Genomic DNA, 57,671 nt, shown 5'->3' with positions numbered 1-57,671 from the left:
CACAATGGTTGCAATGGTAAGGGCCACAAAGGGCTCGCCCAGAAATCCCAATACAGGCTGTACAGAGGCAAGGGCAGGAACCACCTTTGCAATGGAATTCAGAATGATAAGAACCAATGGAATCAATATGATTCCCACAATTGTCCCGAATTTAGGAAGCTTGGATTCGTCAAAATCCTCCTGGTTTGCAATATGTTCCGGAACCGGAACATCGTACTTATTTCCGCAGATGGTTCCCCATATGGGGCCGGCCACTATCATGGCAAAGATACCGCACACAATGCCTATCATGATGACCCATCCCAGGTCCACGCCCAGCATGGTGGCCACCAGCACCGGACCTGGAGTGGGCGGGATAAATGCGTGGCCTACCGCCAGACCGGCCAGCAGGGGAATGGCGTAAAACAGTGAGGAGCGCTTGGTTCTCTTGGCAAGAGAAAAGGCAAGAGGAATCAGGATGATGAGTCCTGCGTCGAAAAATACGGGCATGGCGATGACAAGACCCGTGATTCCCAGGGCCCAGGCAGCCTTCCTGTCGCCGAATTTCTTCACCATGGTAACGGCCAGCGTCTGGGCGCCTCCTGATATCTCCAATATGGAGCCGAACATGGAACCCAGGCCCACAAGCAGGGCGATTCCCTTAAGTGTACTGCCAATTCCTTCATTGACAGAACTGATGATATCTGCAAACGGCATACCTGCAATCAGGCCGATGGCCACTGCACCGACCAGAATGGAAATCATTGCCTGGACCTTGAATTTGATGATTAAAAGCAGCAGAATTACCAGCCCTGCCAGGGCAGCGATAATCAGTCTGGTTGGGTCCAGAGCTGCAGCAGTCGTTGTTGTCATACTTATTACCCTCCTATAATTTCACACAATATCCCTATTTTCCCTATATGTTTACCTTAATATTTTCCTGCTACGGCAATCAGACCATGTATCCGCCCTTCATCGGGGATACGGCATGTTGGGAATAGATTTTAAGAACACCCTTCTTATACTTGGCCTCCCTGGGTTTCCAGGCCTTCCTGCGCTCTGCAAGAATCCGCTCCACTTCTTCCATAGGAAGCTCCTTCCCCTTTACGCCTATGATTTCCAGTACGCGTTCCGGGATATCAATCCGGATAAGGTCATCCTCTTCCACCAGTGCAATGGGCCCTCCGTCCGCTGCCTCAGGCGATACATGTCCGATGGCCGGTCCCTTGGATGCCCCGGAGAACCTGCCGTCCGTGATAAGGGCTATGGTCTTGCCCAGCTCCGGGTCTGAGGAAATAGCCTCTGTGGTATAGAACATTTCCGGCATTCCCGACCCCTTAGGTCCTTCATACCGGATAAACACAGCATCTCCCGGCTGTATCTTCCTGGAGATGACTGCCTCAATGGCATCCTCCTCGCAGTCAAAGGGTTTTGCCTTCAGGACCGCCTTAAACATTTCCTTGGGAACAGCTGAATGTTTCACCACGGAACCCTCCGGCGCCAGATTTCCTCTTAATATGGCCACGGTTCCGTCTGTTCCAATGGGCTCCTCAAAGGTCCGGATAACATCGGTGCGCTTAAGACCCCATTTTTTCAGGTATCCGTCGCATTTGTCATAAAATCCATTGGCCTTAAGCTCTTCCAGATTCTCTCCCAGAGTCTTTCCTGTAACTGTCATCACATCCAGATGGAGCATGGACTTAATTTCTTCCATCACTGCAGGAACACCGCCTGCATAGTAGAAAAACTGTGCGGGCCACTTCCCGGCAGGCCGGATATCCAGCAGATAGTGGGCGCCTCTGTGCATACGGTCAAATGTGTCGGCGTCAATCTCCAGCCCCAGCTCATGGGCAATAGCAGGGATATGGAGCAGGGAATTGGTGGAGCCGGATATGGCTGCATGCACCATGATAGCATTTTCAAATGATTTCATGGTAACAATATCGCTTACCTTAAGCCCCTTTCTGGCCAGTTCCATAACCTGAAGTCCGGCCTTATAAGCCATTTCCTTCAAATCCTCACAGGTTGCAGGCATCAGCGCAGAGCCAGGGAGCATCAGACCCAGGGATTCGGCCATGACCTGCATGGTGGAGGCAGTACCCATAAAAGAGCAGGCCCCGCAGGATGGACAGGCGTTGTGCTTATAATAGGTGAGTTTCTCTTCTGTAATCTCACCCCTTTGGCACATGGCAGAGTAAGCGCCAATCTGCTCCAGGGTCAAAAGGTCAGGGCCTGCATCCATGACGCCGCCGGTTACCACGATGGACGGCATATCAAGTCTTGCCAGTCCCATCAGACAAGCCGGTACGGATTTGTCACAGCTGGCAATGAACACACCTCCGTCAAATCCAGTGGAATTGCCGTGAATCTCAATCATATTGGCAATCATGTCCCTGTGTGCAAGGGAATAGTTGATGCCGTCATGTCCCTGGGCAATGCCGTCGCATATGTCGGTGGTAAAATATCTGGCTCCCTTTCCGCCTGCATCCGTAATTCCACGCATGGCTTCGTTTACAAACCGGTCCAGATGGGCGCTGCCCGGATGGCTGTCCCCAAATGTACTCTCAACCATAATCTGCGGCTTGTCCAGGTCTTCCACCTTCCACCCCATGCCGATTTTTAACGGGTCGTTCTCCGGTGCCAGCGCTCTTACTCTTTGACTGTTCAGTTCCATAAAATGCCTCCTCTTTCTCTTCACATCTGACGTCTGACTTCTTTGTAGTTTTATAGTAGCATTTCTGGATTATTCTTTCAAGTCATCAGACCTGTTTTCTACTTAATTGTCAAAAGAATTTAGCAAAATTGTGCACTATACACAATTTCGCGCTGCTGAATTTCCAGTATATCCCATTTTTCTTATTTTTTTGCCTTGTGCGTCTTACGTCAGCGTAAAAAGTCGTCAGATGTATTTATTTTCCTCTTTCAATTAACCAAAAAAATACCTATAAGTATAAGTATTCCCTTTTATCTGTTTCCGGGAGATACTTTATCTTATAGGTATTACTGCTTATTGATATTTCTGATTTTTAATGTCACTCATATTTCATATCGCCGATTTCCAATATACCCACCCCTATGCCTCACGCCCATCCTTCATCAGCTGCCGAATCATATTCCTGTTAAAGGTCATATGCATCATCATGGCTGTCTTTGCGCCAATGGGGTCATGCTCTGCAATGGCATCTGTCACTGCCCTGTGGGTCATGATGGTTTCGTCCGTCAGCTTTTTGTGGGTCACATTGACAAACATAAGGACGGCTGTGTCAATAATGGGAATCAGCTGCTCCACCACCTTATTCTTGGAGCATTCGGCCACGCAGGTATGGAAGGCAATATCGTCCTCTATGTAGCTGTCCCCAATCTTTATCTTCCGCTCCACGCTGTCACACAGATTCCGCAGCTTCTCCACGTCCTCCTCTGTTGCATTGAGCGCTGCCATCTCAGCGATTCCCGGCTCCAGGATGATACGGACATTTACCAAATCCAGGGCCAGGGCCATCTTGTCCTCCACTGCGCCCAGGCCCAGGGGGTCCATATCCATGGGCGTGGTGCTGACCACATACGTGCCGGAGCCTCTTCTGACTTCCAGAATTCCTCTGGAAATCAAAAGCTTTACCGCCTCCCGGATAGTACTCCTTCCCACGCTGAACCTGTCTCCCAATTCAAATTCATTGGGAAGTTTAGCGCCTACTGCTATAGGTGTATCCAATATATACTGATATATCTGCTCCTGAACCTGTTCTGCCAGCAGTTTGCTTTTCAGGTTGGACAGTTCTCCTTTGTTGGACTTCTGCATTCTCCTGACTACATCCTTTCCCGGTTATCGCCGTATGCTCTAATGCTACTTATTCTAACATATTTTATACCGGTTTACAAATACATGCACGGCGTTTCGCAGAAAAACAGGCCTGGAAATTACACGGAAACTTAATGTGTACCGACTTCCTCCCTCAGCAAAAACACATTCCCGTCCATATCATAAAACTGGAACATGCTGCCGTAAGGCATCCTCATGATATCCCCGGCCAGGACCCCCCTCTCCTTCATTTCCCTATGGGCGCTTTCAAGGTCCCCGGTGCATAAGATGACAGAAGGGTGGCCCACATTTACTTCAGGATTCTGGGCCTTCATCATTTCTTTGTCATACAGGACAAAGGATGTCCCGCCTCCGTATTCCGGCCCTACCTCCAGCCATTTCTGTCCAGCTCCCATCTGCTGTTCCAGACGCACGATGAATCCCATTTTTTCTGTCCAGAAATCCCTGGCTTCATTCTGATTTTTCACATACAGCGTTATCTTTGCAATGGAGTCAATCATGATTTAATTCCTCATTTCTGCTTTCTCTTTTACCATAAATACTTCCCAATAACTAAATTTTTCATTCGCTGCAAAAAGGAAAAGAAAAAGCAGCAGCTCCCCCGGATATTCCGGAAAAGCTGCCGCAAAAATACCATTTATTTTACTGTATCAGGTGTTATTTACTACTGTACTTATTACATATCTGTACCACCAGACCGCTTAAGGCAAGCAAGGCCATGGCATTGGGTATAACCATCAGACCATTAAAGAAGTCTGCCAAATCCCACACCAGCTCCAGTTTCAGAGCGGAACCGATTATGATACAAGCCACTACCAATAAGGAATAAATCTTTGCTGCACTATCGCCAAATAGATACTTCGCATTGATAAGGCCAAAGAAATGCCAGCCCAGAATCGTAGAAAATGCGAAGAAGAAAAGGCAGACTGCAACGAATACAATACCAAAGGAGCCGAATCCTCTCATGAAAGCTGCCTGTGTAAGAGCAGTACCGTTCTTTCCGGACTCAAGAGCGCCCGTGGTCAGTACGGAAAATACAGTCAGGTTAAGGATTACAAACGTGTCGATGAATACGCTAATCATAGCGCAAAGTCCCTGCTTATGAGGATTCTCCGCAGTAGCCCTTGCATGTGCATGAGGTGTGGAACCCATACCAGCCTCGTTAGAGAAAAGACCTCTGGCAACGCCGAAACGGATGGCTTCTTTTACTGCAATACCTGCGCCTGCGCCTAATACAGCCTGCGGGTCAAATGCTCCTACAAAAATCATCTTAATGGCTGCAGGAACGTTGGCAATATTCATGATAATAAGAATCAGGCTTCCCACAATGTACACGCCTGCCATGATGGGAACTACCTTCTCAACAACGGATGCAAGCCTCTGTGTCCCGCCCAGGAAAACAAATGCTGCAATAGCTGCCACGATAACGCCTATGATGACTGGTGAGATTGTTATGTTAAATGCTCCAAATGCTTCTGTAAATGCAGCTCCGATGGAGTTGGCCTGAACCATGTTGCCCATGAATCCCAGGGCAAGCACAATAAAGATTGCAAATAAGCCCGCCAGGACCTTGCCGAAGGTGCCCTTAAAGGCCGCCTTTATGTAATAAACAGGACCGCCGGTTACCTCACCGTTTACCTCAGTCTTAAAGTTCTGAGCCAGAGTTGCCTCTGCGTAAATGGTTGACATACCAAAGAACGCACTTACCCACATCCAGAAAATAGCGCCAGGTCCGCCTCCTAAAAGAGCCGTGGCAGCGCCTGCCAGGTTACCGGTACCAACCTGGGCTGCAATTGCAGTTGCGATTGACTGGAACGGTGTCATCTCACCCTTTTCGTGCTTCTCACCATTAAGGCTGAGGTGCCCGAATACCAGTTTCCAGCCTTCAGTAAACTTTCTCACCTGGATGAATCTCAGGCGGATTGTGTAGTAGATACCAGTGCCGCACAGAAGAACAATCAACAGAAAACTCCAGAGAAAACTGTTACCTTTTGCTACGAGATTTGTAATAACGTCCATTCCTAATTCCCCCTATACGTTTAATTGGCCGCATACCGCGGCATTTTTATTTGTGCTGATATAATCAGCGCTCCAAGGAGCGGGATGTAAACATACAATAGGGACACCCACCATAGATGGGAAAGTATGCCTCCCTTTTGCCTGTGAGCATGGAAGATTTTATGGACGCTTATATCTGTCCTGCGCTTTCGCGCTCTCACAGAAACTCCCCGGAGTTTCCCTGAATCCTCCAGCATGGTACTAGATTATTCATAAAGAAAAAAACTATACCAGCGCTGTTAGAAAAAGGAATTTTTATAGATTGTTTTTATTTTATCATATTCGACCCTTAAATTCAATAATTATTTATTTAATTTTTATAGAATTTTAGTTAATTTTATATTTTTTTTAAACTTATCTAATTTTCTGCTTGACAAGATATTTTTGTACGTAGGATTGGTTTTAAAATATTTCTTCAACAAAATGCTTTTCGTACATATTCCAGTATTTCTTATATACGAAATCTTCATTGCCGTCAAAATTGAGCTGGTACATCCTGAAAAGCACGGGGAAGTCCTTCGGCTGCCACTGTTCTTCGTATGTATAGCAATACTTCATACCGCAAGCTTTCATCACATTTGCGCTTCTCGGATTATTTCTGTCATGGGTTGCGGTAATATACGGCAGGCCATCCTTTTTCACCTGCTCCACAACAGCTTTGCCCGCTTCGGAAACAATACCCCGATGCCAAAATTCTTTTCGGAGTCCGTAACCGAAATCGTGATGTTCCTCCATATCAACATTAATATAGCCAATGGGAAAATTATCGCTTTTAAGGCAGATTGCATACGCATAAGCCTGCGGCTGGGCATACTTTGCAGCATATCGTTCCATATAAAATTTCTTTGTTTCCTCAATGTCCTTCATGGGATACCAAGGCAAAAATTTGTTGACTTCTTCATCTTTAAGGATAAGGAACAGTGCTTCAATATCTTCTCCTGTAAATTTCCTTAAAATTAAACGTTCTGTTTCTATTTTGGGCGTATTCACAGTATTTCTCCTTTTCAAGCCGGGGTCTTTTTGGTGATTTTCAATCGCAGTCCTGATGATTCCTCTGACAATCGGCCAGATAAAGCTGGCCATTTCCACTTCATCTTCTGGGGTTAGGTCAGTATAGCCGCTTCTAATCAGCCCCATCTTCAATAAATCGCTTGTGGCTCCGGGGGTATGTAAAACCCGCCCTGCTGAATTTGTCGTTCAGCAGGGCGGGTTTGCGCCGTTTCAACGGTTATTCCCACTCAATCGTAGCCGTAGGCTTCGGGCTCAGGTCATAGCACACCCTGTTTACATTCTTGACTTCCTTCAATATACGGTCTGTAATCTTTTGCAGCACATCGTAATCTATGCGCTCAATGGAGGCAGTCATGGCATCCACTGTATTGACTGCTCGAATGATAACAGGGTAATCAAAGCAGCGTGCATTGTCCCTGACTCCAACTGATTTAAAGTCCGGCACAATGGTGAAATACTGCCATACAGTCTTGTCCAGGCCGGCGTTTGCAAATTCTTCACGGAGAATGGCATCTGATTCCCTTACAGCTTCCAGACGCTCTCTGGTTATGGCTCCCAGACAGCGCACGCCTAATCCGGGACCAGGGAAGGGCTGGCGGTATACCATAGCGTGAGGCAGTCCCAGCTCCAGTCCGCAGGCGCGTACCTCGTCCTTAAACAGCTGACGCAGGGGCTCCACCAGGGTAAAGTCCAAATCCTCAGGAAGTCCGCCCACATTGTGATGGGATTTCACCACCTTGGCTGTCTTGGTGCCGCTCTCAACGATGTCCGGGTATATGGTTCCCTGAGCCAGGAATTCAATTCCCTCCAGCTTTCTGGCCTCTTCCTCAAACACGCGGATAAATTCAGCGCCGATGATTTTGCGCTTTTGCTCCGGGTCAGCCACTCCGGCCAGCTTGCCAAGGAAACGGTCCACGGCATCCACATACACCAGATTTGCATCCATCTGGTTCTTAAATACATCGATAACGCTCTCAGACTCTCCTTTTCTCATAAGACCATGATTTACATGGACGCAGGTCAGCTGTTTTCCGATGGCCTTGATAAGCAGGGCAGCTACCACAGAACTGTCCACGCCTCCGGAGAGAGCCAGTAACACCTTCTTATCCCCTACCTGCTGGCGGATTAACTCCACCTGGTCGGAAATGAAGTTCTTCATATTCCAGTTAGCCTGGGCCTTACATGTATCGAACACAAAGGAACGGAGAACCTGAGCGCTGTCAGCCTCATCCCAGCTCTGTATGGAACGCTCACAGGCTGCTGCGGCATGGCCTGCCGCCATTACCGGATATCCTGCCTCATACAGCTCCGGGCGCACATCTATGGGGATTTTGTCCACAACATTGTTAGGGCCGCCGTTGATGATGATTCCCTTAACATTGGGAAGTTCCTTCAGTTCGCTGGCTGTGATGTCGTGGGGATAAATCTCACTGTACACCCCCATCTCCCTGATGTCCCTGGCCAGTTTTGTGTTTTCTGTGCTTCCCAGGTCAAGAATTACAATCATATCCTGTTTCATCTTCTGCCTCCTAAATTATTAGAAATTTAAAATGTCCTGCTTAATTCTCGTTTTAGCCGAAACGCCGGTACTTTTATCCATACCGTACCCTGCCCTGCGGGTTTACCCGGGCAGCTCTCCCAGATATGCCAGCACCGCCCTCAGACAGCCGTCCACCCCTGTCAGTCCGCTGTCCAGACATAAGTGGTAGTTCTGGGCCCGGCCCCATGTGTTGCCGGTGTAATACTGGTAATACTCCTTGCGTTTCCGGTCCACCTCCCGGATACGGCGCTCCATCTCCTTCTCATCAGACCCTGGTTCCAGGACAAGCATACGCTTTATCCGTTCCCTCATCTTAGAGTAGATAAACAGGTTAATGCTGTCATCCAGAATCATGTCTGCACACCGTCCCACAATAACACATGGACCGTGGGCAGCCAGCCTGCGGATGACATTGGACTGGGCCACAAAAATCTGGTCCGACATGGGAACCTTGTAGATGTCAGAAAAAGCATGGTAATACTGCCTGTCTAACGGGTCGTGAATCACAATATGCTCATCGTAATTCTGGAATGCCTCTTCTGCAATATTGATATCGTCCGCAGCCATGGAGATTAACTCCTTGTCGTAAAACGGGATGTCCAGCTTTTCAGCCAGCTTTACCCCCAGTTCACGGCCTCCGCTTCCGAATTCGCGGCTTACTGTTATGACCTTATCCATTAAGCACCGCCCCTTTCCTTTGGTTGGTTTGTTTTGGGTAGGATGAGTTCCGGCCGGTCCGGGCCGCTGTACACCGCTCATTGCCTACTTGGACATTATACCACAATTACCCATTATTTCCTATGCTTAATATCTCTCATGACCTTAAATATCTGTATCAGCACCGTAGGTACTGCGGCCAGGAGACAGACATCTATTATCTGGCTTTGGGTCAGCGGTGTTACGGAAAACAGGTTCTGCATAAACGGAACGAACATGACAATGCCCAGCAGGACTACGCCGGCTGCAAACGCTCCCAGGCTGTACCAATTAGAAGAAAAGCCCAGCTTGAATATATTGTGCTTGCTGCGGCAGTTAAATCCATGGAACAGACGGGCCAGGGTCAGGGTTGCAAAGGCCATGGTGCTGGCTGTGGCTGCGCTGCCGCTTCTAAGGCCTGTGTGGAAGGCAATCATGGTACAGACAGCTATGATTCCGCCCTGTGTCAGGATGGTAGTCATGAAATCCTTTGTCAGAATGCCTGTTTTCGGGTTTCTGGGCGCCTCTGACAATAAATCCTTCTCAGCCGGCTCCATACCGATTGCTATGGCCGGAAGAGAATCCGTCAGCAGGTTGATAAACAGCAGGTGCACCGGCGCAAAGGGTACAGGCAGGGCTGCCAGGGATGTGTACAATACCGAAAGGATACCGGCCATGTTGCCTGACAGCAGGAACTTGATGGCGTTCTTTATGTTACGGTATACGTTGCGCCCATTGGCCACAGCCTTGATAATGGTTGCAAAATTGTCATCTGTCAGTATCATGGCCGCCGCGTCCTTGGAGACCTCGGTGCCGGTGATGCCCATGGCCACTCCGATGTCCGCCTTTTTAAGGGCAGGCGCATCATTGACCCCGTCGCCGGTCATGGCCGTGATGGAGCCGCGTCTCTGCCATGCATCCACAATACGGATTTTATTCTCAGGCGAGACCCTGGCATAGACGGATATATCCGTAATCCTGCGGTCCAGCTCTTCCTCCGGCATGGCGTCCAGTTCACGGCCCGTCATGGCAATATCCCCATCCTCAAAAATGCCAATCTGCTTTGCAATGGCTGTGGCGGTTATCTTATGGTCGCCGGTTATCATGACCGGCTTGATTCCGGCCCGCTTGGCGTCTGCAACCGCTGCCTTAGACTCCTCCCTCGGGGGGTCCATCATGGAAATCAGGCCCAGGAAAATAAAGTCATTTTCATTGTCCAGGGACAGGGTGTAATCTTCGGGAACTTCCTTATAACCAAAGGCCAGTACCCTTAAGCCCTCCTGGGAGAACTCCAGATTCTTCTGAAGGATGGCGTCCCTGTCCTCCTGGGTGATGTCGCGGATTCCCTCCTCCATGCGGATTTTCACGGTGCGGTCCAGAAGCACATCCAGGGCGCCCTTGGTAAGTACGGTGGGCACATCGTGAAGCTCATACTTGGTGCTCATGAGCTTCCGGTCTGAGTCAAAGGGTATCTCCTCCAGACGGGGCATCAGCTCCCTGAGCAGGTTTTCGTCCACAGTTGCCTTTCTTCCCATTTCCACCAGGGCAAACTCAGTGGGGTCCCCTATACCTTTTCCGTCCACAATGGAGGAATCGTTGGTAAGTATGGCATCGTAGAGAAGATAACGGTGAAGCTGGTTCTTCAGGTTCAGCTGGTCTATGGTAATGGTCTGTCCATTGGTGTAGATATTCTGTACCGTCATTTTATTCTGGGTCAGGGTACCGGTCTTGTCTGAACAGATAACAGAGACGCAGCCCAGGCTCTCCACAGCCTTCAGTTCCTTGATGATGGCATGTTCCTTGGCCATTTTCTGGGTACCCATGGCCTGTACTATGGTCACAATGGAGCTGAGCGCCTCAGGTATGGCTGCCACTGCCAGGGCCACCGCAAACATCAGGGAATCCAGCACAGGCATCTTGCGGTACAGGCTCAGCAGGAACACGAGGGCGCATATGACCATGATGGCCATAGCAAGACGGCTGCCGAACTGGTCCAGGCTGACCTGCAGCGGAGTCTTTTTTTCCTTGGTGGCATTCATAAGAGCAGCTATTTTGCCGATTTCCGTATCCATGCCCGTGGAGGTTACCAGCACCACCGCCCGTCCGTAGGTCACCAGGCCGCTGGAATATACCATGTTGGCCCGGTCAGCCAGGGCGCAGTCGGTGTGAAGGGTACCGTCGCTCTTATCCACATTGGTGGACTCTCCGGTCAGGGAGCTTTCGTTGACCTGGAGGGAATAATTTTCCAAAATCCTTCCGTCGGCCACCACCAGGTCGCCTGCTTCCAGATACAGGATATCGCCCGGAACCACCTTGGCAGACGGGATTTCCACCTTCTGTCCGTCCCTCAGCACCTTGGCATTGGGAGATGACAGGGATTTCAGGCTGTCCAGGGATTTCTCTGCCTTTGCATGCTGTACTGTTCCCAGGATGGCGTTAAGGATGATGACGGCCAGAATGACCACCGTACTCTCCGCATTGCCCGACACCATGGAAATAAGGGCTGCAATCACCAGGATTACCACCAGCAGGTCGCAGAACTGCTCTAAAAATACCTGCAGGGTGCTTTTGCGCTTTCCCTCTTCCAGGACATTTTCTCCCTTTTCAGCCAGGATTTCCTCTGCCCGCGAAGAGGTCAGCCCCTGTTCCGTTACCTGAAACTGGCTGAGTATTTCCTCTTTTGTCTGTTGATACCATTCTTTCATGTACTTTCCTCCTCATTATTGAGTACTTAGTCTCTATTATGCGCGTATCCCTGCGCCAAAATGCCCGGAGCACAGCAGAAAACAATTATCTGCTCTGTTCCTTTGCCAGGAAACCCACAAAAAAAGACTTCTATGGATGGCTGCCAGGATATGTAACATATCTGCAAACCACGCATAAAAGTCTTGTAACCGTAAAGGCATATATTGCCAGGTTCCGGTGGAACCGAGGTTGTTGACAATATATCTAAACTACTCCCTTTCGAGCTGTTCCGCATTCATTATGAATTTTCATTGAGTTTATCCTTTTTTTTCGGAAATGTCAAGGGGGTTTTAAAAATTTAATGAATGTATCCGCTTAAGGCTGGGCATGGAACCAGAACAGGGTGAGGGGTTCCCCGCTGTCCGCGCTCTTCATCTGGTGAGGCATACCTTCAGGCGCTATAAATGCAGTTCCTTGTTCCACGAAAAATTCCTCTTCCCCGATTTTGGCCCATCCCTGTCCTGACAGGACCATGAAGCCCTCCTGGTCCTCATGGACTGCTGGCGGCGTATACTCTGTGCGGGAATAATAGCTGATTCCGGCGCAGCAGCCGTTGGTACAGCCCTGTTTCTCTCCCAAAAGGGGAAAGGAACCGTGGCCATTTCCTGCCGCAATTTCGTTTACATCCTGCTTTCTCTGATAATAAGCCATGTTCCTCTCCCTGATTAGTGGAATACTTCCACCTCAAAACCAACGATTTCGCCCAGCTCCTGTAATTCCTTTACATGATTGCCGTAAATAATGGCCTGGTGATGTCCGTAACCGCCCTTTGCCAATGCCTGGCGGAACTCCCTGGCTCCGCCCTCTACCTCGTAATACACAGCAGGACTGCAGTATACGGGGCGGAACTCGCATCCCAGTGTATGGCCGACAGTCACCATCATCTTGGTTCCCTGACGGTTAAACCGGCCAAATGTAACCACCTGTCCGTCCTCCTCTGCCATATCCACATGGTAATGGGCGCCCCAGCCCTGGGTGGTAAAATGCGCCAGCTCATAGCTCTGCTCCGGCTGGTCAAAACCCCGCATCCTGCGCACCGGCACAGCGTGGTGGATTTCCAGCACATCGTGGTCAAATACCTGGCCGGGCTGTGTCAGAAGCTTAGGCATTCCCAGCTGTTCCAGGGTCTTGCTCCCTGCCAGCACCAGCACCGGATTCCCCATGAACACGCTCTGGCGTGTCAGGTACATCATCATCATCATGGCCATCCATACAGCCAGGTCCTCCTCACATGCAGACGGAATCCTGTCATCCTTATTCAGGGAATGGGTAATACAGGGAACACATTTATTCTTCTGGGGCAGCCGGCTTGCACACAGCTCCTTGCACGGGGTGGTGAATGCATTGCAGTCATAGCGCTCCATCATGCTGCGCACCGCATGGAAATACCTCAGGTCGTTGCACAGGTATTCCTCTGTGATATCCACTTTATCCGCCCCTTCCATCAGAGCCCTGGCCTCCTGATGGATTCCCTCGTCAGCCGGTATCTCATCAAAATAGTTAAACACCTGCCTGAAGTCAATGCGGTTATGGCGGATGCCGTACCGTGTAAACAGGCTTACCAGGTCGCAGCAGCTGGTATTAACCGACGCCGGCGTCTGCTCGGAATTGGACAGAATCAGTATTTTTGTGCTGGCAACCGCCTTACGCACCTGGAGGCAGGTCAGAAGGCGGTTGTACTCCTCGTAGTCATGGGCCATATATGCCTCAAGTCCGATATCCCTGTAATAACCCACAAGGTCGATGGGGGTAGGCCCCAGATTAATCATGGAAATGGGCTTGTTCAAACGCTCAATTCCGGGTACGCGGTATGTAATCAGATACAAATCCACCTGATGGTTTTCAGGCATCAGCTTGTCAAACTCAGAATCCCGCATCACAAAGCTCTCGTCAAATTCCAGGTAGGCCGGCTCCATCAGATGGCAGCGGGTCAAATCCAGGTTGTTCTGTAATTCCTCGTACCAGATTTTAAACTGTTCCTTTCCTACCCTGCGTTCAAACTCCGGCGTCCCCTCTTCCATGGGACCTACCCGGCAAGGGCCTTCCCACCAGTCAGTGTGTACCAGATTGCTGAAAATCGGTTTTAAGTTAACTTTAACGTCCATTGCATACTTCATGATTGTTTTCTCCTTTTATACCTTTTTCATTGCTTCTATTGTTTTTTTATTTTACATATGTGCTAATATCCCATAACATTTTGATAATCCATTTTCCTTTATTTCAGGATAAATCACATCGTCGGATATATAATCCAGGAATTTCATGGGATGGGATTTTATGGCTTCCGGCGTTCTTCCCTGGTACAGCTCTTCTAAAATGGAAAGCACGCCCCGCACCAGCAGGGAATCACTGTCACTGGAAAAATGCACCCTCCCGTCCTGTTTCTCTGCCCGGACCCAGATTGCGGTCCTGCATCCTCCAATCCTGTACCGGTCCCCGCGCAGGGAGTCCAAAGGAAGCTTTTCCATCCCAAGCATAAGAAGATACTCGCACTGGGAGCCTGGGTCCTGTAATTGGATAAGGTTGTCAATATGTTTTGCCTCAGCCTGGAACATGTCCATTTCATGCATATCTATCTGATGCATATCCTTCTGGTATCTCCCATCCATTAACTTCCCCTCCCGCAGATACGTTCCAGCCGTTCAGCCATATATGCAATCTCCTGCTTTGTATTGTAAAAAGCCAGGGATACGCGGCAGAGGCTTTCCTTTCCCATGCGCTTCATAAGTGGGTAGGCGCAGTGGGAACCACAGCGGACCGCTATTCCGTAATTGGCCAGCAGAACGCCTATGTCATAGGCTCCCAGGTTATCAGCCTCAAACACTGCCATGGGCGGAACCTGCAGCGCCCCTTCATACTCCCCGATTATGTGTACCCCCTTAACCGCCTCCAGACACTCTCTCAGATATGCGCCCAGTTCCGCCTCATACCGAAGAATCTCCTCCATGCCCAGACTTTGGAGATACACAAGGGCTGCCTCCAATCCAAGTGCCCCTGCAATGTTCTGGGTGCCGGCCTCGTATTTTCCGGAGGACCTTTTATATGAAATCTCTCCCCTGTCGCCTTTTACCACCATGTCCCCGCCGTACAGATACGGGGCCATTTCCTCCAGATATACCTTCCTTCCATACAGTACCCCGATTCCCATGGGCCCGTATAGCTTGTGACCGGAAAAGCACAGAAAATCACAGTCCATACGCCTTACGGATATGACCTGGTGCACAATGGCCTGGGCAGCATCTACCAGAACCAGTACGCCTCTTCTGTGGGCTTCCTTTATAATCCGGTTCACATCCGGACAAAATCCCGTCACATTGGACATGGCTGTGACGGCTATCAGTCTGGTACGGCTGTCCACCAGCTCCAGCACATCGTCCGCCCTCAGGCTTCCATCGCTCTCTGCCAAGGCTGCCCGAAGCTCTGCGCCCTTTTTCTCACATTGGCTTTTCCATGGGAAATAGTTGGAGGAATGCTCCAGCTCAGTGACAATCACATTGTCCCCCGTCCGGACATATGTCTCAAATACAGCCGCGGCAGCCAGATTGACTGACTCCGTACACCCCTTGGTAAAGACGATTTCCTCCGCATACTCTGCATCCACCCATGTCCGGACCGTCTCCCTGGCCCTTTCATACATGCGGGACGCCTGGCTGCTCAGGGGATAACTTCCCCTGTGGATATTGGAATTCTCCTGGGAATAATACCTGCACAGACGGTCAATGACAGCCTGGGGCTTCTGGGTGGTTGCCCCGTTGTCCAGATAGACAAAGGGCCCACCCTCCTGGTCCAGAATCGGAAAATCCCTGCGGATTTTATCTGCATCCATATCATCCTCCCCCTTTCAGGTGCCTTATAACAGCTTCAGCCAATTCATCCAGACTCTCTATATCCGTGGCCTCATCATCCCCCATTACAATCCCCAGCTCCTTCTCAATAAACATAAGCAGCAATACCTTTTTCTGTGCCGCCAGGCTGGTCTGATGACAGTCGTATTTCTTTATCTCCCTCTGAATCACATCATCCGGCAGGTTTCCCTTTTGCAAATCCTGGCGCTTGATGCTCATGATGACAAGCTTTCTGATATCTGTCTGGGTATCCTCCTGAATCATAAGCTTCAGGTTCACGGCATTTCTCAGCAGCGGCAGAATTTCTGCCTTTTCCAATTCCTCACGCGGCATGGATTTTATACGTTCCAGCACGGCGCAGGCTTCCCTTGTGCTCTTTACAATTTCATCAATCATTTTGACTTTTTCCTTATATTTTCCATGAATACCGGCTTAACTTTTCCTTGTTTTCCTTACATTTTGTATTATATACCATGTGTTTCTACATTTTTTTGCAGATTGTCCATATACTTTGCATTTTCTTCAAACCATGCTATACTAAGAAGTGCTTCATATGATTGCATAGATACCCTGGGAGGCGCCATGGACATTCCATTTTCACGCTATACGGAAAAGCTGCCGGAAGAATTCTCAGTTCGGCACAAGATAACCGGGACAACAGAAAAGCGAAATTTCCACCTGCACAGACAGATGGAAATTGTGTTTGCCCTGTCCGGCAATTTAAAATGTAAGTTTGAAACAGGGGTGATTGATATTCCCAGAAATGGGCTGATTCTGTTTAACCAGATGGACCTGCATTATATCTATTCAGAGAACGGGTCCGGAATCTGCGACCGCTATGTGCTGTATTTTTCCTCCGGTTACATATCCCAGTTCTCCACACCGGAAGTTAATCTGCTGGAGTGCTTCCTGCTTCGCCCCGGCAACCAGCCCGTGGTCCTCACGGTGCCGGACCGGCAGATGGGAGCCTTTCTTTCCGTCCTTTCCAGGATGGAGTATTATAACAGGCCGGATGGAGGCAGGGACCCTGCGCCTGCTTATGGAAGGGACCTGCACCTTAAATTCCTGCTGGGCGAATTTCTTCTGCTGGCCAACCAGCTCTACACAGAGCGGTTTGGCCCCCTCAGCACATCTGCCTACCGGGAGCACGCCCGGTTGGTATATGATATTTATGAATACATCGGAGGCCATTACAGTGAAAATCTGACCACGGACAGCCTGTCCCGTCTGTTTTTAGTCAGCAAGACCCAGCTTTATAATGTTTTTAAGGAAATCTCCGGCATGACAGTCAGCGACTATATTACAGAATACCGCATCACCCGGGCAAAAGATTTTCTCATCAACACGGATTATTCCGTGGAAATGATTGGACAGGCCGTGGGATACACCAACCTCAGCTCCTTTTCCCGTGTCTTTAAGGAGCAGGCCGGCTGCAGCCCCATCCAGTACAGACGCAGGCATACGGATTAGGGCGTGTCCCCTTATTCGCCAATCCCTGTATCAATCTGGCTGATTCCGTGGCAGAATGCATACTTCTTCCGGAAACCGGCTGCCTTTCCCTCAGATGCTGTGAGGCCGATAAAATGCTTTACTGTTTTCTTACACTCCTGCTCCGTTTCCATCATAAGGGACATATAATCCAGGTCCGGCTTTTGGTCCAGACGGGTCTTTACGTAATCCCTGCACGCATTGAATATCTCAGTGGCAATGTTCACCTTGTTGATTCCTGCTTCCACTGCCCTTCGGATGTTCTCGTCCCCTGAACCGGAGCCGCCGTGTAGTGCCAGGGGCATGTTTACCGCCTGTTTCACCCTTCTTATGACATCAAAGTTAATGGTTGGCACAAAGCCCTTGGGGTAATTTCCATGGGCAGTGCCGCAGGCAATGGCCAGACTGTCCACCCCTGTCTCCTGCACAAAGCGCACTGCTTCCTCCGGCTTTGTATACAGCGCCTCGTCGCATCCGTCCAGGGTGGCGGCCTGCCCTACATGGCCCAGCTCGCCCTCCACTGCCAGCCCTTGTACATGGCACAGGTCCACTACCTTCTTCGTCCTGGCAATGTTCTCCTCTATCTCATAGGCCGAAGCATCCACCATAACGGAGGAAAATCCCTGTCTGTAAGCCCAGGTGATTTTCTCCCAGTCCCTGCCGTGGTCCAAAATCAGGGCCACCGGCACATTGGTCTGCTCTGCAAGCGTCCGTATCATGGGTACCATCAGCTCCGGCCTGGCGTGTTTCGTCATCTGGGCCTGGCCCATCAGGATAATTAAGGGCGCCTGCATTTCATCCGCGGCTGCTATCAGTCCCCTGGCCAGCTCCATGTTAAATGCGGATGCAGCCAGAACGGCATAGTTGTTTTTATTTGCATCGTCAAGAATTGTTTTGATGTCTGTATACATTATGTACTCCCCTTAATTGATATTATTTTATGTAGCAATATGCCTTCCCGGCGCAGCCCAGTACCTGCATCTTTGTCCCTGCCACCTTCCTTACCTCCTGCACTGCATCCTTAAGAACCAGGGTGGGACTGACCTGGGTGGGATGATTTGTCACAAACTCCCTTACGCTCTGGTAATAGGCATGTTTGAACTCACTGGATATATTTACCTTGTGAATCCCTGTCCTGCAGGCAGCGGCAACCTCCTCATGGGGCGTGCCGGAACCACCGTGAAGCACCAGAGGCACCGGCACCGCGGCAGCCAGTTCTTTCAGAAGCTCCAGCTGCAGTCTGGGCACATATCCCTTTGGAAGAATGCCGTGCACCGTGCCGATGGAAACCGCCAGGGCATCCACTCCGGTGTCCTCCACAAACCGTCTGGCCAGCTCCGGTGATGTGTATACCATATCCCGGACCGTGCCGCCGGCATAGTCCGCTGTCTCCCCTATGGTCCCAATTTCCCCTTCCACCGACACGCCGGCCCCATGGGCTGCCTCCACCACCCGGCGGGTGCATTCCACGTTCTGGTTATACTCCATCTGCGAGCCGTCAAACATGACAGAGGTAAAGCCTGCCTGAATGGCGCGGATGCACCCATCATAGGACTTGCTGTGGTCGTAGTGAAGCACAAATGGATTCCTGCTGCCCTGCAGGCGGACCGAAAAGTACAGGTACAGTTCCCGCTCCGAAAACTGAAATTCATTGGGGGAAACCTGGATGATAGCCGGAGATTCCAAGTGTTCCGCTTCCTCCACAATAGCTTTGAACATAGTGCTTTCTGTTACATTGAACCCTCCCACTGCAAAATTCCCCTTTACAGCAGGCTCCAGTATTTTCTGCAGATTCAGCAGCATTTTTTATCCTCCTATCAGACAATATCTGTGATGTCGCTAAAAGTTCTCAAATGTCATTCCATCGGTGGTGGTTTCCCCGTTTTCCTGCTCCATGCCAAAATCCATGGAATCGTCTTCCGTGACCACCTTCTTCCACAGGGAAAGTATAACTCCCATGATAACGCCTCCCATGGCTACCATGGCAGCCATCATCAAAGGTTTATTGGACAGCGGGATAATGAACCATCCGCCTGCCGTTACATAATTCTCAATTCCCAGCACCATGGTGAGTCCTCCTGCTATGGATGTGGCAATCACGGAAGATCCGATTACACGCAACGGGTCGTTCATGGCCAACGGAATCACGCCTTCTGTAATCATGCATATACCCATTGGGAACGCAGCCTTTACAGCTTCCTTCTCAGCCTTTGTGTACTTGTTCCTGGTGAGAATGTAGGAAAGGGTTACGCCCATAGGAGGAATCATACATGTAACCAGCTTCACTGCCTCCGGACCGTATATGCCGTCCACCAGCAGGCCGTTTGCAAACAGAGAAGCTGTCTTGCCGATGGGACCGCCAAAGTCAACGCCGCACATGCCTCCCACAATGGCTCCCAGAATGAATTTGGAACCGCCCTGAAGTCCTATCAGCCAATTCTGCAATGCATTGATGACAAAAGCAACCGGCTTTCCTATAACAGCAAACATAAGGGCACCGCAAATCAATGTGGTCAGGAACGGAAGAATAAGTACAGGAACCAGACCCTGCATGGTCTTGGGCACCTTCAGATATTTCTTCAGAAACAGCACTGTATAGCCCACAAGGAAGGCTGCTATAATGCCTCCGATGAATCCGGTATAAATCTCCGAAGCAATGGACCCCAGAATCAATCCAGGTGCAATAGCCGGCCTGTCCGCAATGGAATACGCAATGGCAGCCGTAATCACAGGCACCACAAAGCCCATACCAACCTTACCGGTCCTCCAGATATACCATATCAGTGTTCCCTCTGCCTCGGATACCTTGGTCCCTCCAATGGCGGTTCCCAGTGCCATACATAAGCCTGCGCCCACAACAATGGGAATCATGAATGATATTCCTGTCATCACATGCTTCTTAATCTCTGATAATTTAAACCCACCCATAATCTTAATCCCCTCCGTTTTTCTTTTTTGCCAGCGCTTCCTCAATGCTCTGAAGCAGCGCTCCGGTATTTTTCATAGCCTTCTCCGTGCTCATGCGCACCACTGGTTTTCCCTTAAACCGGTTTTCCCCTGAAATCTTCACGTCAATGGCCAAAATGACCACATCGGCAGCTTGGATTTCCTCCGGTGTCAGCTGTTCCTCGATTCCAATGCTTCCCTGTGTCTCGATTCTGCATGTGTATCCCAGCTTCCTGGCTGCCTGCTCCAGCTTTTCCTTGACAATGTATGTATGGGCAATGCCCGCCGTACATGCCGTAACCCCTACTATATTCATCCTTTATTTCCTCCTGTTCGTCATAAACACGCTGCTCCTGTATTCCGCGAATCCAGTGAAGCAGCCTAACAAAATGCTTCCAGAATGTCTTCCTTTGTGCTGCTTCCCATCAGTTTTTTGCATGTCCCTTCCTGTGCCAGCTTCTTGGCAACGCTGGCCATGAGGCGCAGGAAGTAGTCATCCTTATCCCTTTGATTGATGGCAAATACGATAAACACCTGCACAGGCAGGCCATCCAGAGTCTCCCATTGTATGGGTCGTTCCAGCTTAAGGACCGATATACAGTTGCGTTTCACAGCCGCCGACTTTCCATGGGGAATGGCGATTCCGTCCCCAATGCCTGTCTTTCCCTGTGACTCCCTTATATATAAATCCTGCTTGAACGCTTCCTTGGATGTAATGCTGCCGTCCTTTAAAAGAAGGTCGCACACATATTCAAACACCTCCTCCTTATTCTGCGCCCTTACATTGACGGCCACTGCATTTTCATTGATTACTTCCAGCAGATTCATGCTCTCCTGTCTCCTTTTACCATAGAATTTAAATAATCTGTAATTTCTTCCTGTCCCCTGAGGCCGTGGAATTCCTCATAGGCCTCCTTGTCATCCAGCAATGTGACAATGGCGGAATAAAAACGGATGATTTGTCCCTTTGCCTTAAACCGTTCATCCAGATTCAGGGCCAGAAGAAATATCCGGTCCACGCTCCTGTCCCTGCCCCAATCCACCGGCTCCTCCAATATGGCGGCTGCAATCACCGGGTGGCAGACGCAGGAAGCAGCTCCATGGGGAATGGCAACTCCAAGGTCCAGCACAGTGGATGTGGTTTCCTCCCGGTCCAGTACGGTCTGCTCATAATCCTCCGTTACATAGCCTGCCTCCGCCAGTCTGGCGCACAGAAAGGATATGATTTCCCTTTTATGGGTCTTTCCCGGAAAATGGTATATCAGGGAGGAATGAAACAGCTGATACTCGGAGTATTCCGCCTTCGCCGCAATCCGCCTCATCTTCTTTTTCCGGACCAGTTTCATTTTATTCTGAATCTGCTGTATGTCCCAGGGCTGCAGCACATTACCAATCTGTACCGCATCCTTTCCCGCAAATACATTTCCCACCGGAACAGATGATATGAGAAAATCACACCGGCTCTTCTGAATCTTGAGTGTATCCCTGGTAGTCAGCACATCTACCACATGTATGTTCTGTATGGAGCGCTCAATCTGTTCCTTGAGGATTCTGGATATACCGATACCGTGGTTGCACAGGATACACACCTCCACTCCCACATTCAGGCGTTCAATGGCCCCGCCTATATATAATGCCAGGTAAGCCACCTCGTCCTCCCCGATTCTCACCCCCAGCTCAGACTCAATGACAAGGCTGGCTGACCAGGCGGCTGCGTATATATTGGGATACTTGGACTTCACAACCTCCTTCAGGGGATTTTCCTCCGGTATGTTGTACCCCAGCTTCAGGATTTTGGATTTCATGTACAGCAGCAGGCTGTCAAACAGGTATTCATCCCTGCCAAGACCCTGCCCCAGGATATTGCCGGTAATGGAAATCACTTTATCCGTCACCCGGCAGATGTTTTGGTTTGCCTCCATAAAGGTCCGCCTGGATGCCTCTCCTGTAAACTCCTGTATTTCTGCAATCCCCAAAGCCAGTACCACAAACTGCTTCTCGCCCTCAGGAAAGCTGATGCTATAATATTTCTTAAGGCTTTCTATGCATATTTCTCCCATATTCCGGTCGTATTCCACACCCTGGTACGCCATGCAGGTCCGCATATGCCGCTGATGTTCTGAGCCCTGCCCTTCTGAACCCTGACTTTCTGAACCCTGCCTTTCTTTAGCCCCATACTCAAAATCCGCAGCCGGAATCTCCGCAAATTCCTTTTTCCTGATTCGTATAACGCATAATGAGAGAAGGAAGGAAAGCTGCTGGTACCCGTCAAAACTGTAGTGTATCCCGAATTCCCGTTCCAGCCCTGCGATGGCCCCTGTAACCCCGGTCATATCAAAGCCCCACAAAAACTTCTCTGTCTGGTTTTTCAGCGACTGGTCCCCAAACTCCTGGCGTTTCCTGGATATATCCGCAAAAAGCACCCATATGGCCATGCGCCAATCGTACTCGCTGCACTCAATCTGCAGCCCCTGTCCTCTCTTACAGGTAACGGCTATCCTATGGGCCTCCAGCCATGCGGCCGCCTGATTGGTGGCCTTTTCAGCGTCCAGCCTGCTGATGAGAAGCCTCTGTTCCAGCTTCATCTTCTGTATGCTTCTCTGCTTCAGCAGCAGCTCCAGTATCTGGAACTGGTTGTCCGTGCCGTAGAGCTCCATCTGGTTCTCATCGTTCCATGCCTGCTTTGCAGCTGCCCAGTCCTTCTCTTTCATGAGACAGACGCCTTTGTTACTCTTAGAGACAACCTTTCCCAGCCCGTGTTCTTCCAGGAAACTTCCCAGCTGCTTCAAATCGTTCCTGATAGTCTTAAGGGAACACTGCATCTCTGCCGCCAGATACTCTACAGTCACGAATCCATCTGACCTGTACAGCAGCTTCAGAATTTTATATTGCCGTTCCTGCATCATGTTCCCTCCTGTTTCCTGTTCCATCGCCCTGCCATCCCTTCGGTAATCTTATATTAACAGTTTTCCATTGCTTTCTATTACCATAATATTGACAGAAAGCAGTTGTTTTCTTCAAAAGTTTTTCCAAATTCCATGATGCGCCTTTTATGCGTTACTCACAATGGATTTTTACTATTCTTTCTGTGTTTTTTGCATTTCTTTTGATGTTTAATTAAATAGTTGCATAAATCCTGGTATGTTATGTACAATAATTGGAATTATGAGAACTTGCAAGGGAGGTGACCTGCTCAAGATTATGCCCGCTAAAACACCCATATCCCCCCATTTTTCCGAGGATTTTTCGTTCAAATACAAAGTGACCTACGGCCCGGAGCAGCATGAATATCATACCCACAAACAGTTTGACATCATATTTATGCTCACGCCCAATACGGTCTGTCATGTAAGCGAAAAAAACTGGAAGGTTCCCAAAAACAGTATTATTTTATTCAATAATATGGATTTGCATAAGATTACCCTGAATACCCGCGAACGTTTTGAACGGTATACGCTTTCCTTTAAACCCGAATACATTGAATCCCTGTCCTCCAAGGAAACGGATTTGCTGGAATGTTTTTTCTTAAGGCCGTTCTCAAATCCATATATCCTGCCGCTGACCATTTCCCAGGCAGAGGAATGTCTGGCCCAGCTAAAACGGCTGGTTGCATGCAATGATGATACCACCAAACAGGATTACGGCTACGACCTGAAAGTCAAATTCCTTCTGGGAGAATTTTTGATTTTTATAAATAACCTGTACCGGAAGTACCATAATATATCATCCGATACCATAACCTCGTCCTACAGCCTGATTTACTCCGTCATCAACCATATCCATACGCACCTGAGCGACGAGCTTTCCCTGGAGCTGCTGTCCTCCACTTTTTATATTAACAAATTTTATCTGTGCAATCTTTTTAAGAATGTGACAGGTACTTCACCAAACCAGTATATCATCAGCTGCCGTATCATGAGGGCAAAGGAACTTCTATCACAAAATCTTCCCGTAGATTCTGTATGCGGTCTTGTCGGTTATAAAAACCTGTCCCATTTCAGCCGTATCTTCAAACAGCACACCGGTCTCAGTCCAAAACAATATTCTAAGTTCAAACAGGCGGAGGATTTTAAACGGAAATAAGGGTGGAAACCTCTGGTATCGGTTCCACCCTTGTTCATTTTCCTTCATCGTTATACCTGTATATTTTCTTTCCGGCCTTTTCCTCTTATTCTCCCCCATCCGTCTCTGTCTGCGCAAAGCCATACTGAAAGGTTGACCTTCTCCGGAAATTAGCTGCCCTTCCCTGGGAGCCGGTCAGGCCAATGAAATGCTTTCCAATTTTTCTGGCCGCCTGCTCGGTCAGGGACATCAGGCTTAACAGGTCAATTTCCGGCGTCTCCTCCAGTGTCTTCCTGATTTCATCGCGGACATAATTAAATATTTCCGTGCAGACATTCACCTTGTTTATACCTGCCTCCACTGCCTTTTTTATATTTTCATCCCCTGAACCGGAACCTCCGTGAAGAGCAATGGGCACATCCGTCACTTCCTTGACAGCCCGTATGATATCAAAACGTATTTCAGGGGTAACGCCCTTTGGGTACTGTCCATGGGCCGTACCACAGGCAATGGCCAGGCAGTCTGCATGGGTCCGGCTCAGAAACTCCGTTACATCCTCAGGCCGCGTATAGCAGGAATCATCTGTCTGGTCTCCCAGGGCAGCCTGTCCCACATGGCCCAGTTCTGCTTCCACCGCCACTCCCTGGGGATGACACAGCTCTATGACCCTTTTCGTTCTTTTTACATTCTCCTCCATCTCATAAGCAGAAGCGTCAATCATGATAGAGGAGAAACCGTTCCTATATGCATGTGTAATCACATCCCAGTCCCTTCCGTGGTCCAGAATCAGGGCCACCGGGACATTGGTCTCCTCTGCCAGCGTCTTTATCAGAGGCACCATCACATCCGCCCTGGCATGTCTGGTCATCTGCATCTGACCCATAAGAATGATTAACGGCGCCTGGAGTTCATCAGCAGCCGCTATCAGCCCCCTTGCCAATTCCAGGTTGATGGCGGATGCAGCCAATACGCCGTAATGATTTCTGGATGCGTCATCCAGTATTGTCTTCACATCTGTATACATATGTTCCTGTCCCCGTCTTTCTACATCCGAATCACTGTTTTGACAGCTTCCTGTTTTTTTGTAATGGCATACTCCATGGCTGCCTGCATGGTTTCAAATTCAAAATAATTGGTCACTATCTTCTTTGGTTCCGCCTGCCCCTCGCCGCAAAGCTCTATGGCTGCCGGATACAGGTTCCGGTAACGGAATACTCCCAGTATGTCCGCCTCCTTTGAATTTGTTTTGAAAAAATTGAATGGAGTTTCCCCGAACACATTCCCGACCATTACAATTTTTCCCCCTCGTTTCACCAGGTCCGCTGTCAATGCGGCTGTTCTCTGGCTTCCCGCAGTCTCAAATACCACGTCATATCCTTTATTGCCGGTTATCTGCGCGGTCCTTGTCACAATATCCTCTTTTGATGAATTGACCGTATGTCTGGCGCCTATGGTGCCGGCCATATTCAGCCGGTTTTCATATAAATCCGATATGGTCACATTTGTGATTCCCCTGGCCAGACATGCCTCCAGGGTCATAAGCCCGATGCACCCTGCTCCCAGTATCAGCACGGCCTGTCCGGTCCCGGGATTGGCCCGGTTTACTGAATGCATTCCCACCACAAGCGGCTCCAGCAAAGCTCCTTCCACTGTGTCCATTGCATCGGGCAGTTTGAATGTCCATCTGGCGGGATGACTGACGTAACGGCTGAATGCGCCGTTCAGCCATGGTCTGGCCCCCAGAAACCGTACGTCCGGACACAGGTTATACCGTCCGCTCATACAAAACTCACAGGTCTGACAGGGTACGCCTGGCTCCAGCGCAACACGGTCGCCTGGTACGATTCCTTCTACCTTCTTTCCCACCTCCACTACGCGTCCGGCGCATTCATGGCCAAGCACTACCGGAAGCTTTATATCTTTTACCGCATAATACGGGTCCTCAAATATGTGCATATCGCTTCCGCAGATTCCCACATGGGCCACTTCAACCAACACATCCGTATCGGAAACGGACGGCATTTCACAATCCATAATCTCTAATCTCTGTTTATCTATCAAAAATGCTGCTTGATTCTTCATTTTTACCCCTTTACCGAACCGGCAGTCAGACCTGCCACCAGGTTCTTCTGTATAAACATGAACAGGATAACCACCGGTATCATGGCTGCCACTGCTCCTGCTGATATGATGTCCCATCTCAGGTCATACTCTCCTACCAGGGATGCCAATGAGACAGGAAGCGTCCTGTTATTGGAAGTCGTGAACATGACTGCAAACAAATACTCATTCCAGGAATTGATGAACACATAGGTGCCGGTAGCAATAAGCCCTGGCTTCAGCAGCGGCATTACCACATAATATAATAGCTGTGGGACATTGGCCCCGTCTATCTTGCCCGCCTCCTCTAACTCCAGAGGAATGCTCTTCATATATGAGGTGAGAAGCCATATGCTGAAGGGTATGGTAAACGTACAGTATGAAACCACCAATGCAACAGGAGAGCCTATGAGCTTCATCTTATTAAACACCACAAACAGCGGAGTCAGGTAAAGGACCGACGGAAACATATATAACAGCAGGATACCGCTGAGCGCCAGGTTCTTCCCCCTGAACCTGTACCTGGCAAAGGCATAGGATGCCATGGATGACACCAGCATGGAGATGCAGCTTGTAATGACTGCAATCACAATGCTGTGGAACATACTGGCCAGGAAATCCGTACCCGTAAAAAGTGTCACGTAATTCTGGAAGGTCGTTGCCCTGGGCAGTATTTTTATGTTGGTGGTATACAGTTCATCTGTAGGCTTTATGGAGGTCAGGAATGTCCATATGTAAGGAAATATCACAAAACACACTATCAGAATAAGCGGAATAAGCATTACAAGCTTCTGAATTCGTTTAGTCCTTTTCATCTTCATCCCCCCGCCTTGTCAGCTTTAAATATATGGTCATAAAGAGAATCATAAACAGGGTGCCGTAGATTGCTATGGTTGACCCCTGTCCGAAATCCAGGGATTTCTGCGCCTTGATATAGGCTACAAGGGATACAGTCATGGAGCTGTGGCCCGGTCCTCCTCCGGTCATCAGATAGAGCACCTCCACATTATTAAAGACCCATATGATTCTCAGCATGCAGGTAGTTATGATTGTGGGCATCAGCTCCGGCAACGTGATATACACAAATTTCTGCCAGGAATTGGCCCCGCTTATATCCGCTGCCTCATACAGGTCCACGGATATGGTCTGCAGCGCTGCCAGTACCATGATGGCAAAGAAAGGAATTCCCTGCCATATCATGGTTACAATCTGGCTGTACAGCGCTGTCCGGGATGAGCCCAGCCACGGGACATTTTTGCTGATGATGCCCAAGGACGTCAGACATTTGTTCAGGACGCCAAAATTGCCGTTATAAATCCACACCCACATAAGCGCAATTACAACGCCCGGGGTGACCCAGGGCATCAGCGTAATGGAACGGATGATGCCCCTTCCCTTGAATGGGACGTTCAGAATCATGGCCAGCACCAGTCCAAACAGGAACTGACAGGCAACAGTGATTCCCACCCACTTTACCGTATTTCCCAGGGAAGCCAGAAATGTCTCATTCCTCCAGACAGATATGTAGTTTTCTAAACCGATAAACTGGCGGTTTACATAATCCGTCAATTTATAATACTGGAAACTGAGTCCCACTGCATAGCAGATTGGATAAATTATGACTCCCACCACCAGCAGAAATGCCGGCATTAACAATATAATGGGAACATATATGTCTGATTTCCTGCGCCTTTTTCCGGCTGCTTTTCCCCGATTCATACGCTCACCCTCTCATGGTTTTAGTCCTACATTTCCCCGTTCAGGCACTTGTCCAGCTGTTCCAGCATCTCCATGCTGCTCAGTTCTCCCATCAGGGCTCTCTGGAATGTCTGTGCCCATATTTCCTCTGTATAAGTTGTGATTTCAGGTCCTACCGGCAATGTATGGGCGGAAAGCATGTTGTCCATGGATACCTTATATGCCTGGTCATTTTTGTACTTGTCCAATGCCTGTACGGAAGACATGAACGGCACCTGCTGCAGCTTCTCACACCGCACATCATGAATCTCAGGTGAAGACGCCCATTTCACAAACTCCTCCGCTGCCTCCAGGTTCTTGGAATTAGGATTGATGGCCCATCCCGTCATTTCCTGACAGCCGAATGCCTGCCCGCTCTCTCCTGTGGGGACAGGTATCACCTCAAAATCATCGCCAAAGGTTTCTTTAATGGTTGTTATGGAAGCTATGTGATGATACAGCATGGCTGTGACGCCTGACTTAAAATTAGTAAGGACCTCACTGAATCCGTCCGTAATGGCTGAGGGCGGCACATAACCGTTCTGATACAGGTCAATGTACTTCTGGTTCATCTCAGCCAGCTTCTCGTCTGCCAGGGACGCCTTCCCCTCCCCATCATAGTAATCCTTATCCTTCAATGCGCTGAATACAAAGGATGACCACATGTAATGGCCGCCGTTGCCGCCGCGCATACCAAATCCGTACTGGTCTGTCTTGCCGTCCCCGTCCGTATCCACGGTCAGCTTTTCACAGGCATCAAAGAACTCATCCACGGTCTTCGGATAATCGATTCCCGCCTTCTCAAACATGGACTTACGGCAATACAGATACATCACAATGGTGGTACGCGGATACAGATACAGCTTATCCAGCCCCGCCCTCATCTGTTCCAGCATGAAATCGTCCACCTCATCTGCGTACTCCCAGCCCTCAAACACATCTTCCATATTCATCAGGCCGCCCATTCCGTACAGCTCCGGGGCCCACATGGGCTTACAGATAAACACATCCGGCCCTGTACCGGTACTGATGGCAGTTATAAGTTTATCATGGAAGCTGGAAGAGGGTACGGATTCAAAGTTAACCTTAATGCGGTCCCCTGCATAGGCCTCCCACTTGTCCTTAAGCATGTTCTCAATGGTACCCTGTTCGTCCTCCCAGTACCAGTATGTCAGTTCAATGGGTTCCTGGCTTCCCTCCGTTCCGTCCTGCACCGCCTTCTCCGTCGCTGCCCCGGCTGTCTTCTCAGCCGCCTTTTCCGTGGAAGCGGAACCTCCCCCGCCGGAACACCCTGCCATGGAAAGGACCATTGATGCGCATAATCCCAATGCTGTCATTTTTGCCAAACCTTTTTTCATTATGAAATACCTCCTACTCCTTCTCTTTTGTTTACAACTCGTTTAACGGGCACAGACCGCTTATGGTATCATATGACTGAATACAGATGGACGCGGCCCATGCAGCTATCCCCAAAGCTGTCTTTGCATTATCCTCATGCAGGAACGAGGATAAAAATCCTGCAATTGCAATATCCCCTGCTCCGGTCCTGGACAAAATCCGTTTGACCTTTACGGGCTTCTGCCAGATTTTCCTGTCATACCACCCAGTCAGGCTGGCCGGAGCAGCCTTTCCCATATTTCCCCACCTCTCTTTCCCTGCTGTTCTCAGATACATCCCCTCATGCCCGCATTTCAGCATAACCACGGTGCCGCCCATTTCCAGAAGCTCATCCGCCAGTTTCTCAGCCATTCCTCTTATATCAATATAATCCAGAAGGTCGTTTGCCCCTGCTTTACGCACCATTTCAACGTAATCCTCCCTGTGCAGGAAAAATATACTTTCCTCCAGGCTTGGTAAAAATAAGTCAACATAGGGCAGTATCCGCTGCAGAATTGGTCTCCAGTCCACATGTCCCAGAAATGTCTTTAAATCCGGAAGGCTCATATCCAGAGAAATAGTGATTCCCTTGGACTTTACATTCTTTAACAAATCCTCCAGTTCCTCGCCCTCATGTTCCACCAGGTACTTCATACTGGGAGGATAGCCAAAGTGGAACAGCTTTACCCCTTCCAGCATTTCGTCCGTAATATCCGCTGCCTTGAAAAGCTGGGAAGCCCCCCTGCTGTGAAGCGTCATTTTATCCTTACCCGGAAGGGCAATGGCAACGCTGGCCGAGGACTGTTCCCCCATCATCTCAATCAGCGTATAATCCGCGTCATAGCGGTTTAAAATTTCCCTGACGATTTCCCCTACGGAATCGTCTCCGATTTTACTGACCAGCCTTACATCACATCCAAGCTTCTTTAACCCCAGACCTGTATTCCCTACTTCCCCGCCCAAATATATATGGGTATAAGAACATTCCGTGGTTTTGCCCTCGCTCAGGAATATTTCCGGTACGGGCTGCCCTTTCGGAATATATACTTCAGGAATAATATCCAATACAATGGAACCTGCCACTAATACCTTCTTACTCTCCATATATCCCCCATTTTTATGTAATTTGTATATTTTTTTGTGTTCCTGTCTCTGTCTATTAGAAATAATATCATATTCTATCGTACCTTTTTTTCTGTTTTGTCCTGATTTTTTTGCGTTTCTTGATATGTTTTTAACTGTGATTTTTTTATTTTGGTTTGAATTTTCTGATATAATTGAATATATTTCTTTTACTACGCGATAATTTTTATCTTGTTTTGTTATTTACATCCATATTACTGCTGGTTTTATTCCCCCTCCCTGTGTGGCTGTGGTTTTTTTACAACATTTGCAAGTTTTTATGCCGCTGCCGCAAAACCAGCAATTAAAACTGCCAACCTAAAAAGCCGGCTCACCCGGGCCGGCTTTTCCCATCAGAATTATTATTATGCAGCGTGTGGTATTTATTTTCTAAAATCCCCTGGCTTCTGTCCCGTATACCGTTTAAATGCCACATTGAACCAGGAGGGATTCTGGTATCCCACCCATTCAGCAATCTCATATACCTTCATATGCGTATTTTTCAATAAATCCATTGCTTTTTCAATACGCACCTTGGTCAGGTAATCCCCAAAGGATATTCCCATTTCCTTACTGAAAACAGAGCTGAAATAGCTGGCATTTATATAGACATATCCAGCCACATCATCCAGCCTCAAATCAGGGTTCTGATAATTCTCTTCTATATATTTCCTGGCCTTCTGCGCCACTGAGTTAGGTCTTAGCTTTTCCAGCCTGGCAATATAATCAGACACGCTCCATAACAGCTCCCTGAGTTTTCTGGACATGAATTCAGGATTGCTTTCATTCAAAACAGCGGCAATGGTGTCTGATACTGACAAAAACAAATCCTCTGGTTTACCTCCCGCTGTTCTCAACGTACGGATTGTCTCCAGCAGAATAGCTGAAACCATGGTACGTATAATTACCGGGGATGGTTTCGTCCGGTAAACATATGACAGAAATTCATCTGTAAATGTATTAACCTCACTTTCTCTCCCATCCTTCAGACACATTTCCAGGTTCCGGTTCCAGTCAGGCATATCCTTAAAGGATGGCTGTATTTCCTCCCGGACAGTGCGGTAGCGAATCAGACTTCTGTCTGTAAAAAAACGGTATTCCACAGCTTCCAGGCTTTGGCGGTAAGCAGCCGATAGTTCCCTGACAGAATCAACGGTATCGCTTATCCCCAGTACGGTTTCCGTATAATACCGGGAATAGATAGCCAGCAGTTTACGAAAGCTTATCTCTTTATCCCCTCTCATCATGACACAGAACACGGTCATCCGGTTCTGGTTCTGGAATTGTTTTATGTCTGCTGCATCTGCGTGTCCGGTCCTCCATTCTTCCAGGTGACGTTCCAGTTCCTCCATAAAGGACTCTTCTTGGTATTCAGGTCTCTCTGCATTTACCGAAGCCACACAGAATTTTGTAAACTGTTCCAGATACTTTGCCTCAGTCTCATTCAGGGCATTCACCCTTCCTCCAAGTGCCATCAGCTTAATTTTATTATCTAATATATTTTTCTGGGTCTGTTCCAGCACATTCCTGTATGTATTTAATATCTTCTCTCCTGACCTGACCTTCTGTATTTTTAAAACAGCTTCCTTTAACAGATGAATCAGCTTATCCGTATCAATGGGTTTCAGCAGATACGCAAAGGCGCCCAGATTAAGGGACTGCTGGGCATATTCAAACTGGTCATAGCTGCTAATCATGATAACCACGCAGTCCGGCCTTTGTTCCTTTGCCAGGGCCAGAAGTTCAATTCCATTCATCATAGGCATTTTCACATCTGTTATAATCACTTCCGGAGCCATCATTCTTACCAGCTCCACAGCCTCCCTCCCATTGGATGCCTGTCCCACCAGTTCCAGACCCAAAGCAGTCCAGTCTATAAAGTTTGACAGTCCCTCCCTGATGATATCTTCATCATCCACAAGAATGGCCTTAATCATACACTTTTCCCTCCCTCCTGCTGTCGTTGATGCTAAATGACACCCTGGTGCCTTCCCCAAACCGGCTCTCAATCTTCAAAGCAGACTCTTCCCCAAAATAATTACATAACCTTTGATTCGTATTATACATACCGAAACCCACTTCCCCCATTTCCTTTAACCCGGTCTGAAGCCGTTCCAACTGAGCCGGTGTCATTCCAATGCCATCATCAGCGACTGTTATCCTGATTCTGTCTTGTGCTTCACGGGCAATCTCAATCAAAACATGCCCGCCTTCCGGTTTTTCCTGGATGCCGTGATAAATAGCGTTCTCCACCAATGGCTGCAGGGTCAGCTTAGGTATGGGACAGTCCAGCATGGTATTCTCTGTTAAATGGATGGAAAAATTGATTTTATCCCTGTATCTGGTATTTTGAATCTTAACGTATTCCCTGACGTGTTCCAGTTCCTCCCTTAGCATTATGATATTCCGTCCCCTGCTTAACCCAATACGGAAAAATTTGGAGAGTGATGTAATCACGCTGATTGCCTTTTCATTTTCTTTGGACCGTATCAGCCATATTACGGTTTCAAGGGTATTATACAGGAAATGCGGATTAATCTGCATTTGAAGTGTCTTTAATTCTGCTTCCCTCAGATTTTCCTGTTCCTTATTATTGACCGCAATCAGATGCCTTGTAAAATCCATCATATTGTTAAACTTATTGCCCAGAACCGCCAGCTCGTCCTTATATTTCACATGCATCTGAACAGCAAATTCCTTTTGTTCCGCCTGTTCCATAAGGTCAATTAATTTATTGATAGGATTGGTCACTGTACCGGAAATGACGCTGGTGACCTTAACCGCCAGCAGTATCATCAAAAATATCACCAGCCCGAGCCAGATTCCCAGGTTAATAATCCTTCCCAGCAGAATGGCCTTGGGGATATAGGATTCCACAGTCCATCCATTATCCATTGTCTCTGTATAATAAAATACGGAATGGTTCCTGTTCCTGTCCTTATGGCTTTTTGCTTCACCGGAATCATTACCAGTACCATTTTTTTGAAACAGAATAGTATTTTCCCCATCAAGTACCTGAATGACCCCGTTTTCTATATTGCCGAATTCCCGGATGATATATTCAATAGAATCAGCCTCTATTTCCACCAATACCACGCCGATTCTGTTTCCATTGGCCTTATTTATCACCGGGCATCCCATGGCAGCATAGGACCGGTCAATGGATTTAACTGTCCTGGAATAAACCTTAGGCCCAAACCACACGACCCCATCCGCTTCATGGATGCGCCGGTACCATTCTTCCTTCCTAAAATCTGTTTCCTGAAATGCCACATTATGGGACTTAAAGTTAAAACCATTATCCCCCAGCACATATAAGCCTCCGAACTCATTAATTGTATATCCTGCCAGCTGGTACAACTCAAAATCATATTTCAGCTCTGTTGCATATCTATCTCTGATATCCTCCGGCATCTCTGCGTTCAGGATGCTCTGGAAAATCGAATTGTTCTCCACAAGACCTGACAGGTTTTCCGCTTCATTGAAGATGTCATTCAGATTATCCGCCACAGACTGCGCCGACTGATTGCTGAAGGAATAGGCCAGTTCCTCCACAATCCGGTAAGATGCAATGTAGGATATACCCGCCACCAAAAGCATGGCCACAATTACCATAGTTGAAAAGTATATCATCAGCCTGGTGTGAAGTTTATAATTCATCATATGAGCGTATATTTTTTTCATGAATCCCATAAAGCAGGTATAGAGAACGCTCCAAACTTAGCCTGGAGTGTTCTCTTAAACCTGCTGCCTTTCATAAAATTTATGCAGTTCACCATATAACCATCAGCAATTCCAGAAGTCCCGTCCATCATGTATTGCGATTCCTATGCGCTCTGTGGTTCCTGTTCTGGCATTGAAGTACATCAGCCACCTGTCATAATCCTTATCATAATACAGGAATGGCTTATAAATGGATTCACAATCCCATGCCCCCGGCAGTCCGGCCGAAATAATGGGGTTCATGGGATGGCGTTCCCATCCGCTTACACCGTCCTTTGACCTGGCCAGACAGATTCTGGCTTTAAACAAGTCCTCATAACCAATATAGAACATATAATACCAGCCATCCATTTCTATCACCTGACAGCCGGCCACATGGGCCCGTTCCCAAAGATTCTTTTTATCAGGCGTAAAGACCGGATTCCCTCCGCATTTTTCCCACACAATTCCATCCTGGCTCTCGGCATAGCCAATGGCATCCGGCTCAAACCACCCTCCTCCGCAATACCACAGCTTATATATTTTCCGCTCCTGGTCCCACAGAACAGTGGGGCACATTAAGGAACGCTTTTCCCAGGTCTGATTTGGTACCAGTACCGGCTCTTCCAGTCTTTCCCAACTGATTCCATCCCTGCTCCAGGCATACCCTATGACAGACCCGCCTTTATCCTCCTTAGATGCCTCCATATATGAGTCCACCCATTTTTTCTGATTAAATCCTCCGGTTGTCTGGCTGGAATACCACATACGAAACATTCCATCCCTGTAATCAATGGCTGGTCTGTTTAAATCTTCCTCCCATGGAATCTCCGGTCTGGGACTTAACACCACATGGCGTTCCCCCCAATGAAGGCCATCCTCACTTTCTGTGTATGCTATACTGTAATGTGTCCTCCAGGAAAAGTACATTCTCAGCTTGTCTCCTGCTTTTAATACATGATTGTCGAAACAAAAATCCCCGTCTTCCCCAATAACAGGGTTGTGCTCATACTTCCTCCACCCGGCCTGACATCCAACGGTATATGGATTGTAATTCAACATATAGCTTCCTCCTCACTCTTTTTCGTTTTTATCTGTTCCAGTCCGGACTGCATAATAACAATCACCAGAATAAGAAATCCCATGATTACATTCTGCCACCATGTACTGATATTTCCCTGCATATTAAAAATATTTGCTATCATGCTCATGGTAAACACACCAAACAACGTGCCTGCCATATGGCCTATGCCTCCGGTCAGAAGCGTTCCGCCAAGGACCACTGCTGCAATAACCTGCATCTCATAAAGTTCTCCCGCCGTAGACTGGGCAGCCCCCAGCCTGGAGGCGAGAATCAGACCTGACATGGCAGCGCCGATGCCGCACAGCATATATGATAGGATGATAGTCCTGTCAATCCGGATTCCCATCATCCTGGCTCCTTCCCTGTTTCCTCCTGTGGCATATACGCTCCGTCCAAATCTGGTATACTTAAGGCTGTAGGCCCCAATCAGCACAAAGAGAAGGAACAGGATTCCGGGAACCGGCAGCCCCAGTATCTTTCCCCTTCCAATCATCTGAAAGGCCGGAGAAACCTTTTCCACATCCACCGAGCTTTCATTGGTCATGATGTAGGCTATCCCTCTGAGGCACATCATCATGGACAGGGATGTAATCCAGGGCGGTACTTCCAGTTTGGTTACAAAGGTCCCGTTTATAATTCCAATCAGTGCTCCCGCACACAGAGGAACCAGAATGGCAGCCCCAATATTCACCGAGCACATCCGTGCTGCCAGAATACCGCACACAGCTACAGTGGAACCTACCGACAAATCGATGCACCCTGTTATGATAACAAATGTCATCCCCACAGCTATGACTCCTATTATGCTGGACTGCCTGAATAGATTTACCAGATTGATGGGGGTAAAGAACTGTTTATACCGCAGGGCTGATATGAGGAAAAGCATCAGGAATACAACCACCGCGCTCTTTTCCTGTATCCAGACTATATATTTTTTTGAACCGCCCATGTATTTACCTCCGTCCTCTTCCTAAATCCTGCCAATCTTGTAAATTTTCCGTTCTGGGCACAGACCGCAATGATGACAACCAGCGTCTTGATGACCAGAGAATAGGAATACGGCACATTGTTCATATTCACCATTACTGTTATTATCTGCATAATGAACACACCGGCCACGGTTCCTGCCAGGTTTGCTTTCCCCCCTGCCATATTGGTACCACCGATTGCAGTAGAGGCAATGGCATCCACTTCAATCTGAAGTCCAAAATTAATGGGGTCTGCCGCGGACATACGCAGGGCCTCTACCAATCCGGCTGCACCGGCAAGAAAACCACTGAGCATATAAATAAGGACCATCATGCCTGAAATCCTGATTCCCGAGAGCCTGGCTGCCTTCGGGTTGTCTCCTATGGTTTCGACATAAACGCCGAAGCGCATCCGCTTCATCAATATGTACATGGCGCCAACTGCCATTATTATAAACAGGGCCTGGATTGGCACTAAGCCAAAAACCTTATAAAATCCAAGATTTGATATAACTGGATGGGAAAAGGAATATGTCCTTCCATCATTAACCAGTTCCGCAAACCCCCGGACCATGTTCATCATTCCCAGGGTAACAATCATTGGCTGTATGGAAAATCTGGCAATGATGAACCCGTTTACTGCTCCGCAGAAAATAGCCAGCGCCAACGCGCTTATAAACGCACCGATTACCGAAACGTCTAAAAGTCTGGCAAACACAATGGCGCTTAAGGCCATAACGGGCCCAATGGAAATGTCAATTCCGCCTGAAGCAATGGCCGCTGTCATTCCAAGGGAGACAAACATTACGGTCGTGCTCTGAATCATGATGTTCCAGCAGGTATTCAGGCTGAAGAAATTCCTGGTAACCAGACTATTAAACACTACCATTGCAAAGAGGGCCAGGTATACTCCGTATTTTTTCAATAATTTACTCATATCACGCCTCTTATCCTCACATACTGAATACTTTGTTGTCAGCTATCCTCTTCATGATTTCTTCCTGGCTGATTTCCCCGCCAGTAAGTTCACCTAATTTACGCCCATCCCTCAACACCATCACCCGGTTGCTGTTCCTTACCACCTCGCTGATTTCCGATGAAATCATGACAACGCTCATTCCCTGCTTTGCCAGGTCACGCACAATTTTTTCTATTTCCGCCTTTGCGCCCACATCAATTCCTCTGGTGGGCTCATCCATGATAACCAGCCTGGGAGAGGTACACAGCCATCTGGCCAGCAATACCTTCTGCTGGTTTCCGCCGCTTAAGTTCCTGACTTTCTGTTCCATGTCAGGTGTCTTGATGCCCAGCCTGTTTATGAACTCTGCTGCCACTTTCTCTTGGGCTTTTCTTGATATAATTCCCATCCTGGTCAGCTTCGGGAGAAGGACAATGGATATATTCTCGCGTACCGACAGGTTTGGTATGATTCCCTCGGTTCTGCGGTCCTCCGGGCAGAGCGCCATTCCCTGCCGGATGGCATCTGATGGCATTTTAAATCTGATTTTTCTTTTGTCTATCACAATGGTTCCCCTATAATCCGTATCCTCCCCGAACAGTACCTTAATGAGTTCTGTCCTTCCGGAACCAAGCAATCCGGCAAATCCCAATACTTCTCCCGGGTTCATTTTAAACGATATCCCTTTCAGCTTGCTATTGGTAATATTTTCCATCTCGCAGATTGGCTGGCTGTCGCAGTGATAATTATTATCCTGTAAACGCGATTCACTGTTTTCCACCTTCTGTCCAATCATTTTAGAGACAAGGGATATCTCATCCAGCTCATTGATACCATACTCACCTTCACATACACCGTCCTTCAAAATCGTAACCCTGTCGCATATTTCATAGACCTCATTTAAACGATGTGATATGAAAATAATGGATACTCCCTGGCTCTTAAGTCTCCGGATTACCTGAAACAGAATCTTAACCTCCTGGTTATCCAGGGAGGATGTAGGTTCATCCATCACTACCAGCTTAGACTGAATGGCCAATGCCCTGGCAATTGCCACCATCTGTGCCACAGCAGCTCCCTGTATGCTGAGGGGCTGCTTTACATCATAATCCAGGCCGATACCTGTCAGAAGTTCCCTGGCATTTCTTTCCATCGCCTTCCAGTCTATTCCCCACTTTCCCATAGGCTCTCTGCCAATATATATATTTTCACATATACTCAGTTCCGGTATAAGATTCAACTCCTGATAGATAGTACTGATACCTAGTTTCTGGGCCTCCAGGGAAGACTGGGGATGAACCGTCTTCCCATCAAACAGGACCCTTCCGCTGTCACTGCTGTAGAGACCATTCAGAATCTTCATCAAGGTGGATTTTCCTGCTCCATTTTCCCCCATCAGTCCATGTACTTCTCCATATCCGACCTTAAAATCCACCTGTTTGATTGCCTGTACACCCGGGAAGCCTTTGGATATGTTCTGCATCTCTAATAAATACCGATTCTCCATGGCCGTTCCTTCACCCATACCTCTCTGCTTAATATGCCAGGTCCATATTTTCCTGTGCATTTCCCGCATCCACCACCACGCCTTCCATGATGGTCTGCTCCGGAACCTCCTGACCTGCCAGGATTTTTTCTACCGTGTCAAAGGTAATAGGCCCATACATGGGACTGCTGACAACAGTTGCCGACATCTCACCGGCTATGACAGATTTAAATGAATCCATTTCCCCGTCTATTCCTATTACCAGAATATCCTCATTTGGCTTATAGCCCGCTGCCTTAATGGCCTGCACAGCCCCCAGAGCCATCTGGTCATTGTGGCAGAATACTGCATCCACCTCACCGCCATGGGCCTGCAGCAGATTCTCCATAACCTTCTGTCCTTCAGACCGTTCAAAATTTCCTGTCTGTGATGCGATAATCTTCATTCCCTCATTCTGATTCACCACACCTGCGAACCCTGTAGCCCTGTCCTGGGCAGAAGAAGACCCCACTGTTCCTGTAAGCTCAATGATATTGCAGGTTCCCCCGGTCTTTTCCTTAAGCCATTCGCCTGCTGCCTGTCCTTCCCATACAAAATCCGTGGCAATATAGGTTACATAATCCACTCCTGGCTCGCCCTTGGCAAGCCTGTCTACCAGTATTACCGGGACAGAATTCTCTTTGGCTGTCTGCAATGCTGTCTCTAATCCCTCAAACTCCCTGGGAGACAGTATGAGCAAGTCAATGTTCTGGGCAATCAGGTCTTCCACATCAGATACCTGTTTAGCCGTATTATCCTGGGCATCCGTGACAATCAGCTTAAACCCCCGCTTCTCCGCCTCATCCTTCATGCTGTTAGTCTCGGCAATCCGGTATGTGCCTGTATTTGCCAGCTGTGAATATCCAATCAGATAATCAGACGCATTCACTGCTTTTCCTCCGCCGTCCTGGGAAGACGTTTCTTTTTCGCTGCCGGCAACCGTTTCCTCCTTTACAGGCGCTTCAGTCTGGGATGAGCTGGACTGCTGCCCTGCCGTCGTATTGCCGGATGGAGACGCATCTGTTGAACACCCTGAGCATAACATTGCTGCTGCCAATAATAACGCTGCCATACATAGGCCTTTTCTTCTCATATCTTTCCTCCTTCTATGTTTCTGACTGTTTTCTGGTATATTCATTATAGATTTTTATTATTTACAGTTAAATTAATTATCTTTTGAAAACTTTTGTTTTCTTTGGGACATACACCCCCTCACTTTCGGCAAAAACGCAGATATGCGGCTGTCCTTGCCGGACAAACCGCATATCACTTCCATACTTTAATTTTCCATAATTACACTGTATCCTATTTAACCAACGCAAACTCATAAGCCTTCCTAATCCGCCCCATCAGCTTGTCATCTATCTCGGCCACACTCCTGGCAATTACATGGTGGGTCCAGCGGTTGGGACAGGGCTCTGCCGCTGCCTCAATCCTGTCATCTTCAATATGATGGCTTACGCCGAAAGTTGCAATAATACGAACTCCCTTCCGGCAGTTGTGTGCTTTATCCGATTATAGCACAAAATTCCCCCTGAATTTAAGCATCCCTTCATTTCATGGAAAAAACAGCCTAATCAGAAAGGCTGTTCATACGGAAGCCAGAAGGCTGAACTTCATTTAAATCTGTACACAGGTGGTAAATGCCGGCTGTTATAAGGCCCGAAGGAAAGGGAGTCTTAGGTATATCCGCCTTGCAGTATATCCGCTCTTCAGAATCTTCCGCCCAGCCCCTTTCCTCCCCCTTTCATCTCCTGCCCATCTATACCCCCACTGCGGCCTTCATCTGCTTCACATAATTGCAGACAGGTTCCACACAGTTTACACCGTACCTGGCCACCAGCTTAACAATGGCGCTTCCGACAATGACTCCGTCTGCCTGGGAAGCCATTTTGCCGGCCTGCTCCGGGGTAGAGATGCCGAATCCAATGGCACAGGGTACATTTTTTCCCTGCTTTACAGTGTCCACCATTTCCTTAATGTTGGTGGTAATCTCGCTTCGGACACCGGTAACTCCAAGGGATGACACGCAGTATACAAACCCATGGGATTCCCTGGCAATGGCCTGGGCCCGCTCCCTGGAGGTGGGCGCCACCAGATAAATCAGGGTCATATCATACTTTTTACAAGCCGGCAGCAGTTCCTCCCGTTCTTCAAAGGGCATATCCGGCACAATCAGGGCGTCTATTCCACAATCAGAGGCATTTTTCATAAACTTATCCACGCCATATGCAAACACCGGGTTGATATAGGTCATGAACGCCAGCGGCACATCTGTCTTTTGGCGAATCCGGCGCACTGTATCAAATATCTTGTCCGTGGTGGTTCCTGAAGCCAGTGCCCGAAGGTCTGCCTCCTGAATGACGATTCCCTCTGCCACCGGGTCGGAAAAGGGTATTCCCAGCTCAATCAAATCCGCCCCGGCCTCTGCCATGGCAGGCACAAGCGCCTCTGTCACTGACAGGTCCGGGTCGCCTGCTGTTATGAAAGGTATGAATGCCTTTTTATTCTCAAAAACCTGCTGTATCCTATTCATAGAGCTCTACCCCCTTATATCTGGCAATTGCAGCCACGTCCTTATCTCCCCTGCCGGAAAGATTGATAACAATAATCTGGTCCTTATCCATTGAGCCTGCCACCTTCCTGGCATAGGCCACTGCATGAGCGCTCTCCACTGCCGGGATGATTCCTTCCATACGCGACAGATATTCAAATGAGTCCACTGCCTCATCATCCGTCACAGGCACATACTGGGCCCTGCCGCTGTCATGGAGCTGCGCGTGCTCCGGTCCAATGCCCGGATAATCCAGCCCGGCGGATATGGAGTACACCGGTGCAATCTGTCCGTATTCGTCCTGACAGAAATAAGATTTCATGCCATGAAAAATGCCGACCCTGCCCGTGGCTATGGTGGCTGCAGTCTGCTCAGTCTCCACGCCCAGTCCTGCCGCCTCACATCCTACCAGCTTCACGTCCTTTTCATGGATGAATTCATAGAAAGCTCCCATTGCATTGCTTCCGCCTCCCACACAGGCAATAACCATATCCGGAAGCTTTCCCTCCTTTTCCATAAGCTGTTCCTTGATTTCCCTGCTGATTACGCTCTGGAAATCCCTTACCATCATGGGAAATGGGTGGGGGCCCATGACAGAGCCAATAACATAATGTGTATCCGCAATGCGGTTGGTCCACTCCCTGAGTGTCTCATTGACAGCATCCTTTAATGTCTGCGTCCCGCTGGTCACCGGGTGTACCTTTGCCCCCAACAGCTCCATGCGGTATACATTGAGCGCCTGGCGGTCCGTATCCTCCTTTCCCATATAGACCTCGCATTCCAGTCCCAAAAGGGCTGCTGCCGTGGCTGTTGCCACGCCGTGCTGTCCGGCCCCTGTCTCTGCAATGACCCTGGTCTTTCCCATTTTCTTTGCCAGAAGAACCTGCCCCAGCGCATTGTTGATTTTGTGGGAACCTGTGTGGTTTAAGTCCTCCCTTTTGAGATAAATCCTTGCTCCGCCCAGGTCCTTTGTCATCTTCTCCGCATAATAGAGGCGCGAAGGACGGCCGGTGTATTCCTCCAGCAGATACTTTAACTCGGCCATGAACTGCGGCTCCTTTTTATAGTACTCATATGCCTCTTCCAGTTCCGCGACAGCGCTCATCAGTGTTTCCGGTATAAACTGGCCGCCATGGATTCCAAATCTTCCTCTTGACATTGCTGTGTCTCCTTTTCTGATACAATTTCTTTATACAGTCATGTTAAATGCAGCTATTAAGCGGACAGTCCGGGCTCTGCGTCTGCCCCCGCAGGACCTGGGCCAGCTCCTCCATCTTTCTCCGGTCCTTCCTGCCCCCTGTTTCCACCGCGCTGCTGACATCAATGCAGTAGGGTCCGTGGGCCGCTGCCTGCCTTATATTGCCCAGATGTATGCCTCCTGCCAGGAAATAAGGCTTTGTAAGCCCGGGAATCATATCCCAGTCAAACTGGGTGCCGCTGCCCCCGTACTTACCCTTTGCATACGTGTCCAGAAGAAGGTAATCACAGGGCAGCTCCTGGGCTTTTAAAATCTGTTCCCTGTTCCTGACCCGTATTGCCTTGATAACCGGCAGTACGGTGTGCTGCTTCAGCTGTCTGATGTAAGCCTCATCCTCGTCTCCATGGAGCTGTATCAAATCAATCACCCTGCCGGTCCCCTGGTTCCCGGCGAGCTCCAGTATTTCCTCCATGGATGCATTGACAAATACGCCCACGGCCCGGATTCTCTTATCCAGAACCTGTCTTAACTGGGCTGCCTTATCAGGCGTAACCCTGCGGCTGCTCTCGGCAAATACAAAGCCGATATAATCCGGCTGAATCTCATTGGCCGCCAGGATATCTCCAAACCGGCTGAGACCGCAAATCTTAAGCCTGCATGTTTTCATAATCCATCCCCCTGCATTATTTCCTATATCTGTGCCGCACATCTTTGTACCTGCACATGTCGGTCCCTGCACATGTATGTCTCTACCCAATCCGTGACTTAAGTTCCCGCAGGGCACTCTTTTTGTCTGCTGCCCGCATCAGGGTTTCTCCCACAAGAACCGCATCCACCTGGTTCTCTGCCAGAAGCTCTATATCCTCAGGCGTTCTGATTCCGCTCTCCGCCACAAATATGGTGCCGCGGTCCACCAGTCTCCTGAGCCTGAGTGCGTTTGTGAAATCCACCTCAAAGGTCCCCAGGTTTCGGTTATTGATTCCAATCATACCGGCCCCTGCCTCCGCCGCCATGGCCACCTCCCCGTCGGTATGGGCTTCCACCAGTGAACTTAGCCCCAGACTGCCGCAAATGCCCATATACCGTTTCAGCCGCTTCATGTCCAAAAGGGAGCAAATCAGCAGAACAGCGGATGCGCCCAGCACCTTTGCCTCATAAATCTGGTACTCATCCACAGTAAAATCTTTCCGCAGCAGCGGCAGGTCTGTCTCCCTGCGGATTTCTTCCAGATAACGGTCAGCCCCTAAAAAGAACTCCGGCTCCGTCAACACGGATACCGCATCCGCACCAGCCTCCTGGTACTGCCTGGCTATTTCCACATAAGGGAAATCCGGAGCAATCAGTCCCTTTGAAGGCGACGCCCTCTTGACCTCGCAAATGAAGGAAATGCCTGGTTTTGACAGGGCTGCTTTAAAAGCAAGGGGTTCATTCCCTCCATCCTCCCGGTTAATGCCCTCCCTCTCCCTGCACTCATAGGCTGCCTTCATCATTTCTTCCAGTGGTTTTACCTGTTTTTTCTGCTCCACCCGTTTCCTGGCGGACAGGGCTATCGTATCCAGTATCATGATGCTTTTACCTCTCCCGCTGCTTTCTTTGTGGCCCGGATGAACTCCTCCATCTTGGCCATGGCTGCTCCGGAATCAATGATGTCCCGGGCCTTTTTCACACAGTCCTTCACTGTGCAGTCATCAATTCCCAGATATAAGCTGATGGCCGCATTCAGAACCACCACGTCTCTCTTTGGTCCTTTCAGGCTGCCGGATAAAATGTTCTTTGTTATCTCCGCATTTTCCTCAGGCGTGCCTCCTATAAGTTCATCCAGGCTGCATACGGTTAAGCCCAGTTCCTCAGGTGTCATATCATAGGCCGTAAGTTTTCCGTAACGGATTTCACATACGTGGGTGGGACCGGTCAGCGTTGCCTCATCCAGTCCGTCTCCCCCGCATACCACCATTCCCCTGGTAACTCCCAGGTTGGCCAGCACCTGCGCCAGCGGTTCCACCAAATCACGGCTGTACACGCCTAAGAGCTGCATGGATGCTCCTGCCGGATTGGACAGGGGGCCCAGGATGTTAAAAATGCTTCTGATTCCGATTTCCTTCCTCACAGGGGCCGCATATTTCATGGAAGAATGGTACGCCGGCGCAAACAGGAAGCACATACCGGTGTCCTCCAGGACAGTCTCTGCCTGTTCCGCCGTCAGCGACAGCTCTGCTCCCAGCCGCTCCAGTACGTCTGCAGCCCCGCTCTTGCTGGATACGCTGCGGTTGCCGTGCTTTGCCACCCGTATGCCTCCGGCCGCCGCCACAAATGCGCTGGTGGTGGAAATATTAAAGGTTCCCACCTCGTCCCCGCCTGTTCCCACTATGTCCATGACCGCAAAGGGAGGCGACAGCTTTACCGCCTTATCCCGCATAACAGTTGCGCAGGCCGTAATCTCATCAATGGTTTCACCCTTCATCCTCAGTGCTGTGAGGAACGAGGATATCTGTGCCTGGGTGGCGTTTCCGCTCATGATTTCGTCCATGACTTCCTTTGTTGTATCAAAATCCAGATTTTTATTTTCTACCAATTGGTGAATTGCTTTTTGTATCATAGTCATTCTCCTTTTTACTTAAACCCTGATATTATATTCCTGCTCTGTTCTGGTTTTCACAGGCCACATTCCGTTACATTGCTCTGATATTCAAAAAATTCTCCAGTATCTTCCTTCCATCCGGCGTCAATATGGATTCGGGGTGGAACTGCAGCCCATATACAGGATAATCCCTGTGCTGCACCGCCATGACCTCCCCCTCCATGCAATCCCTGGCCACCACTTCCAGCTCCTCCGGCAGGCTATCCAAAACCGCGGACAGGGAATGGTACCTGGCTGCCGGTATAACGGACGGCAGTCCCTCAAACAGCCGGCATCCGTATCCTGTCCTTCCGGATGCATCTGCCTTGCCCGGAGTGTTATCTTCCTTTATATGACAGTCCAGCCGGATATTGCTCTGTTTGCCGTGCATCAGCTTCTTTGCATGGGCAATGGTTCCGCCGAATGCCTCGCATATTCCCTGATGTCCCAGGCACACGCCCAGAATCGGCATTTTTCCCTTCAGCTTTATGACTGCCTCCTCCAGAATGCCTGCATCCCGCGGATATCCTGGTCCGGGCGACAGAATCAGGTGGCTTGGTTTCATGTTCTCTATATCTTTCACCGTAACCTGGTCATTGCGGACCACCTGTATATCCGGCTCAATGCTTCCAATCATCTGTACCAGGTTATAGGAAAAGCTGTCATAATTATCAATCAATACAATCATCTGTCATCCACCTCCCCTGCCCGAAGGATGGCCTGAATGACGGCCTTTGCTTTGTTTTCCGATTCCTCATATTCCAGCTCCGGCACACTGTCCGCCACAATTCCGCCTCCTGCCTGAACCGTGACCTTTCCTGCCTGTTTTACTGCCATCCGTATGGCGATGCATGTATCCAGGTTTCCTGTAAAATCCAGGTATCCCAGAGCCCCGCCGTATATCCCCCGGGGAACAGACTCCAATTTTTCTATAATCTCACATGCCCGTATCTTGGGAGCACCCGAAAGTGTGCCTGCCGGAAGCAGGGCCTCCACCGCCGAACAGCCGTCCAGTCCGGGTTTTATATTTCCTTCCACCTGGGAACAGATATGCATGATTTTGGAATACCTGTGTATCATCTTGTACTCCGTCACCTCCACGGACCCGAACTCTGCAATGCGTCCAATATCATTCCGTCCCAAATCCACCAGCATATTGTGCTCGGAAAGCTCCTTTTCATCTGCCAGAAGCTCTTCCTCCAGCCTTTTGTCCTCCTCATCCGTTGCACCCCTGGGCCTGGAACCAGCTACCGGGAACGTGGTGAGACGCCCGTTTTCAAGGCGTACCAGGGTCTCCGGGGAGGTACTGATGATTTCATCCTGGTCTATGTTCATGTAAACCATGTAAGGGGATGGGTTCGTGGTTCTGAGAACCCGGTAGGCATTCAGCAGGCTGCCCTCATAGGAGCTGGTAAACTGTCTGGATATAACTGCCTGAAAGATATCCCCGTCCAAAATAAACTCCTTTGTCTTTTCCACCGTGCTGCAGAACGCTTCTTTGGAAACGCTGCAGGAAAAGGATGGTTTTTCCGGTGAGGACAGCCGTTTAAGAGGCGCCGTGTCATTGATAAGAGAGGCCATTTCCTGTATTTCCTCACAGGCTCTTCCGTATTCCTTCATCAGATACTCCAGGCTGCCGGATTTGTTCCCATTTCCCCGGCCTCCACCGTAGTTCTGTCCTTCACAGTGCTGCCGGCCCTCACCGTGTTCCCGGTCCTTTATTCCCGCGTTTTCTGTCCTGCCGGTCTTCATGTTAACCACAATCTGTATCTTCTGTTTCAGGTGGTCATAGGCAATAACCTTGTCAAAGAGCATCAGGTCAAAATCATTGGCCTGGCCTCTGCTGATATGGAGGGTTGGCTCTGCATACTCAATCATGGCATATGCAAAATACCCTACAAATCCGCCGGTAAAGGGCGGCTGTCCTTTCAGCCTGGGCGCCCTGTACTGCGCCAATATCCCGCGAAGCACATCCATGGGACGGGCGGTCTGTATTTCCCCTGACGGGAACCGGCTGATACTGCTCTCAATCTTCACCTTACCGCAGCGGCAGGTAACACGCATCACCGGATTATATCCAAGAAAGGAGTAGCGTCCCCACTTTTCGCCGCCCTCTATGCTTTCCAGAAGATAAAAGCGGCTGCTCCGTTCTGCTATACGTCTGAGCAGGGTTATGGGCGTCACCACATCCGCGTAAACCTCACGGCATATGGGGATGATATCATATTCTCCTGACAGGCTTAAGATTTCATCACAAGCTGGGATTATCATTTACGTTAACTCCTTTCCTTCATGCTGGCTGTTTATTTTCAACCTCTCAATAGTTCCGGGTCCGGGCATCACATTCAATAAAAAAAGAAGCCCTTATCCCTGCCGACTACATCTGTAATCAGCAGGGACAAAAGCTTCTTCCGGCTTCTGCGGTACCACCCTGGTTGGCGCTTATCCGTGACCTGCATTCCCTGCCATCCTGTGGTATGGGAAATTAAAAAGCATCAAGTTAAATTTAACCTGATGCTGTGTCATCGAACAAAGAAATAAAATACGCCCGCTCTGCAACGCACCATCATGCGTTCTCCCTGGTAACGGTGGGATACCCGTCAGCCCATACTCCCATCAGCCCTATCTCTATGCCTCTGGTTTCCAGCTGCCCTCGCAGGTCCATTCAGACTCTAATCCAATGCTCCCTTACACCGGCCGGAAGCTCTCTGCGCCTGGAATTACAATCTTACTTACTCCTACTCAACGGTTTTATATGTTTCGTTGAATGTTGAGCTTATTATAATCAGCTCATTTCCAAATGTCAATGGTTTTTTTCAAAGTTTTTAAATATTTTCCATTTTCTTACTCTTGTCCGGTGAGGACAATCCGACTATTTCCCCCATTGCCTTAACCAGCTTTTCCGTGGTTTCCCGTATATGGGGCGACCCAAATATACCTGACACAATGGCTGCTCCTGCGGCATGGCTGCCGGCCAGCCGGCCTATGTTATCCAGGCAGATTCCCCCGATAGCCACCACAGGAATATCCACACTGTCGCAGATTGCATTTAAGGTCTCCATAGTCATGGGGCGGGCATCTGCTTTTGTATTGGTTCCGAATATGGCCCCGCTTCCCAGATAATCCGCGCCTGCTGCCTGTGCTTTTCTGGCCTGTTCCACTGTCTTTGCCGTAACACCCAGTATACGGTCAGGTCCCAGAAGCCTTCTGGCCTCAGATGCCTCCATATCTTCCTGTCCCACATGGAGTCCGTCTGCATGACAGGCCAGTGCCAGCTCCAGATTGTCATCAATCATAAGAGGCACGTTATATTCTGCGGTAATTTTGCGGATGGCGCAGGCAGTTTCCAGCACTTCCTCAAAATTGCCTTTGTCCAGTTCCTTTTCCCTGAACTGGACCATGGTTGCACCGCCCTCTAATGCCTCCCTCACCTGTTCCGCCAGGGAGTATTTTCCGGTCCAGGATTTATCGGTTACTGCATAAATTAAAAGATGTTTCCTATCGAATTTCAATTTTTTTACCTCTTTCCAATGTCTCGTCATCCAGAAGGCTCATTTTATCCATCAGGTGCATGCGGAACATACCAGTCCCGCCTCCCTGCTCCATGGTCTCCCCGGCCGCCAGTTCACCGCAGAGTCCGTGAGCGCAGAGTGCCATGACCACAGATTCCTCCAACAAGCCTGCCTGTCCCTGTTCTCCATGCAGCCCGCAGAATGCCCCCACAAGCCCGTCCAGCATACAGCCGCTGCCTGTAATCCTGGTCATCCAGGGATGACCGTTTCTGACAATGTACTCTTTTTCTGTTCCTGCAGCCACATCCTCTTTTCCGGTCATCACCACAATTGCTCCGGTAAGGTCCCTCAGGGAACAGGCAATTTCCATACGGCTCCGGACCGTGCCTTGGTTCTCTGAATCCACGCCGCAGGTATTGCCCGCCTCATGACCGCTCAGCTCCAGGTTCAGGGCCCGTATTTCCGCCTCATTTCCCCGGATGACAGATGGCGGGGCCTGGCGGATGATATCAATGGCAGCCTGTCTGCGGAACCGCGACGCAGTGACGCCTACCGGGTCCAGAATAATGGGGTGTCCCATGGCAGCAGCCTTCCTTCCCGCCGCCGCCATGGCTGGTATGGTCTTCTCATCCAGAGTTCCCAGGTTCAGGACAAGGCTGCTGCAGATGGCGGTAACATCCTCCACCTCATGGAGCCCCTGAGCCATAATAGGGGAGCCGCCTGCTGCCAGGACCAGGTTTGCCACATCTCCCGCTGTAACGTAATTTGTTATACAGTGGACCCTGGGAGAGCGTTCCCTCAAGTCCTTCATCCATTGTCTCTGCATCATCACTTTATCCTTTTATGTTATCTTCCCACGGCTTTGCCGGGCTGTACATCCAGATTCAGCATACGCTTCATGTACTGAAATGCCCCGGATTTATACAGCACCCCAATCAGAAACGCGGCAATGACCGTACCGCACATGGTACTCATAAGGAATGGGATTACATAGGCAAAAACAGCTGCTTCCTTCCCCATGACCAGTGTTGCCACCGGATAACAGAGGATTCCTCCCAGTATGCCGGTGCCAAACACTTCCCCAAAATAAGCCAGTGTGAGCCTGCCGAAACGCTGGTACAGATATCCTCCTAAAAATGCGCCTGCCATACTGCCCGGAAACGCCAGCAGACTGCCTGTTCCCAGCAGATTTCTGATAAAGGATGTGCAGAACGCCATACCCACACCGTACCACGGCCCAAGGAATACGCCGGCCAATACATTGGCAAGATGCTGAATCGGGAAACATTTGGATGCCCCTATTGGAATGGAAAAGCCGGATAAGGATACGGCCACCGCTGTCAGCATGGCGCTTACCGCCAGTTTCTTAATGTTTACTTTCATAGTCATACCTCCATGTTTTTACTCGGAGCCCGCCTATCTTCCTGGTGAAGAGGCATATTTTCTGTACAGCGGTCTTCTGCCTGCACAGCAGCATATTGACCGTATAAGCGGCGTATCACCTGCACAGTGAATCTTCATAATAAGGCCAAGCTGCGCAAAAGGCCGCAAAAAAAGCCCATACCGCGCAGGATATGGACTTAAATTATGCATTCAATACACATACATGTCTCATATTTCCCTACGTTGGCATTACCCAAATCAGGTGCGATAGGTCGAAGTTTGATTACTTCCTCTCAGCCTGCTTCACAAGCTCCCTGTTGTCATCTAGCATAGCACCGGAATATTTATTTGTCAATCGGTAATGAATGATTGAACCGGTTTTGAATCTGGGCAGACCGGAACCAACATATAGACGAAGCATATATCAGCCGGATGATAACAGACATGACTGGCGGGAGAGAGGCAGTGCAAATGAATTTACCCCCCCCCCCACCAACGGCCTCAAAATCATAAACCATAACCACATTTCTCAGCGGGTCCACAATCCAGTACTCCCTGACCCCAGCCTGCTCATATTTCACCGGTTTCCTGATATAATCCAGGCTCCTGCTGCTTATTGACACAACCTCCGCCACCAGGTCCGGGGCGCCGTGGTATCCGTTCTTTTTTATTTTGTTCCCATCACACACCGCTATCAGACCGGGCAGGAAATAATTGTAATCATCCCTCTCTAAAATGACAACAGCATGAACTTCTGTCACACATACAATAGACATTCCCCCTGTCCCCACATCCCAAAAAAGATATTGCACCATAACACCGCTGAAAATTCCGGCGAACTGCCGGGCAAGCACTAAGACCTTTTGCGGAGGAACCTCCGCTGAAGTATACCCATAATATCATGATTACCTGCCAAATGCAATTAAAAAAGAGCCTGGGGCCGGACTTTTCCGGCCGGGTTCTGCGCCTGCGGACGTTATGGGCAGAACCTGCGGACTCTATACTTATTACCTGTGAACTATTTTCTTTACTGAACCTGTAAATCGCTTAGTATGCCCTGGCCTCCCTGGTAAGCACCAGTGTCTCTATGGCATAGGCTACCCCATCCTGAATATTGGAACGGGTCTGGCATTTGGCAATACGTTTGATGCTCTCCATGGCATTTCCCATTGCAACCGTATATTTTATATCCATGGACAGCATGGAATAATCATTCTCACTGTCTCCTACGGCCATGATTTCGTCCGGTCCCACACCCCTGGCCGACGCATAAAATGCCAGGGCCCTGCCCTTCTGGGCACAGCTGTGGGTCAGCTCCAGATTGGTGGCAAAGGAGGACGCAACCGCCAGGTCCGGTATACCTGACAGCTTCTCCTTGATTCTGCCCAGGACCTTCCGGGACTCATGGATGACCGATATTTTATAAAATGCCAGTCCCATTTCAAAAAGCTGCTTTTCCTCCGCAAAAGAAAACCGGTCCCGCACTCCCTCATAGGTAAACTCCGCCATGGGAAGCAGTACGTTCCTCTCAAAGCATGCCCGGAACTGCGCCTCATCTGCCGTGGTGTAACTGCCTTTGTCCGTCATGAAATCAAAGATGATGTCCTCCTTTTGGCAGCATTCCAGAATTCCTCTGACCTGTTCCTCAGAAAGCCGTATTTCATCCATAAGCCTTCCGTTCCAATCATACACAGCAGCTCCATTCATGCACACCACAGGCGCCCTGAGTCCGGCCTCCTTAAGGGGTTCCAGTGCATCTATATAACTGCGTCCCGTACAAATCAAAAACTCGGCTCCCGTACTTATAAGCCCTTTCAGTGCACGCACATTCCTCTCTGAAATATGCCCGTCAGGGCGCAGAAGGGTGCCATCCATATCAAGTGCAACCAGTTTAATCATATATTCCTGCCTTCTGTCAAATATTCTGTCATAGCTGCGTATACCTGTCAACCACACTTCTGCACAGGTCCGGCCGGTTGGTAATGATGGCATCCACTCCCTGCTGCACCAGCATTTCCATATGCTGCTCTTCATTCACCGTCCATACATTCACTGCCAGCCCCTGCCTTCTGGCATCCGGTATAAGTGATAAATCCTGCAGGTGATACAGGGCCGGATGCAGGGCGTCCGCCCCAACCGTATGACGTCCATAGGACGCGGCGTCAATCCAGCCGTCCGAGTATAGGAGGCCCGTCCTGCTGTTACCGTCCAACTCCTTAATTTTTACCAGGCTGGGATGGCAGAAGGATGAATAAATCACCCTGTCCTCCATCCCCATGAACGCAGTGAGCGCCAGTACCTTTTTCTCTATCTCAGGGTAGAGTATGATGCCGGTTTTAAGCTCCACATTCACGGTCAGCCCTGTGGGCTTTAACAGTTCATAGACTTCCTTAAGCGTGGGAATCCGGGCATCTTTAAATGCCGGAAACAGTCTGTTAAAAGAAAACCCCTTAAGCTGGGCCAGGGTATAATCCTTTATATACCCCGTGCCGCTGCTCACCCTGTCTATGGTCTCATCATGGGCCACTACCAGCTCTTTATCCCTGCTTAACTGTACATCCAGCTCCACGCCGTCAGCCCCCATTTCCGCCGCCAGCCGGAATGCCTCCAGCGTATTTTCCGGCGCATAAGCCGAAGCGCCTCTGTGGGCCCAAACCTGTGTCTTCATACTCAGTATACCCTCCAATCCATAATTATCATTCATTGAGCAGGTTATATTCCTCAATTGCCTTATTAATCTGCTGCGCCATCTTGGAAGCAGTCTCCTCCGGGCTTACTCCATTGTTGAGCATGTTCTCTATCTCCGTCTCAACCACCTGCCTGGCCTCAGGGAATACACTGAGCAGGGCGCCTGCATGATGCCCGCCTTTTCAAACATATCCTTGTTGTAGTAAAGGAGGGGCGTGGAAGAGTTAAAGGGCATGGAATATAATGTATCACCTACAGTATAATACGCAGCAATGTTAGGTTCAATCTGTGTTTTATCCCATCCGTCCGCATCAATTAAGTCCTATTTCCAGGATTCGGGCTGCCTCCCTCGTCCGTCCCTTTCTCTCCTGCAAATCTACCTATAGATTCTAAATTATCCAGGTAAAATCCAAAAGCAGGTTCGCGTAAAATGGAGGTAAAACCAATAAATCTTACTGGTTGTTCATATATGGAATAATGGATTCGGCTTATATTGAATGCTGAAAATACAAAAAGGATTCTGCAACGCAGCTGTTGTCTGCCTTGCAAAATCCTCTTGATTACTTTGGATTATTGAATTAAAATCCGGAAAATAGTTTTATGCCATATTCAGAATGCGCTTCATCTTCGTGACTTCTCCATCAAGGTGGTTTACCTTTAAATGGTACATCATATTAGGATGCAATTCCTTTAAAGCCTCATCCAGCTTTCGGTCCAGGTTCAAATGTCCCTCTGCAATCAGCTGGATGTTCCTGTTCGTCTCATTTTCTAATGTAATCTCTATGTTTGTAACCCTTTCTTTCAGTACCTGCACGTCTTCTTTCAGTTCCTGCACGTCCTCTTTCAGTTCCTGCACGTCCTCTTTCAGTTCCTGCACGTCTCCTTTGAGTACCTGCACGTCACCTTTCAGCACCTGCACATCTTCTTTGAGTACCTGCACGTCACCTTTCAGTTCCTGCACATCTCCTTTGAGTACCTGCACGTCTCCTTTCAGCACCTGCATATCCCCCTGCAGCGACTGCACATCCTCACCTACCGAGACAAGACCGCCCTCGATTCCCCCTAACTTCTGAAGAATCAAATCCATTTTCTGATTTTCTGTCATTTCCTCATCCTTTCTCTTATGCAATGACGATATCCATTGCAGCATCCAACACCTCTCCAAATATCAGATGCACCGTAAAGGCTAACTCTATTATACTATCCCGGAGGGTCTATTTCCAGATTGAATTTCAAAAATTATATTATTCCTGGTTCATTATCCCGTGATATACAAAACCGCATATTTCATTTGCGGACATGCGGATACCATCAGAAATCTGCCAAAGGACCTAAATGGTTTAAACGGCCAGCCATATGCCCCTCCAACCGCAACGCCCATCTGACGGAACGCAATTTTCCAACACGCTCTAATGCAGACGGCAGGAAACCGTGAATGGGATATGCACCTTGCCTCCGGCTGCACATCCCACTCCATCACAGTTTCCTGCCGCATTTAGGACAGTATTCAAACTCTTCTTCCGTCTCATATCCGCAATTGCTGCATTTTCTCCAGGTCTTATAAGCCCCGCTGTCATAATAGCCCCGGCGGTTCCCCTCCTGTACCAGGGTCAGGTCGGAACTTCTTATGTCCACCTGCTGCCCGTGAAGCAGCGCTTTTCCCACCTCCGGGTCCAGCTCGTAAACAGCATCGCAGCAGGACATTTTAACATAGAACTTTTTATTCCATTTAAACAGGGGAATAAAGAAAAAGCTGAAATACATATAGGTCATAAATACCTGGTAACGCCCGTATCCGCCGCACCGGTCACATATGACAGTCTTCACATAATCCAGTATTTTCTGGCCCTGGCTGATTCCTCCTATGAATATCATTAAATTTATCTCCTATCCTGCCTATATTGCGCTTGTATGTATTCCAAAAGTCCGGGCCGGCAAAAGCCGGCCCAATATTAAAAACCATACGGCAGAGTATATCCCCTGCTACAGATAAGATTTCTTAAGTGCCTTCAGAAGTATCTTAGGCTGCCTGTTGTAAGGCGTCACCGGACAAATCTTCTTCTTCACATCCATAAGGCCGTACACCGCAATGCGTGCCGCGCGTACTGAGTATTCCTCGGTAAATACCATGTCCTCCGGTATCTCCACAAACTGGCTCACCATTGCGAAGTTGGTGGAGCCTGCCGGAATCACCGGCGGCCTGTCGCTCATCTTGCGCGGTTCAAACTGTGCATCCACATAAGGCATATAGCATGGAATTACATTGATAACCGTCTTCATCAGCTCTGCAATCCTGTCCTCCGGAATATGCAGATGATGGAGATATTCATTTAACAGCTCCTGTCCCGTACAATCCTTCATTGGCTTCTTTACATAATCGCCAATGGCTTCTGTGTGCAGTCCATATCCCCAGAATATAGTCTGGTCTGCCGGCTGGTTCACAAAATGAGGCTGTGCCGCAACCACGCTGCTCATAAGCCAGCTGGAATCCTTAAAGGTCATAAGGGCGCCGCTGCCGGGCACATTGCCGGTAAAGTTCTCAATGGTCTTTAAGATATCATCGCCCCGGCAGGTAACGGTAAAGCTGAGCCAGTTAGTCTCCTCAGGCTTGGTAAAGAATGGCTCCGGATTCCCCAGCCCCGGCTTCTTCCCGGCCACCTTGGTCCAGAGTTCTCCGCTGATTGGCTTCTTCTCAGGAGCAGGTGCTGGTTTGTAAAGGCTTCCCAGGGTAGCGCTGTCCGTCATACACGCATTGGTCATAATGCAGATATCACTCTTGTTTAACTGGACCTCCTCGGTCACATAAGAAACCTCAGCCGGCCCGTCTGCATCCTCACCTGAGTCCTCTGTACTCTCCACTTTCTTCTTCAGATACAGGGTTTTCACCGTAATTCCAGGTCCGTCCGTGAAATCTATATCCGTCACTTCACAGTTCTCACGGAAATTGACCCCTGCCTTTCTCAGATAGGTCTCCAGAGGGCGAATCACGCTGTCGTACTGGTTTAACGGCGTCCTGGTAACTCCCTCCAGTGTCTCGATACGGCTGAACTCAAAAATCATGCGGTTCATATACCGTCTGAATTCAAACAGGCTGCTGTACTTCTGGAACGCAAAAGTAGTCTGCCACATATACCAGAAATTAGTCTCGAAAATATGGGGCGTCTCCTTGAACCAGTCCTGAATGGTCAGGTTGTCCAGCTTTTTCTCGTCTGTCATCAGCAGCTTCAGAAGGGCCATGCGGTCAGCCTGGTTAAAGCCCATGGATTTCACATCCAAAATGTTGCCGTCCTTATCCACCAGTCTTGCCTTAGCGCAGGTGGGATGGGCATGGTCAAACTCCAGAATCTCCTCCGTCACACTGTGTCCGGGCTGGCGCAGGGATGGGATGGAACGAAAGAGCTCCCAGAAGTTCTCATAAGTCTCCTCATTGAGCATACGTCCCCCGCGGCATACAAAGCCCTGCTCCGGCGTACCAATGCCGTCATTGCTTCCCCCAAGTATGTGCATACCTTCGTAAACCGTTATCTGGTTGGCAGGAAACTTGCAGTCACGAATCAGATACGCCGCCGCTGCCATGGTGGCCAGGCCGCCGCCCACCAGATACGCCTTCCTGTCGCCGTAATCCCGGTTATTCATCACCGCTTCCTCAATGGCGGCAACCCTCTCATCTTCCTTTTCCTTCCGGCTGTCCTGCAGCTTTTTCACTGCCACACCCACTGCTGCTCCTGCTGCCGCAGCTGTCAGGATTTTACCCACTTTCTTGTTCATCGACTTACCTTCCTTTCTGTTTTATATATAAATTCTCTGATGATACAGATAATTGTCCTTCCAGGATTATTCCCTTTATCCGCCTGAAATACACAGCAGACCCCCGTTTTTGTGCTCCTGGCATAACATTATGAACCGCAGGCCCCGTTTCCCGCTGTCCGGGTAAAATAATTGGACAGGCCGGCAAACTGCTCCAGTGTCAGTGCTTCCCCCCTGACAGAGGCAGGAACTCCCAGGCTCTCAATAGCAGCAGCAATCTGCTCCTTTGTATACGGAACCTCCGGTGAATTATTCAGTCCGTTCTGAAGTGTCTTCCTGCGCTGGTTAAATGAAGCCCGTATAAGGCGGAACATGACCCCCGGCTCGTCCACCTGCACCGGCGGTTCCTGATACCTGGTCAGGCGGATAACTGCAGAACCTACATTGGGACGCGGAATAAAACAGTTAGGCGGTACATTTGCCACGATATAAGGCTTTGCATAATACTGCACCGCCAGGGACAGGGCGCCATAGTCCTTGGAGCCTGGCCCCACCTGCATCCGGTCCGCCACTTCTTTCTGCACCATGACAGTAATATTGTCAATGGGTACATTGCTCTCAAACAATCCCATGATAATGGGCGTGGTGATGTAGTAGGGCAGGTTGGCCACCACCTTAATCGGCCTTCCATCATTATACTCATCCACCAGCCGGTTCATGTCTATCTTCAGGATATCACTGTTGATGACAGTCACATTGGAATAGCCCTTTAAGGTCTCGTCCAATATGGGAAGAAGATTGGTGTCAATCTCAACTGCCACTACTTTTCCTGCGTGTTCTGCCAGATACTGGGTCATGGTACCGATGCCTGGTCCGATTTCCAGCACACAGTCAGCCTCTGTAATCCCTGCGGCGCTTATAATTTTGTCCAGCACATGGGTATCAATAAGAAAATTCTGACCGAATTTCTTCTGGAATGCGAACTGGTATTTCTGTATGATTTCAATGGTATTTTTCGGATTACCCAAAGTTGCCATGTATGATAATTTCCTTTCTGCGGGCCGGATCCGGCCCTCTTTTAAGAGTAATGGATTCCCGTCCAAAAGTCAATGCCTGGGCAAAAGAACAGGAAAAAAAGAAGCGCTGTATATCGTACAGGTTCTTTCTGGACTTTGGGTATTCCTTATAAAACATTAGCTGGTATCGGTTCGA

The 57,671-nt window shown here is 49.1% G+C and carries 53 protein-coding genes, 1 pseudogene and 1 riboswitch (1 of these 55 running past the window's edge); of the genes and pseudogenes, 2 read left to right on the top strand and 52 right to left on the bottom strand.

Translation table 11 applies throughout. The features are described 5' to 3' along the window. The 14 genes from FGS84_RS23875 to FGS84_RS23810 form a co-directional block, all read right to left on the bottom strand. A protein-coding gene (locus tag FGS84_RS23875) for a gluconate:H+ symporter (RefSeq protein ID WP_138310818.1) crosses the window boundary here: on the bottom strand, positions 1-852 show its 5' portion. Its footprint begins 510 nt before the window's first position; only the first 852 of its 1,362 coding nucleotides appear in the window; it begins with the start codon at positions 850-852; its stop codon lies beyond the left edge, outside the window. Positions 853-931: 79 nt separating this feature from the next. After that, on the bottom strand, positions 932-2,647 hold the full coding sequence (gene ilvD / locus FGS84_RS23870) for a dihydroxy-acid dehydratase (protein WP_347563882.1): 1,716 nt from the start codon (positions 2,645-2,647) through the stop codon (positions 932-934). Between the two features lie 405 nt (positions 2,648-3,052). Next, positions 3,053-3,775 (bottom strand): FadR/GntR family transcriptional regulator, encoded by a 723-nt coding sequence (locus tag FGS84_RS23865; protein WP_138310816.1) that lies wholly within the window; start codon positions 3,773-3,775, stop codon positions 3,053-3,055. Between the two features lie 131 nt (positions 3,776-3,906). Then, complete coding sequence (locus FGS84_RS23860) at positions 3,907-4,296, bottom strand: VOC family protein (protein WP_138310815.1); 390 nt, start codon at positions 4,294-4,296, stop codon at positions 3,907-3,909. A gap of 157 nt (positions 4,297-4,453) precedes the next feature. Then, positions 4,454-5,815, bottom strand: a complete 1,362-nt coding sequence (locus FGS84_RS23855; protein WP_138310814.1) for a sodium:alanine symporter family protein — start codon at positions 5,813-5,815, stop codon at positions 4,454-4,456. Between the two features lie 441 nt (positions 5,816-6,256). Beyond that, on the bottom strand, positions 6,257-6,991 hold the full coding sequence (locus tag FGS84_RS23850) for a GNAT family N-acetyltransferase (protein ID WP_330640712.1): 735 nt from the start codon (positions 6,989-6,991) through the stop codon (positions 6,257-6,259). 91 nt (positions 6,992-7,082) lie between these two features. Continuing rightward, entirely contained in the window at positions 7,083-8,384 is a 1,302-nt protein-coding gene (gene guaA, locus FGS84_RS23845; protein ID WP_138310813.1) for a glutamine-hydrolyzing GMP synthase, read from the bottom strand. A gap of 102 nt (positions 8,385-8,486) precedes the next feature. Continuing rightward, on the bottom strand, positions 8,487-9,083 hold the full coding sequence (locus tag FGS84_RS23840) for a cytidylate kinase-like family protein (RefSeq protein ID WP_138310812.1): 597 nt from the start codon (positions 9,081-9,083) through the stop codon (positions 8,487-8,489). A gap of 113 nt (positions 9,084-9,196) precedes the next feature. Continuing rightward, positions 9,197-11,806 carry a cation-translocating P-type ATPase gene (locus FGS84_RS23835; RefSeq protein WP_138310811.1) on the bottom strand — a complete coding sequence of 870 codons (2,610 nt, stop codon included), beginning with the start codon at positions 11,804-11,806 and terminating at the stop codon, positions 9,197-9,199. A 355-nt stretch (positions 11,807-12,161) separates the two neighbouring features. Then, on the bottom strand, positions 12,162-12,497 hold the full coding sequence (locus FGS84_RS23830) for a cupin domain-containing protein (protein ID WP_138310810.1): 336 nt from the start codon (positions 12,495-12,497) through the stop codon (positions 12,162-12,164). A 14-nt stretch (positions 12,498-12,511) separates the two neighbouring features. After that, on the bottom strand, positions 12,512-13,963 hold the full coding sequence (locus FGS84_RS31640) for a hypothetical protein (RefSeq protein WP_207739998.1): 1,452 nt from the start codon (positions 13,961-13,963) through the stop codon (positions 12,512-12,514). A 51-nt stretch (positions 13,964-14,014) separates the two neighbouring features. After that, a complete protein-coding gene (locus FGS84_RS23820) occupies positions 14,015-14,455 on the bottom strand; it encodes a SufE family protein (protein ID WP_138310809.1) in 441 nt (146 codons plus the stop codon). Beyond that, positions 14,455-15,672, bottom strand: a complete 1,218-nt coding sequence (locus tag FGS84_RS23815; RefSeq protein ID WP_138310808.1) for an aminotransferase class V-fold PLP-dependent enzyme — start codon at positions 15,670-15,672, stop codon at positions 14,455-14,457. Before FGS84_RS23815 ends, FGS84_RS23820 begins: the two co-directional genes overlap by 1 nt. Position 15,673: 1 nt before the next feature. Then, positions 15,674-16,087 carry a hypothetical protein gene (locus FGS84_RS23810; RefSeq protein WP_138310807.1) on the bottom strand — a complete coding sequence of 138 codons (414 nt, stop codon included), beginning with the start codon at positions 16,085-16,087 and terminating at the stop codon, positions 15,674-15,676. 186 nt (positions 16,088-16,273) lie between these two features. On the opposite strand from FGS84_RS23810, the gene FGS84_RS23805 reads away from it, so the two are divergent. Beyond that, entirely contained in the window at positions 16,274-17,161 is an 888-nt protein-coding gene (locus FGS84_RS23805; RefSeq protein ID WP_138310806.1) for an AraC family transcriptional regulator, read from the top strand. An 11-nt stretch (positions 17,162-17,172) separates the two neighbouring features. Here FGS84_RS23805 and FGS84_RS23800 read toward each other — a convergent pair whose 3' ends face one another. From FGS84_RS23800 to FGS84_RS23775, 6 genes are all read right to left on the bottom strand, one after another. Next, a complete protein-coding gene (locus tag FGS84_RS23800) occupies positions 17,173-18,090 on the bottom strand; it encodes a class II fructose-bisphosphate aldolase (protein WP_138310805.1) in 918 nt (305 codons plus the stop codon). 22 nt (positions 18,091-18,112) lie between these two features. Beyond that, positions 18,113-18,982: a ketose-bisphosphate aldolase gene (locus FGS84_RS23795; RefSeq protein WP_138310804.1), complete on the bottom strand. Its 870-nt coding sequence runs from the start codon at positions 18,980-18,982 to the stop codon at positions 18,113-18,115. A 36-nt stretch (positions 18,983-19,018) separates the two neighbouring features. Continuing rightward, positions 19,019-20,107, bottom strand: a complete 1,089-nt coding sequence (locus FGS84_RS23790) for a PTS fructose transporter subunit IIC (protein WP_138310803.1) — start codon at positions 20,105-20,107, stop codon at positions 19,019-19,021. Between the two features lie 4 nt (positions 20,108-20,111). Next, entirely contained in the window at positions 20,112-20,441 is a 330-nt protein-coding gene (locus FGS84_RS23785; protein WP_138310802.1) for a PTS fructose transporter subunit IIB, read from the bottom strand. A gap of 65 nt (positions 20,442-20,506) precedes the next feature. Continuing rightward, entirely contained in the window at positions 20,507-20,953 is a 447-nt protein-coding gene (locus FGS84_RS23780; protein ID WP_138310801.1) for a PTS sugar transporter subunit IIA, read from the bottom strand. Next, positions 20,950-23,055, bottom strand: a complete 2,106-nt coding sequence (locus tag FGS84_RS23775) for a PTS sugar transporter subunit IIA (protein ID WP_243130057.1) — start codon at positions 23,053-23,055, stop codon at positions 20,950-20,952. Before FGS84_RS23775 ends, FGS84_RS23780 begins: the two co-directional genes overlap by 4 nt. Before the next feature lie 271 nt (positions 23,056-23,326). Here FGS84_RS23775 and FGS84_RS23770 point away from each other — a divergent pair, with 271 nt between their 5' ends. After that, on the top strand, positions 23,327-24,208 hold the full coding sequence (locus tag FGS84_RS23770) for an AraC family transcriptional regulator (RefSeq protein ID WP_227146365.1): 882 nt from the start codon (positions 23,327-23,329) through the stop codon (positions 24,206-24,208). 85 nt (positions 24,209-24,293) lie between these two features. On the opposite strand, the gene FGS84_RS23765 is transcribed toward FGS84_RS23770, so the two are convergent. The 32 genes and pseudogenes from FGS84_RS23765 to FGS84_RS31260 form a co-directional block, all read right to left on the bottom strand. Next, positions 24,294-25,211, bottom strand: coding sequence for a class II fructose-bisphosphate aldolase (locus FGS84_RS23765; protein ID WP_138310799.1), 918 nt, complete (start codon positions 25,209-25,211; stop codon positions 24,294-24,296). 20 nt (positions 25,212-25,231) lie between these two features. Next, entirely contained in the window at positions 25,232-26,248 is a 1,017-nt protein-coding gene (locus FGS84_RS23760; RefSeq protein ID WP_243130055.1) for an NAD(P)-dependent alcohol dehydrogenase, read from the bottom strand. A 23-nt stretch (positions 26,249-26,271) separates the two neighbouring features. After that, complete coding sequence (locus FGS84_RS23755; RefSeq protein WP_138310797.1) at positions 26,272-27,102, bottom strand: carbohydrate ABC transporter permease; 831 nt, start codon at positions 27,100-27,102, stop codon at positions 26,272-26,274. Next, the gene (locus tag FGS84_RS23750; protein ID WP_138310796.1) at positions 27,089-28,006 is read right to left on the bottom strand and encodes a sugar ABC transporter permease; all 918 of its coding nucleotides are present in this window, start codon (positions 28,004-28,006) and stop codon (positions 27,089-27,091) included. Before FGS84_RS23750 ends, FGS84_RS23755 begins: the two co-directional genes overlap by 14 nt. A 26-nt stretch (positions 28,007-28,032) precedes the next feature. Continuing rightward, positions 28,033-29,382: a sugar ABC transporter substrate-binding protein gene (locus tag FGS84_RS23745; protein WP_138310795.1), complete on the bottom strand. Its 1,350-nt coding sequence runs from the start codon at positions 29,380-29,382 to the stop codon at positions 28,033-28,035. A 31-nt stretch (positions 29,383-29,413) separates the two neighbouring features. Beyond that, positions 29,414-30,505 carry a carbohydrate kinase family protein gene (locus FGS84_RS23740; RefSeq protein ID WP_138310794.1) on the bottom strand — a complete coding sequence of 364 codons (1,092 nt, stop codon included), beginning with the start codon at positions 30,503-30,505 and terminating at the stop codon, positions 29,414-29,416. A 401-nt stretch (positions 30,506-30,906) separates the two neighbouring features. Then, the gene (locus FGS84_RS23735) at positions 30,907-32,460 is read right to left on the bottom strand and encodes a response regulator (RefSeq protein ID WP_138310793.1); all 1,554 of its coding nucleotides are present in this window, start codon (positions 32,458-32,460) and stop codon (positions 30,907-30,909) included. Then, positions 32,453-34,186, bottom strand: a complete 1,734-nt coding sequence (locus FGS84_RS23730; RefSeq protein WP_227146361.1) for a sensor histidine kinase — start codon at positions 34,184-34,186, stop codon at positions 32,453-32,455. Before FGS84_RS23730 ends, FGS84_RS23735 begins: the two co-directional genes overlap by 8 nt. 123 nt (positions 34,187-34,309) lie before the next feature. Next, complete coding sequence (locus tag FGS84_RS23725; protein ID WP_138310791.1) at positions 34,310-35,287, bottom strand: family 43 glycosylhydrolase; 978 nt, start codon at positions 35,285-35,287, stop codon at positions 34,310-34,312. Continuing rightward, positions 35,281-36,258, bottom strand: coding sequence for an ABC transporter permease (locus FGS84_RS23720; protein ID WP_138310790.1), 978 nt, complete (start codon positions 36,256-36,258; stop codon positions 35,281-35,283). Before FGS84_RS23720 ends, FGS84_RS23725 begins: the two co-directional genes overlap by 7 nt. Then, on the bottom strand, positions 36,234-37,214 hold the full coding sequence (locus FGS84_RS23715) for an ABC transporter permease (RefSeq protein ID WP_138310789.1): 981 nt from the start codon (positions 37,212-37,214) through the stop codon (positions 36,234-36,236). The genes FGS84_RS23720 and FGS84_RS23715 overlap by 25 nt, the downstream gene beginning before the upstream one ends. A 16-nt stretch (positions 37,215-37,230) precedes the next feature. Further along, positions 37,231-38,760 (bottom strand): sugar ABC transporter ATP-binding protein, encoded by a 1,530-nt coding sequence (locus tag FGS84_RS23710; protein ID WP_330640710.1) that lies wholly within the window; start codon positions 38,758-38,760, stop codon positions 37,231-37,233. Between the two features lie 10 nt (positions 38,761-38,770). Next, positions 38,771-39,853 carry an ABC transporter substrate-binding protein gene (locus FGS84_RS23705; protein WP_138310788.1) on the bottom strand — a complete coding sequence of 361 codons (1,083 nt, stop codon included), beginning with the start codon at positions 39,851-39,853 and terminating at the stop codon, positions 38,771-38,773. A 669-nt stretch (positions 39,854-40,522) separates the two neighbouring features. After that, positions 40,523-41,296 carry a tryptophan synthase subunit alpha gene (gene trpA, locus FGS84_RS23695; RefSeq protein ID WP_138310787.1) on the bottom strand — a complete coding sequence of 258 codons (774 nt, stop codon included), beginning with the start codon at positions 41,294-41,296 and terminating at the stop codon, positions 40,523-40,525. Next, the gene (gene trpB / locus FGS84_RS23690; protein ID WP_138310786.1) at positions 41,289-42,473 is read right to left on the bottom strand and encodes a tryptophan synthase subunit beta; all 1,185 of its coding nucleotides are present in this window, start codon (positions 42,471-42,473) and stop codon (positions 41,289-41,291) included. The genes trpA and trpB overlap by 8 nt, the downstream gene beginning before the upstream one ends. 43 nt (positions 42,474-42,516) lie before the next feature. Next, entirely contained in the window at positions 42,517-43,179 is a 663-nt protein-coding gene (locus FGS84_RS23685; RefSeq protein WP_138310785.1) for a phosphoribosylanthranilate isomerase, read from the bottom strand. An 82-nt stretch (positions 43,180-43,261) separates the two neighbouring features. Beyond that, on the bottom strand, positions 43,262-44,077 hold the full coding sequence (gene trpC / locus FGS84_RS23680; RefSeq protein ID WP_138310784.1) for an indole-3-glycerol phosphate synthase TrpC: 816 nt from the start codon (positions 44,075-44,077) through the stop codon (positions 43,262-43,264). Next, positions 44,074-45,108 (bottom strand): anthranilate phosphoribosyltransferase, encoded by a 1,035-nt coding sequence (trpD, locus tag FGS84_RS23675; protein ID WP_138310783.1) that lies wholly within the window; start codon positions 45,106-45,108, stop codon positions 44,074-44,076. The genes trpC and trpD overlap by 4 nt, the downstream gene beginning before the upstream one ends. A gap of 73 nt (positions 45,109-45,181) precedes the next feature. Continuing rightward, positions 45,182-45,817, bottom strand: a complete 636-nt coding sequence (locus FGS84_RS23670; protein ID WP_138310782.1) for an aminodeoxychorismate/anthranilate synthase component II — start codon at positions 45,815-45,817, stop codon at positions 45,182-45,184. After that, entirely contained in the window at positions 45,814-47,400 is a 1,587-nt protein-coding gene (locus FGS84_RS23665; protein WP_138310781.1) for a chorismate-binding protein, read from the bottom strand. Before FGS84_RS23665 ends, FGS84_RS23670 begins: the two co-directional genes overlap by 4 nt. A 554-nt stretch (positions 47,401-47,954) precedes the next feature. Further along, a complete protein-coding gene (gene thiE / locus FGS84_RS23660) occupies positions 47,955-48,641 on the bottom strand; it encodes a thiamine phosphate synthase (RefSeq protein ID WP_138310780.1) in 687 nt (228 codons plus the stop codon). Further along, a complete protein-coding gene (gene thiM / locus FGS84_RS23655) occupies positions 48,628-49,470 on the bottom strand; it encodes a hydroxyethylthiazole kinase (protein WP_138310779.1) in 843 nt (280 codons plus the stop codon). Before thiM ends, thiE begins: the two co-directional genes overlap by 14 nt. Before the next feature lie 17 nt (positions 49,471-49,487). Beyond that, positions 49,488-50,024, bottom strand: a complete 537-nt coding sequence (thiW, locus tag FGS84_RS23650) for an energy coupling factor transporter S component ThiW (protein WP_138310778.1) — start codon at positions 50,022-50,024, stop codon at positions 49,488-49,490. Positions 50,025-50,241: 217 nt separating this feature from the next. Continuing rightward, a riboswitch (TPP riboswitch) is annotated at positions 50,242-50,351 on the bottom strand. A 17-nt stretch (positions 50,352-50,368) separates the two neighbouring features. Then, the gene (locus tag FGS84_RS23645) at positions 50,369-50,785 is read right to left on the bottom strand and encodes a Uma2 family endonuclease (protein WP_243130053.1); all 417 of its coding nucleotides are present in this window, start codon (positions 50,783-50,785) and stop codon (positions 50,369-50,371) included. Between the two features lie 286 nt (positions 50,786-51,071). Next, on the bottom strand, positions 51,072-51,923 hold the full coding sequence (locus FGS84_RS23640) for a Cof-type HAD-IIB family hydrolase (RefSeq protein WP_138310874.1): 852 nt from the start codon (positions 51,921-51,923) through the stop codon (positions 51,072-51,074). Positions 51,924-51,951: 28 nt separating this feature from the next. After that, entirely contained in the window at positions 51,952-52,692 is a 741-nt protein-coding gene (locus FGS84_RS23635) for a glycerophosphodiester phosphodiesterase (protein WP_138310776.1), read from the bottom strand. Positions 52,693-52,863: 171 nt separating this feature from the next. Continuing rightward, positions 52,864-53,034, bottom strand: a pseudogene (locus FGS84_RS23625) (extracellular solute-binding protein); the annotation flags it as partial. 276 nt (positions 53,035-53,310) lie between these two features. Beyond that, positions 53,311-53,817 carry a hypothetical protein gene (locus FGS84_RS23620; RefSeq protein WP_138310775.1) on the bottom strand — a complete coding sequence of 169 codons (507 nt, stop codon included), beginning with the start codon at positions 53,815-53,817 and terminating at the stop codon, positions 53,311-53,313. A 371-nt stretch (positions 53,818-54,188) separates the two neighbouring features. Further along, the gene (locus tag FGS84_RS23615; protein ID WP_138310774.1) at positions 54,189-54,587 is read right to left on the bottom strand and encodes a zinc ribbon domain-containing protein; all 399 of its coding nucleotides are present in this window, start codon (positions 54,585-54,587) and stop codon (positions 54,189-54,191) included. 108 nt (positions 54,588-54,695) lie between these two features. Continuing rightward, positions 54,696-56,480 (bottom strand): oleate hydratase, encoded by a 1,785-nt coding sequence (locus FGS84_RS23610; RefSeq protein WP_138310773.1) that lies wholly within the window; start codon positions 56,478-56,480, stop codon positions 54,696-54,698. Positions 56,481-56,608: 128 nt separating this feature from the next. Further along, positions 56,609-57,496 carry a 16S rRNA (adenine(1518)-N(6)/adenine(1519)-N(6))-dimethyltransferase RsmA gene (rsmA, locus tag FGS84_RS23605; RefSeq protein WP_138310772.1) on the bottom strand — a complete coding sequence of 296 codons (888 nt, stop codon included), beginning with the start codon at positions 57,494-57,496 and terminating at the stop codon, positions 56,609-56,611. Further along, positions 57,480-57,671: hypothetical protein (locus tag FGS84_RS31260; protein WP_207671138.1), on the bottom strand; the 192-nt coding region annotated here is incomplete at its 5' end. The genes rsmA and FGS84_RS31260, both read right to left, overlap by 17 nt.

It is taken from the genome of Clostridium sp. 1001271st1 H5 (genome assembly GCF_005845215.1).
Lineage (GTDB): Bacteria > Bacillota > Clostridia > Lachnospirales > Lachnospiraceae > Enterocloster.
This window is presented reverse-complemented; position numbering and strand designations above follow the sequence as displayed.

What these genes read in the sequence shown, in the direction of transcription:
- FGS84_RS23665 (WP_138310781.1), bottom strand. Translation starts at nt 47,400, where the DNA reads ATGATAATCCCAGCTTGTGATGAAATCTTAAGCCTGTCAGGAGAATAT.
- FGS84_RS23720 (WP_138310790.1), bottom strand. Translation starts at nt 36,258, where the DNA reads ATGGGCGGTTCAAAAAAATATATAGTCTGGATACAGGAAAAGAGCGCG.
- FGS84_RS23835 (WP_138310811.1), bottom strand. Translation starts at nt 11,806, where the DNA reads ATGAAAGAATGGTATCAACAGACAAAAGAGGAAATACTCAGCCAGTTT.
- thiM (WP_138310779.1), bottom strand. Translation starts at nt 49,470, where the DNA reads ATGATGCAGAGACAATGGATGAAGGACTTGAGGGAACGCTCTCCCAGG.
- FGS84_RS23715 (WP_138310789.1), bottom strand. Translation starts at nt 37,214, where the DNA reads ATGAGTAAATTATTGAAAAAATACGGAGTATACCTGGCCCTCTTTGCA.
- FGS84_RS23795 (WP_138310804.1), bottom strand. Translation starts at nt 18,982, where the DNA reads ATGCTGCTGAATCTGCAGAAAATACTGGAGCCTGCTGTAAAGGGGAAT.
- rsmA (WP_138310772.1), bottom strand. Translation starts at nt 57,496, where the DNA reads ATGGCAACTTTGGGTAATCCGAAAAATACCATTGAAATCATACAGAAA.
- FGS84_RS23830 (WP_138310810.1), bottom strand. Translation starts at nt 12,497, where the DNA reads ATGGCTTATTATCAGAGAAAGCAGGATGTAAACGAAATTGCGGCAGGA.
- FGS84_RS23855 (WP_138310814.1), bottom strand. Translation starts at nt 5,815, where the DNA reads ATGGACGTTATTACAAATCTCGTAGCAAAAGGTAACAGTTTTCTCTGG.
- FGS84_RS23750 (WP_138310796.1), bottom strand. Translation starts at nt 28,006, where the DNA reads ATGAATCGGGGAAAAGCAGCCGGAAAAAGGCGCAGGAAATCAGACATA.
- FGS84_RS23765 (WP_138310799.1), bottom strand. Translation starts at nt 25,211, where the DNA reads ATGTATACAGATGTGAAGACAATACTGGATGACGCATCCAGAAATCAT.
- FGS84_RS23800 (WP_138310805.1), bottom strand. Translation starts at nt 18,090, where the DNA reads ATGTATACAGACATCAAAACAATTCTTGACGATGCAAATAAAAACAAC.
- FGS84_RS23730 (WP_227146361.1), bottom strand. Translation starts at nt 34,186, where the DNA reads ATGATGAATTATAAACTTCACACCAGGCTGATGATATACTTTTCAACT.
- FGS84_RS23850 (WP_330640712.1), bottom strand. Translation starts at nt 6,991, where the DNA reads ATGGGGCTGATTAGAAGCGGCTATACTGACCTAACCCCAGAAGATGAA.
- FGS84_RS23840 (WP_138310812.1), bottom strand. Translation starts at nt 9,083, where the DNA reads ATGGATAAGGTCATAACAGTAAGCCGCGAATTCGGAAGCGGAGGCCGT.
- FGS84_RS23640 (WP_138310874.1), bottom strand. Translation starts at nt 51,923, where the DNA reads ATGATTAAACTGGTTGCACTTGATATGGATGGCACCCTTCTGCGCCCT.
- FGS84_RS23615 (WP_138310774.1), bottom strand. Translation starts at nt 54,587, where the DNA reads ATGATATTCATAGGAGGAATCAGCCAGGGCCAGAAAATACTGGATTAT.
- FGS84_RS23755 (WP_138310797.1), bottom strand. Translation starts at nt 27,102, where the DNA reads ATGAAAAGGACTAAACGAATTCAGAAGCTTGTAATGCTTATTCCGCTT.
- FGS84_RS23805 (WP_138310806.1), top strand. Translation starts at nt 16,274, where the DNA reads ATGGACATTCCATTTTCACGCTATACGGAAAAGCTGCCGGAAGAATTC.
- FGS84_RS23775 (WP_243130057.1), bottom strand. Translation starts at nt 23,055, where the DNA reads ATGGAACAGGAAACAGGAGGGAACATGATGCAGGAACGGCAATATAAA.
- trpC (WP_138310784.1), bottom strand. Translation starts at nt 44,077, where the DNA reads ATGATACTGGATACGATAGCCCTGTCCGCCAGGAAACGGGTGGAGCAG.
- FGS84_RS23745 (WP_138310795.1), bottom strand. Translation starts at nt 29,382, where the DNA reads ATGAAAAAAGGTTTGGCAAAAATGACAGCATTGGGATTATGCGCATCA.
- FGS84_RS23810 (WP_138310807.1), bottom strand. Translation starts at nt 16,087, where the DNA reads ATGATTGATGAAATTGTAAAGAGCACAAGGGAAGCCTGCGCCGTGCTG.
- FGS84_RS23785 (WP_138310802.1), bottom strand. Translation starts at nt 20,441, where the DNA reads ATGAATATAGTAGGGGTTACGGCATGTACGGCGGGCATTGCCCATACA.
- FGS84_RS23860 (WP_138310815.1), bottom strand. Translation starts at nt 4,296, where the DNA reads ATGATTGACTCCATTGCAAAGATAACGCTGTATGTGAAAAATCAGAAT.
- guaA (WP_138310813.1), bottom strand. Translation starts at nt 8,384, where the DNA reads ATGAAACAGGATATGATTGTAATTCTTGACCTGGGAAGCACAGAAAAC.
- FGS84_RS23820 (WP_138310809.1), bottom strand. Translation starts at nt 14,455, where the DNA reads ATGGATGGGAGATACCAGAAGGATATGCATCAGATAGATATGCATGAA.
- FGS84_RS23865 (WP_138310816.1), bottom strand. Translation starts at nt 3,775, where the DNA reads ATGCAGAAGTCCAACAAAGGAGAACTGTCCAACCTGAAAAGCAAACTG.
- FGS84_RS23710 (WP_330640710.1), bottom strand. Translation starts at nt 38,760, where the DNA reads ATGGGTGAAGGAACGGCCATGGAGAATCGGTATTTATTAGAGATGCAG.
- FGS84_RS23740 (WP_138310794.1), bottom strand. Translation starts at nt 30,505, where the DNA reads ATGGAGAGTAAGAAGGTATTAGTGGCAGGTTCCATTGTATTGGATATT.
- FGS84_RS23670 (WP_138310782.1), bottom strand. Translation starts at nt 45,817, where the DNA reads ATGATTGTATTGATTGATAATTATGACAGCTTTTCCTATAACCTGGTA.
- trpA (WP_138310787.1), bottom strand. Translation starts at nt 41,296, where the DNA reads ATGAATAGGATACAGCAGGTTTTTGAGAATAAAAAGGCATTCATACCT.
- FGS84_RS23735 (WP_138310793.1), bottom strand. Translation starts at nt 32,460, where the DNA reads ATGATTAAGGCCATTCTTGTGGATGATGAAGATATCATCAGGGAGGGA.
- FGS84_RS23725 (WP_138310791.1), bottom strand. Translation starts at nt 35,287, where the DNA reads ATGTTGAATTACAATCCATATACCGTTGGATGTCAGGCCGGGTGGAGG.
- FGS84_RS23635 (WP_138310776.1), bottom strand. Translation starts at nt 52,692, where the DNA reads ATGAAGACACAGGTTTGGGCCCACAGAGGCGCTTCGGCTTATGCGCCG.
- FGS84_RS23770 (WP_227146365.1), top strand. Translation starts at nt 23,327, where the DNA reads ATGCCCGCTAAAACACCCATATCCCCCCATTTTTCCGAGGATTTTTCG.
- FGS84_RS23705 (WP_138310788.1), bottom strand. Translation starts at nt 39,853, where the DNA reads ATGAGAAGAAAAGGCCTATGTATGGCAGCGTTATTATTGGCAGCAGCA.
- FGS84_RS23685 (WP_138310785.1), bottom strand. Translation starts at nt 43,179, where the DNA reads ATGAAAACATGCAGGCTTAAGATTTGCGGTCTCAGCCGGTTTGGAGAT.
- FGS84_RS23620 (WP_138310775.1), bottom strand. Translation starts at nt 53,817, where the DNA reads ATGACAGAAAATCAGAAAATGGATTTGATTCTTCAGAAGTTAGGGGGA.
- FGS84_RS31640 (WP_207739998.1), bottom strand. Translation starts at nt 13,963, where the DNA reads ATGAAGTATGCAATGGACGTTAAAGTTAACTTAAAACCGATTTTCAGC.
- trpD (WP_138310783.1), bottom strand. Translation starts at nt 45,108, where the DNA reads ATGATACAAAAAGCAATTCACCAATTGGTAGAAAATAAAAATCTGGAT.
- FGS84_RS23780 (WP_138310801.1), bottom strand. Translation starts at nt 20,953, where the DNA reads ATGAATCTGCTGGAAGTAATCAATGAAAATGCAGTGGCCGTCAATGTA.
- thiW (WP_138310778.1), bottom strand. Translation starts at nt 50,024, where the DNA reads ATGAAAGTAAACATTAAGAAACTGGCGGTAAGCGCCATGCTGACAGCG.
- trpB (WP_138310786.1), bottom strand. Translation starts at nt 42,473, where the DNA reads ATGTCAAGAGGAAGATTTGGAATCCATGGCGGCCAGTTTATACCGGAA.
- FGS84_RS23610 (WP_138310773.1), bottom strand. Translation starts at nt 56,480, where the DNA reads ATGAACAAGAAAGTGGGTAAAATCCTGACAGCTGCGGCAGCAGGAGCA.
- FGS84_RS23815 (WP_138310808.1), bottom strand. Translation starts at nt 15,672, where the DNA reads ATGGATGCAGATAAAATCCGCAGGGATTTTCCGATTCTGGACCAGGAG.
- FGS84_RS23790 (WP_138310803.1), bottom strand. Translation starts at nt 20,107, where the DNA reads ATGGGTGGGTTTAAATTATCAGAGATTAAGAAGCATGTGATGACAGGA.